Raw genomic sequence first — 55276 nt, 5'->3', positions numbered from 1 at the left:
CGAGCCGGGCGTGGTGCAGACCGAACTGCGCGACCATATCGGGCATGCCGCGACCAGGGACGCACTCAACGCCTGGGCCGACGGCATGCGCCAGCTGCAATCGCGCGACGTGGCCGAGGCGATCGCGTTCTGCGTGACGCGTCCGCCGCACGTCAACATCAACGAGATCCTGATGCGGCCCACCGACCAGGAGCGCTGAACGTCGCATCGCACCGGCGCGCCTGGCCGGGCGGTTTATGATCGGCATTGGCGTTGGTCCGGGCAGGTGGTGATGAACGGCATCGAGATTCTTTCCGAGCAGGTCTGTTTTGGCGGCGTGCAGGGCTTCTATCGGCACGCGTCGACGAGTTGCGCGGGGCCGATGCGCTTCGCCGTGTACCAGCCGCCGCAGGCGGCGCGGGGCAGGTGCCCTGTGCTGTACTGCCTGGCGGGACTCACCTGCACCGAGGAAACCGCCGCGATCAAGGCCGGCGCGCAGCGGCTGGCCGCCGAGCTGGGCCTGGTGCTGGTGATGCCCGACACCAGTCCGCGAGATACCGGCATCGATGGCGCCACCGGCGACTGGGAGTTCGGCGAGGGCGCGGGTTTCTATGTCGATGCCACCGTCGCGCCGTGGTCCGCGCGCTTCCGCATGCACAGTTACGTGGCGGACGAACTGCCCGCGCTGATCGCCGCGGGGTTCCCGGTGGACACCACCCGCAGCGGCCTGTGCGGCCACTCGATGGGCGGCCACGGCGCCCTGACCATCGCGCTGAAGCATCCCGCGTGCTACCGCTCGGTATCGGCGTTCGCGCCGATCGTGGCGCCCAGCCAGGTGCCATGGGGCCGGAAGGCACTGCCGCGTTATCTCGGCGACGATCCGGCGGCGTGGGCCGGCTACGACGCCTGCGAACTGGTGCGGCGGCAGACCTTTCCCGGCACCATCCTGATCGACCAGGGCGAGGCCGACCGGTTCCTGGAAGCGCAGCTGAAACCCGAGCTGTTCGACCAGGCCTGTGCCGAGGCGGGGCAGTCGCTGCTGCTGCGCCGGCATGCCGGCTACGACCACAGCTACTGGTTCATCGCCAGCTTCATCGACGACCACTTGCGCCATCACGCGGCGGCGCTGGACCTGCTGTAGCCGCCGCGAAAGGCTGCCCCGTTTTGCCGGGTACCAGGATCAGGCCTTGGCGGCCGGGCGGCGGTTCGAGCGGCGGCGCTGGTTGCCGGCGGCGTGTTCGCCACGGCCCTGCGGCGCGTAGCCGCTCGGCCGTGCCGCGCCGGCGGGCTTGCCCTGTCGAGGCGCCCGCTGCTGCTGGCGCTGGCCGCCGCCGCCCTGCTTCGGACGCGGCGCACCGGCATCCAGACGCAGCGGTGCGGACGGCTCGTAGCCGGCGACCGGCGTGATCGCGATGTCCTGCTTCAGCAGCTTGCGGATGTCGAACAGCAGGCCGCTTTCGTCGTGGCTGACCAGCGACAGCGCCAGACCTTCCATGCCGGCACGACCGGTGCGGCCGATCCGGTGCACGTAATCCTCGGCCACCGAGGGCAGGTCGAAGTTGATCACGATCGGCAGCTGCTCGATGTCGATGCCGCGGGCGGCGATATCGGTGGCGACCATCACCGTGACGCGGCCGCTCTTGAAATCGCTGAGGGCGCGGGTGCGGGCGTTCTGGCTCTTGTTGCCGTGGATCGCGGCAGCGCGCAGGCCGGAGGCGTTGAGGAAGGTGACCAGCTTGTCGGCGCCGTGCTTGGTGCGGCTGAACACCAGCGACTGGCGGCGGCTGTCCTGCGACAGCACGTGCAGCAGCAGGTCGCGCTTGCGCGACGCGTCGACCGGATGCACCTGGTGGCTGACCAGGGTGGTGACGGTGTTCGGGGCGGAGACCGAGATCTCCTTCGGGCTGTGCATGAACTCCATCGCCAGCGTCTTGATCGCTGGCGCGAAGGTGGCCGAGAACAGCAGGGTCTGGCGGCGCTTCGGCACCGACTGCAGGATGCGCTTCAGCGCGGGCAGGAAGCCCATGTCGAGCATGCGATCGGCTTCGTCGAGGATCAGCGTCTCCACCGCGGACAGATCCAGCGTGCGCTGCTGCATGTGGTCGATCAGCCGGCCGGGAGTGGCGATGACGACGTCCACGCCGCGGCGCAGCGCATTGATCTGCGGCCCCATGCCGACGCCGCCGAAGATGGTGGTGGCGCTGACGTGGATGTGCTTGCCGTAGTCGCGCATGTTCTCGTGGATCTGCGCGGCCAGCTCACGGGTCGGGGTAAGGATCAGCGCACGCGGGCGGCGGGTCATGGTCTGGCCGCTGGTCGACAGCTTCTGCAGCAGTGGCAGCGCGAACGCGGCGGTCTTGCCGGTGCCGGTCTGCGCGGCGGCGAGCAGGTCGTGGCCTTCCAGCACGGCGGGGATCGCGGCGGCCTGGATCGGGGTGGGCTGGGTGTAGCCGTATTCGGCAAGCGCACGCAGCAACGCGGGCGCAAGGCCCAGCGAATCGAAGGACATGTAACACTCCTGAGCAACCCGGAGTGTTCATACCGTGTTGCAGATCAAGGGAAAGGGGGCGACGGTGCGTCGCAGCAGCCAAGGTGATGACTGCGCCGGCAAGTATAGCCGATTTGCCGGCGCACCGTGCGATGTCGCGGCATCGGGCTGAACGGTGCGCGGATATCGATCCGGCGAGGCAGCCGCGTCACGACCGGACCGACGTCGAAACGATGCGGATCCGCCGGATCCGCCGGACCCGCCAGTCGGCAGCCTGCACCTTCGGCACAGTACCATCGGCGCCGGCACCCCCGCTGCGCGACGCCCCGTTCGAGGAGAGACCGATGTCCCTGCTTGCCCCCCTGCGTGAACTCGATGCCACCCAGCGGCACACGGTACTGGCGAGTTTCCTGGGCTGGACGCTGGATGCGTTCGACTATTTCCTGCTGACCTTCGTCATCGTCAGCGTGGCGAAGGAGTTCGACGTGGGTACGGCCAGGATCACCTACGCGTTGTTCCTGACCCTGGCGGCGCGGCCGCTGGGTGCGCTGCTGTTCGGGCGGCTGGCCGACCGCTTCGGACGACGGCCGATCCTGATGCTCGACGTGGTGCTGTTCTCGCTGTTCGAGCTCGCCACGGCGTTCGCCTCCTCGCTGACTGCCTTGCTGGTGCTGCGCTTCCTGTTTGGCGTCGCGATGGGCGGCGAGTGGGGCATCGGCGCGTCGCTGGCGATGGAGTCGATACCGGCGAAGGCCCGCGGCGCGGTGTCGGGCCTGCTGCAGAGCGGCTATCCGTGCGGCTTCTTTCTCGCCGCGCTGGCGAACTGGCTGCTGATCGACCACATCGGCTGGCGCGGCCTGTTCGTGGTCGGTGCGCTGCCGGCGCTGCTGGTGCTGTATATCCGTCGCAAGGTGCCGGAATCGGCGATATGGAAGGAAGGCGCGCGGGCGGCGAAGCGGTCCGGCCTGCTGGAGGCGATGCGCGGGCATTGGAAGCTGGCGATCTATCTGATGCTGCTGATGATGGCGTTCAACATGTTCAGCCATGGATCGCAGGACATGTACCACACCTTCGAGGAGGTGAACCTGCACCTGCCCACCGGCTCGGCCACGGCCTTCGTGCTGGTGGCGCTGCTGAATATCGGCGCGCTGGCGGGTGGCCTGTATTTCGGGGCGCTGTCGGAGCGGATCGGCCGGCGCCGGGCGATGATGATCGCCGCGCTGCTGGCGATACCGGTGATTCCGTTGTGGATGTACGGCGGCTCGCTGATCCTGCTGGGGCTGGGCGCCTTCCTGATCCAGGTGATGGTGCAGGGTGCCTGGGGCGTGGTGCCGACCCATCTGAACGAGCTGTCCCCGGAAGCGGTGCGCGGCACCCTGCCGGGGTTTGCCTATCAGATGGGCAACCTGCTGGCGGCGGTCACTGCCACCGCGCAGGCCTGGCTGGCGCAGCGCCATGGCGGCGACCTCGCGTTCGCGATGGCATCGTGGATGGTGCTGGTGGCGTTGTTGCTGGCGGTACTGCTGTGGCTGGGACCGGAGGCGCGCGGCGTGGGCTTCGGCCAGCGCCGCGCTGGCTGACCGGATCACGGCGGGAGTCCGCCGCCGGAGTCCATCGCCTGCGCCACGATCAGGTAACTGTTGAACGGGGTGCGTCCGCGCAGCGGTTCGATGCGCACGTCGAGCCCGGCGTCGCCAAGCGGCGCGCATACTTCGTCGACGGTCGGATAGTGCTGGGCGCCCCCCGGAATCCAGCCGGAACTGGACAGGAAGAACTCCTCGATCCGGGTGGCGTGGAAGCGCCAGTTGCCCTCGCGCAGCACGTTGCGGATGACCAGGCGACCCTGTGCCGCGAGGTGCCGGGTGGCGGCCTGCAGCAGTTCGCGCTGGCGTCCGGCCGGCAGGTAGTGCAGCACGTCGAGCAGCGCGACGTGGCCGCAGGTCGGCGGCAGCTCCGCCACGTCGGCACGGAGCAGGCTCATCGTCTCGGCCAGCCCGGCGCGTTGCACGGCCCGCTGGCCCGCCGCGATCTTGCGCGGGTCATGGTCGACTCCGAGATAGGGCAGGGTGTGTCCGTGCGCGTGCAGGTACTGTCCGAGCAGGCCGATGCCGCAACCGATGTCGAGCAGCGGCAACGCGCTGCCCGCCACGAGCGCGGTGGCGGCGGCATAGACCGGGTCGCGGGCCAGCTTGCTCCGCACATAGCATCGTTGCAGGCGGCTGTCGTACAGGTTGGCGATGTGCTGGCGGGCAAGACGGTTCATCCGGCTCCGGTTTCCTGCGGTGGCGCTCCCGGATCTCCGGCCGGACGTTTCCCGTGGTGCTGCCACGGCAGGAGGCAGGTCCGTTGCGCCATCGCGGCTGCATTACGCGTGCAGTGTCATCGACGCGGCCGGCGTTGTCGAACTTCCGTCTGCGCGAGAGACGAGGGCCAGCCCGGCGGGCCGGCCCTCGCGGGTTGCTGCCGCTCCGATTACTGGCAGGTTACGCCGACGGCGTTGAAGGCCGCCGCCACATCGGCGCGCGAGTAGCCGTAGTCGCCGGCGGCGCTGGCGACGCCGCAGGCGCCGGAATTGAACGTCGAGGTCGCCGTCCAGTACAGCGCGTTGGCACGCTCGAACACTTCGAACGCCTTCCTGGTGTTCCAGGTCGAGGTCTTGGCCAGCGTGCAGAAGGCCTTGTTGTAGACACCGCTGGAGTAGTGCACATCCATGCTGCTGGTGAAGTTGGCGGCGTTGTCGATCGAGCGGCCGTCCTGGGTCGGCGTGCACATCCAGCGCAGCGCGGTGCCGTTCTTGATGATGTCGGCACCGACCAGCCAGTCGTTGCCGCCGCGGTCGAAGTACTCGGCCGCTTCGCCGGCCATGTCCGAGAAGGCTTCGTTCATGCCGCCGGACTGGCCGGAGTACTGCAGGCCGGAGTGCTGCTCGGTGAAGCCGTGGCTGATCTCATGGCTGGTGACGTCGAGCGCGGTCAGCGGGTAGAAGTAGCTGGCGCCGTCGCCGAAGTTCATCGACGAGCCGTTCCAGAACGCGTTCTCGTAGTTGCGCCCGTAATGCACGTTCATCACCAGCGCGAAGCTCAGCGGCGGCGCGCTGAACCAGCTGTTGTACATGTCGTGCACGACCCCGCCGAAGTGGTGCGCGTCGTTGATCGGCGAGTAGGCGCCATTGGCGGCGTCGCCGCTGCTGGTCGGGCAGATGAAGCTCCACAGCGTGCCCCGGCGGGTGCTGCCGGCCATGTTGTTGGTGGCCACGTTCGGGTTCTGCATGTAGCACGTGGAGCCGGACTGGGTGACCGCGAGCGCGGCATAGCTGGTGCCGTAGACGTACTTGCCGGTCTTCAGGTTGCCGCCGTCGCCGGTGGCGAGCGCCGGGGTGCCGGTGGTGCCCCCGCCGCTGCCGGGCTTGCCGGTGGTCAGGCCTTCCCAGCCCTGGATCACCTCGCCGGTATTGGCGTCGACGATCGCGGTGGGGCGCGAGGGCGTGCCGCTGCGGTCGACGAAGAACGAGGTGACGTAGGCCAGCCGCGCACGCGGACCCTCGGCGTAGACGTACAGGTCGCTGCGGACGTTCTGGATGTCGCTGTCCTGGATGCCGTTCACGCCGATGCCCAGCGGCAGCAGGCCGGCATGCCCGCGCAGAATGGACGCAGCGCCGGCAGCACTGATAGCGGGTGCGACCGAGCCGAGGTCGGCACCGATGCCCTGCGATACCTCGCCGCTCACGCCGAGCACGTTGCCGCCGGCATCGCGTTCGACCACGACGCTGCGGCCGTATACCGGAATGCCCCGGAACATCTGCTGTTCGCGCGTCTTCAGCGTGCCGTGGGTGGTAGGCCTTTGCAGCCGCGGCGACAGCGAGGCTCCGGCATCGAGGCCGATGCGGCTGGCCATGGCGGCCGGGGTGATCTTGCCCATGGCCTGGGCTTGCACCCGCGTATGGGTGGCGGCATCGGCGCCGGACATCGCGATCAGGGCGATGACGCCCAGCAGCGCAGCGGCAAGTGGTTTGTGCATCATGGATGTTTCCCTCCCAAGTGTGTTGTGTAGACGGCGCCCGCCTCGGCCCCCCGGAGTCGGATGCGTCTGGTATGCCCGGCGATCGGTCGATTTCCGTGGAGTCGCCATGTGCCGGACCGCAAGAAACTACGTGCGGAGGTGGATTGAGTCAATGTTGCCTCGCAACAATCTGCGATGCCGGTTCCAGACTCCCGCCGGCTGCTAGAATTCGGCGTTTGATTCCCTGACGAGACAGGCAATGAAGGCTGGCAAGGACAAGGTCATCGCGATCCATTACACGTTGACGGTGGATGGCGAGAAGGTGGAGAGCTCGCAAGATCGCGACGAGCAACTGTGGATACTGCTTGGCCACGGCCAGCTGATTCCGGGGTTGGAGGCAGCGCTGGACGGCCACGAGGCCGGCGAGTCGCTGAGCGTGGACGTGGCGCCGGCCGACGGTTACGGCGAGCGTCAGGAAGGCCAGATCCAGCGCATGTCGAAGAAATATTTTACGCAGGCCGGTCGCCTCAGGCCCGGCATGACCACCGTGCTGCAGATGAAGAACGGCGGGCAGCGCGCGGTGACCGTGCACAAGGTCGGCATGAGCGCGATCGACGTGGACCTGAACCACCCGATGGCTGGCAAGACGCTGCATTTCGACGTCGCCATCGGCGAAGTGCGCGAGGCCACCGAGGAAGAGATCGAGCACGGCCACGCCCACGCGCCAGGTGCCGAAGCGCACTGAACTGCGCTTCCATAAGGCAAAACCGCAACGGCGCCCTCGGGCGCCGTTGTCCGTTTGCGCTCTCCCCGGGGGAGAGTCGTGATAGCCGTGAATCCCCCGTAGGGGAGGGGGAAGTCGAGGTTCGCCACCTCGTCAGGTTACGCAAGGCGACCGGAAGCCAACCTCAATCCAGCACCCGCTTGCCGTAAGCGAAGTGGCTTCCCCAGTAGGGTCCGTCGATATCGTCCAGCCGCACCGTACCGCCGCTGTTCGGCGCATGCACGAAGCGGCCCTTGCCGACGTAAACCCCCACGTGGCTGATCGCCCCGCCGATGGCGAAGAACACCAGGTCGCCGCTGGCCAGCTGGGTCATCTGGCGCACCTTGCGGCCGTCCATCGTGGCCATGTCGGAGGAAGTGCGCGGCAACCTGATGCCGGCGGCGGTGCGGTAGATGTAATCGACCAGGCCGCTGCAGTCGAAGCCGCCGGAGGGGGTGTTGCCGCCCCAGCGGTATGGCGTGCCGACCAGGCCGATCGCGCGGAACAGGATGTCGTTCGCCTCGCCGGCGCTGGCGGCGGAGGGCGCGCGTGGTGGCAGGTCGGCCAACGCCGAATGCGAGGTTCCAGCAGCAGGCTGGCGCCGGTGCGGACTGCCGGCGCAGGCGGACAGCAACGCGATCGCCGCGAGCAGCCAAGCCGCGTACGCGAGCCGTGGCAGCGACTGGGCGAATCGGACGACGGACTGCGGGCTCACGAGATAGCCTCGGCGTGGAATGCGCCGAGGTTATCAATTCAATAATTCACATGCAAATCAATTTGTTTTTGTGTTTTTTGAATTCAATTCATCAACTTTCGCCGTCGGCCCGGTTTGCAAGGGTGTCAGTTGAATAGCACCGTTACGCGTGCATCGCCGTCGTGGATCGAAACCGTGCGGATCTTTTGGCCGCGGGGATTCCAGCGGCCTGCATCAAGAGATGGCCTCAACGCTTGTCGATGGTGATGGCCTGCCGGGACAAGGTCCTGCCGCGGATGTCCCGCGCGCGCAGGCGGTAGTTGCCCGGACGCAGATACAGCCGGCTTGTCGCATCGCCCTGCATGAACGCGTAGCGGTCGGCGGCGATGGCCTCGTCGGGCTCGTTGCTGTAGTGGGCGTCGACGACGCAGGGGAAGGTCGTCCTGCACAGCGTGGTGCCGATGGCATAGGAGGTGCGTTCGCCGTGCAGCATCAGCCAGGCGGGGCGCAGCTTGTCGAGGCGGCGCACCAGCTGGAGCTGGTCGCGGTCGGCGTCGTGCACGGTGGTCAGGGGCTGGATGAAGCCGCTCTGGACGCCGCCGGTGTCGGCCGGGGGCAGCAACACGTTGACGTCGTACAGGTCGGGCTGGGCGCTCCAGGGCTGGCCGGTGCCGCGGTTGACCAGCACGATGGGGCCGTCGGACGGGAAGTCCGTGACCAGTTGCCGGTAGGCGTCCTGCTCCGGGGGGATCTGCTCGCGGAACTGGGTCTGGTCGATCGACAACGGCTCGATGCCGCTCAGCCGCTGCAGGTACATCGCCATGGGCTGGGCCTTGCCGAGACGCCCCCTTGCCTTGTCGATGTGCGCGTAGCCGGCATGCACGAAGAGTTTGGCGTGGGGATCCCTGGCGAACACTTCCCGATAGAGATTGTTTGCCTGTGCGGCCTCGCGGTCCTGCGTCGCGCCGGCGTCCGCATCGTAGGCGACCAGGGTGAAGCCCAGCTTGATCGCGGTTCGCACGATCTCGCCGTAGACGGGTTCGTGCAGGTACATGGTGCCGCTTTCCTTGACCGGATAGCCGCGTTGCACCAGCCGGTCGTCCTTGCCCGAGAGCGCTTCGACGGCAAAGTAGTCGAAGCCGAGCGCGCGCAGGCGGGGCAGCAGCGCCAGTGTCAGCAGCCGGGTATGCGCGTCGTGGTGCGCCTCGTTGACCAGCACCAGCCGGCGGTTGGAGGCCAGCCGGGCAATGACCTCGGCGGCATCGGCGGCCTTCCATTCGGCCGGCGTCGGCAGGGTGGTGTCCGGCTTGACGCGGCTCTTCAGCGGGAAGTCGTGAAGGGCCTCGTTGTAGAGCCCGAGTTCGTTCTCGACCGAGGCGAACATCTGCATCGCCAGTTGCTGGTCGTTGACCGGGAGTCTCGGTATCGCGCCAAACAGGTAGTCGTAGCGGGCCAGGTCGTTGGGCTGCTGTTTCAGGCCGCGGAACATGTCGACCGCAGCCGGGCTGTAATCCTGTGCGTGCACGGTGCCGATCGCCGCCGCCGCGAGGCATATCGCGATGAAAGCCAGCGGAAGGAGCATCTGGTTCGACATGGCCAAGCCTCGGGATGGTCCGCGCCCAGCCTGCACCCCGGACCCACCGCTGGCAAGTACCGAATCGGCGTACTCGGCGACGGAGCGGCTGGACCCGGGCGCACGGGCGAGGAAGCGGGGTTGGTGCGTCCGTGACTCGCCGGTCGGGCAAGCGTGCGGAGTCAGGCTGTTCCGGCCCGGCTCGCTACAATGGCTGCATGAATAGTTCGCGCAGCGAAGTGTTGATCCTCGGCGGCGGCGTCATCGGCCTGGCGAGTGCGCTGTTCCTGCTGAAGGCGGGCGCCCGGGTGCGGGTGCTGGAACAGGGCTCGCCCGGTTGCGGCAGTTCGCACGGCAATTGCGGCACGATCACCCCCAGCCATGCGCCACCGCTGACGATGCCGGGAGTGGTCGGCATGGCGCTGCGTTCGATGCTGAGCGCGGATGCTCCGTTGTATCTCAACCCCCGCTTCGACGGGCCGCGGCTGCGCTGGCTGCTGGGTTTCGCGCGGCACTGCAACTGGCGCGACTTCGCGGCCGCGGCCACGGCGCGGGCGGCGATCCTGCAACGCTCGCGCCGCCTGCTGGCCGAGCTGGTTCGCGAGGAAGGGCTTGATTGCGAGTTCGCCGAGGAAGGTGAGTTGTACGTCTACCGCACCGCGCGAAAACTGGCGGCCGACGAACGCGAGCATGTCGCCGTGCTGGAACGCTGCGGCATCGAGGTGCAGCGCCTGCGCGGCGGGCAGGTCGAGGCGATGGAGCCGGCGCTGAAGCCGGGCGTGGTCGGCGGCCTGTACCACCCCGGCGATGCGCGGTTGCGGCCGGACCGCTACGCGGCCGAGCTGGCGCGGCGGGTGGTCGAGCTGGGCGGCGTGATCGAAAGCGGCGCACGGATCGAGCGGTTCGACACCGGCCAGGGCCGCATCGACACGGTGCACAGCAGCCGCGGCGCGTTCCAGGGCGAGCGGGTGGTGCTGGCACTGGGCGCATGGTCGCCGCTGCTGGCCAAGCAACTGGACCTGCGCCTGCCGATGCAGCCTGGCAAGGGTTATTCGCTGACCTACGCGCGGCCCGCCCGCGCGCCGCGGCACGCGCTGGTGTTGCGCGAGGCGTCGGTCTGCGTCACCACCTGGCGCAACGGCTACCGGCTGGGCAGCACGATGGAGTTCTCCGGTTACGCCGAAGGCCTCAACCGCACCCGGCTCGATGCCTTGCGGCGTGGCGCGGCCACCGGCCTGCACGAGCCGGAGGGGCCCGAACTGCAGGAGGAGTGGTGGGGCTGGCGGCCGATGAGCGTGGACGAGATTCCGATCATCGGGCCCAGCACGCGCTGGTCGAACCTGCTGCTGGCCACTGCGCACGGCATGCTCGGCGTCAGCATGTCGGCGGCGACCGGCGAGCTGGTCGCGGCGATGCTCGCCGGCGCGCCGGCCGCCATTGACGCTACGCCGTATGCGCCGGCGCGCTTCCGCCTGTAGCGGTTTGGTGCTGCCGGCCGGATCCTCTCGCTGCCGTACGAAGCTTGCGGGAAGGCAGCACGGTCGCAACCCGTCCGATGCCGGATGAAGAAGCTCGCGCTGACGGCCGAGGCGAGTCCGGGGAGCGAATTCCCTGCGGCTACAATGAGCCGATGGATACCTTCTCCCTGCAGCGCGGCCGCGTGCCGTTGTTGATCAGCCTGCCGCACGACGGCAGCTTCATTCCCGAGGACATCGCGGCGCGGATGCACCCGGCGGCACGCCGCTCGCCCGACACCGACTGGCATGTGGGCCGGTTGTACGAGCCGCTGGCGCAGTCGCTGGGCGCCAGCGTGCTGAGGCCGAGGGCCTCGCGCTACGTGATCGACCTGAATCGCCCTGCCGACGGCCATGCGCTGTATCCGGGGCAGCGTGAAACCGGCCTGGTACCAGCGATCGGCTTCGACGGCGAGCCGCTCTACCTGGAAGGGAGCGAGCCGGACAGGGCGGAAGTTGAACGGCGAATAAACGACTTCTGGCAGCCCTATCACCAGGCCGTATCGCAAGAACTTGCAAGATTGTGCGCCGAGCATGGCCATGCGGTGCTATGGGAAGGGCATTCGATCCGCAGCCGGGTGCCGATGCTGTTCGAGGGCCGGTTGCCGGATTTCAACCTGGGTACGGCAGCCGGGGCGAGCTGCGGCACGCTGCTGGAGGAGCGGTTGCAGGCCTGCCTGGAAGCGCAGTCGCGCTTCACTGTTGCCGTCAATGGCCGCTTCAAGGGCGGCTATATCACGCGCCACTATGGCCGTCCGTCCGTCGGCGTGCAGGCCGTGCAACTGGAGCTGGCACAGCTCAATTACATGGACGAGGAGAGCCTCGCCTATGACGAGGCGAAGGCGCCGGAGGTGCAGGCGTTGATCGGCCAGTTGCTGCAGGCCTGCCTGGCTGTTCGTAAATAATTACGACGAGGGTCGAGCGAAGCGAAAGTCAAGATCCTGCGTGACCATCGCACCGCGCATCCCGCAACTCATTCAGTTTCAGTACCCCGTAAGCGTCGCATCGTCGGTCTCGTCGCGCCACCCGAGTTGCCGGGTTCCGGCCGGGTTCGCGATAACTCATTAGTCCGAGGCTCGACATCATGATGCGTAAAGTTCTGTTTGCTTCCCTGCTGGTGGCCGGCGTGGCGCTTTCCGGTTCCGTGTTGGCCCAGGCTGCCACGGCTCCGGCGCAGCAGGCGACTCCCGCCTCCACCGAGGCTCCGGCCGCCGCACCGGCTGCGACCGAGGCCCCCAAAGCTGATGCGCCGAAGGCCATGCATCATCACAAGAAGTCGCACCACAAGCATCACAGCCACAAGAAGGCTGCAACCGAGGCCGCTCCGGCCCCGGCGTCGACGGCTGGCTGATTGACCGGATCGCGCTGAATCGAAACCCTGCCGGCGCGAGCCGGTGGGGTGTCTATCCCTGCGGATTGCGTGCCGGGATCGCGGCGACGCATTTCAGTTCGATGGCGATCGGCGTGGGCAGCGCGCTGATGCCCACGGTGGTGCGGCAGGCGTCGACACCGGCGAAATATTCGCTGTAGAGGCGGTTGTAGACGGCGAAATCGCGCTGCATGTCGGTGAGGAACACGGTGACGTCGACGAGGTCCTCCCAGCGTACCCCGCTGGCTTCGAGCACCGCGCGCACGTTGGCAAACACCTGCCGGCATTGCGCCTCGATGTCGTAGCCGACCAGTCGGCCATCCACGTCATGCACGTTGCCGGGGATTGTGTTGCTGCCCGGCTGGCGCGGACCGACGCCGGACAGGAACAACAGGTCGCCGGCGCGCCGTGCATGCGGATAGGCGCCGACCGGCGCGGGGGCGGCGTCGGTGCGGATGCTGTCGCTGCTCACTCCGCGCCTTCCCAGCGACGGGTGAGCTGGCTTATCGCCTGGTGGTAGGCCTCGGGCAATTGCTCGCGGCTGCGCACGTCCAGGCCCAGGTCGTGGATGTGGCCGTCGTCCAGCCCGTAGATCCATGCGTGCACAGCCAGCTGCTGGCCGCGCTCCCACGCCTCGCGCACCACCGTGGTGTGGCACACGTTGAGCGCCTGCTCCAGTGCGTTCAGCTCGCACAGATGGGCATGGCGCATCGCGAACGACTGCGCCGGATCGAGCTTGTCGGCGTGCTTCATGGCGATGTCGGTGATGTGCCGCAGCCAGTTGTCGATCAGGCCCAGGCGGCTTTCCTTCAGCACCGCGCCGACACCGCCGCAGCCGTAGTGGCCCACCACCAGGATGTGCTTCACCTGCAGCACGTCGACCGCAAACTGGATCGTGCTGAGCGCGTTGAGGTCGGTGTGCACCACCACGTTGGCGACGTTGCGGTGCACGAAGATCTCGCCCGGCGGCAGGTCGACGATCTGGGTGGCCGGCACGCGCGAGTCCGAGCAGCCGATCCACAGGTAGCGCGGCGCCTGCTGCTGCGAGAGCTGCTCGAAAAAGGTGGGGTCCTGCGCGGTGACCTGCGCGGCCCAGCGGCGGTTGTTGGCAAGCAGGTCTTTCAGTGAGTTCATCGGGATTCCGGGGTTTCGGGCTCGCGCACTCGCGCGCCCTGTGAATGTACGGACGACGCGCCGTAGGCGATGCAGACGTTTTTCGGCTCGGTGAAGAAGTGCAGCGCCTCGTTGCCGCCTTCGCGGCCGAGCCCGGATTGCCGGGTGCCGCCGAACGGCGTGCGCAGGTCGCGCAGCAGCCAGCAGTTGATCCACACGATGCCGAATTCGAGCGAGCCGGCGAGCCGGTGCGCGCGGGAGAGATCCTGCGTCCACAACGAGGCGGCCAGCCCGTAGCGACTGTCGTTGGCGATCGCCAGCGCCTCGTCTTCGTCCTCGAACGGGATCAGGCTGACCACGGGGCCGAAGATCTCCTGCTGGTTGGTTTGCGCCGCGGATGGCAGGCCTTCGATCACGGTCGGTGCGATGAACCAGCCGTTGGCGCAGCGGCCGGGCAATGCGATCGCTTCGCCGCCGCACAGTACGCGGCCGCCTTCGGCACGGGCCTGTTCGATGCAGCCGAGCACCTTGTCGCAGTGGGCCCGCGAGACCATCGCGCCGAGGTCGCTGCCGGCGTCGTTCGGGTCGCCCACGCGCAGCGCCTGCACACGCGCCAGGTAACGCTGGCGGAAGGCGTCGTAGATCGACCGCTGCACCAGCAGGCGCGAGCCGCACAGGCAGATCTCGCCCTGGTTGGCGAAGCCCGAGCGCACGATGGTGTCCAGGTTCGCGTCGGAAAGATCGGCGTCGGCGAACACGATCGCCGGATTCTTGCCGCCCATTTCCAGCGAGATTTTCTTGAACTGCACGGCGGCCGCGCTGGCGATGCGTGCGCCGGTGGCCGTGCTGCCGGTAAAGGAGATCGCCTTCACCGCGGGATGTTCCACGATCGCCTGGCCCACGCTGGGACCCCGGCCCTGCACGACGTTCAGCACGCCGGGCGGAAAGCCGGCCTCGATGCTCAGCTCGCCGAGCAGGGCGGCGGTGCATGGCGTCACCTCCGACGGCTTGGCCACCACCGCGTTGCCGGCGGCCAATGCCGGCGCGATCTTCCAGGTGAACAGGTACAGCGGCAGGTTCCACGGGCTGATGCAGCCGACCACGCCGAGCGGCTGGCGCAAGGTGTAATTGATCGCGCCGGTGCCGGTGGAGCCGGCTTCCATCGCGTGCGACTCGCTGCCCCAGCCGACGATCGCGGCGGCGAAGTAGCGCAGGTTGCTGACTGCGCGCGGGATGTCGAGCCGGCGTGCAAGGCCCAGCGGTTTGCCGCTGTCGCGCGATTCCAGCGCGGCGAATTCCTCCAGCCGCGCCTCGACCAGGTCGGCCAGCCTGTGCAGCAGGCGTGCGCGATGCTCGACCGGCGTAGCGGTCCAGCCCGGCGCGGCGCGGCTGGCGGCCGCGACCGCGGCGGCGACGTCCGATGCGTCGGAATCGGGGCAATGGGCGAACACCGACCCGGTGGCTGGCTCATGCACGTCCAGCCATGCGTCGCGCTGCGGCGCCTGCAGGCGGCCGTCGATCAGATTGGCTAGGCGCGGAGTAGGCATCCGTGCAAGCTTAAAACCAGCGTGCCGCAATTGCACCGGACGCCGGCGTATGCGTGGGCGGCAGTGCGGGACGATCGGTTCAGCTCAAGGCGCGGGTGCGGCCGCCATCCACTGCGATGCTGACGCCGTTGACATAGGCGGCGGCGGGCGTGCACAGGAACGCAATCACCGCGGCCACTTCACCGGCTTCGCCGAAGCGGCGGGCCGGCACCGAGGCGAGCATGGCCTGGGCGATCGCGTCCTCGTTGCGCCCGCTGGCGGCCGCCTGTGCGGCGAGCAAGCCGTCGAGGCGCTGGGTGCGGGTGTAGCCGGGCAGCACGTTGTTGACCGTGATGCCGTCGGCGGCCAGTTCGGCGGACAGGGTCTTGGCCCAGCCGGCCACCGCGGCACGCACCGTGTTGGACACACCCAGCCCGGCGATCGGTTCCTTCACCGAGGTGGAGATCACGTTGACGAGGCGCCCGTAACCGCTGGTGCGCATGCCCGGCAGTACGGCCTGCAGCAGTATCTGGCCGGCCAGCAGGTGCTGACGGAAGGCGGTTTCGTACGCGTCCGGTTCCGCGCTGTACGCGGGGCCGCCCGGCGGGCCGCCGGTATTGTTGATCAGGATGTGTACTGCAGCATTGGCGGCGATCTCGGCCGCGATTGCCTGCAGGCGGGCGGTGTCCAGCATGTCGACGCTGCGCCAGTCGTGCCGCTGCGCGACATGGGTTCGCGGCAGGCTTTCGGCGACGGCCTCGAGCGTGTCGCTCGAACGCGCCAGCAGGGTGACGCTGGCGCCAAGCCCGGCCAGTTCGATCGCGCTGGCGCGGCCGATGCCTTGCGAGGCGCCGCAGACCAGCGCGTGGCGACCTGTCAGATCCAGTTGCATGGTCACATCTCCCGGCTGCTCAATGCTTGTGAAGAAAACCACCTCCTGTGGTTTTCTTCCATCGCGGGTCCGGCATATATATGCATGCCGTCCATGCCATGCACCCTGCGGGCCAGCCTGCGGCCGTTCAAATCCGTTCCTGACGGATTTGTCCGGACTCGCTCACGCGAATCGGGCACTTGCGTGCCCGATTCGCGTCCGGCCATCGGGCAACCGCTCCTGCGTTGCCTCCACTCGGGTATCCATGCCCTCGCCATGCCGTCGCCATGACTGGGCTTCGAGGTTGAATAGTCACAGCCTCTCAGCGCAGCCACAGGCGCATCGCCAGCGCACCGAGCCAGCATAGCCAGCCCAGCCACTGGCTGTAGCGCCATATGCCACGCCAGCGATCGATGGCCGCGTCGTCCAGGGCTGGCAGCGCCGGCGAGCGCAGCACCTGTTGCATGCGGGCCCAGATGCGGAAACCCGAGAGCCCGCCGTGCTCCGGCGGAGCAATGATCTGCCAGTGTTCCGGGTAGCGCCGGCGCAGCAGTGCGGCGACCCGGAACGGCGCGACGTACGACAGCACGAACAGGCCGACACCGCTCGCCAGCAGGGCGAGATAGAGGGCGATCATGGCGAGCTGTGATGGTTGGGTTTGCCGTTGTCGCCGCTCCAAGGCAGCGGCAGGGCGGTGCGCAGGGTGTTCAGCAGGCCATCGCCCTTGGCGGCTTTCTTGCAGATCGCGTTGGCAAGAGCATTTCCGTAGGTCTTGTTCATCTTGCCGACCCACAACGTGCCATCGGGGCCATGCGGGATGCTGAAGCTGCCCGCGGAGTTCATCTGCAGCGACGCCGCGCTGGAGGTGGAGATCGAAGCGGGCGACTGTTCCCAGTAGGTCTTGCCCGCCTGCTGTTCGGCCGAGCTGTAGACCAGCAGGTAGCGCGCCTGCTTGTTGTCGATCTTGAAGCTGCCGAACGCGCCGGAACTCTCGTCGCTCCAGCCCATGTGCTCGCACAGGCCGATGTCCTCGGAACGGATCGGCTGGAAGCCTTCGTCCAGCAGCACGATGGTGGGCGCGAACAGGTAGCTGGCGTGCAGCCAGCGCCCGCTGAGTTCCGACTTCACGGCAATGTCGTACGGCAGTTTCGCGTCGGTCGGCAGGCGGAAGGCGAGGAAGTAGCTTTGCGTGCCGTTGAGGTTCGCCACCATGCTGCCGCTGCCCAGCACGAACTTCTGCGGCTGCCACGGCAGCATGCTGCGATAGGAGAAGTCGGCGAAGCTGCTGCAGCATGGCGAGGCCTGCATCAACTGCAGCCGGGCCAGTTTCAGCGCGTCGCCGGTGTTCTCCGAGGGCGGCCGCAGGTTTGGCGGCAGCAACGCCTTGGCACTGTGGCAGCCGCCCAGCAGGACGGCCAGGGCAAGGGCGGCGATGGTGGCGGGGAGTCTGGGCATGGCGGGTGGGTTGCTCAGAATTCGGCCGTTCCGGCGGCACGGGGGTAGGGAATGGCGTCGCGGATGTTGGACAGGCCGCAGATGTAGACCAGCAGGCGCTCGAAGCCGAGGCCGAAGCCGGCGTGCGGCACCGAGCCATAACGGCGCAGGTCACGGTACCAGCCATAGGCCGCGGGATCGAGGCCGAACTGGATCATGCGGCGGTCCAGATAGTCCAGCCGCTCCTCGCGCTGGCTGCCGCCGATGATCTCGCCGATGCCCGGGGCCAGGACATCCATCGCCGCCACGGTCTTCTCGTCGTCATTCAAGCGCATGTAGAACGCCTTGATCGCCTCGGGGTAGTTCATTACGACCACCGGACGGCCGATATGTTTCTCGGCGAGGTAGCGTTCGTGTTCGGTCTGCAGGTCGATGCCCCAGGCCACCGGGTACTCGAACTTCTGGCCCGACTTCTGCAGGATCGCGATGGCGTCGGTGTAGTCGATGCGCTCGAACGGCTTGGCGATGAATGCCTCCATCCGGGTGATGGCATCGCTCTGCACGCGTTCGGCGAAGAACGCCATGTCGTCCGGGCGCTCCTCCAGCACGGCCTTGAAGATCGCCTTGAGGAACGCCTCGGCGCAGTCCGCGTCGGCGGCGAGGTCGGCGAAGGCGATCTCCGGCTCGACCATCCAGAACTCGGCCAGGTGGCGCGGCGTGTTGGAGTTCTCGGCGCGGAAGGTGGGGCCGAACGTGTAGACCTTGCTCATCGCCAGGCAATACGCCTCGACGTTGAGCTGGCCGGACACGGTGAGGAACGCCTCGCGGCCGAAGAAATCCTTGCGGAAGTCGATCTTGCCGTCGGGCAGGCGCGGCAGGTTGGCCAGGTCCAGCGTGGACAGGCGAAACATGTCGCCGGCACCCTCGGCGTCGGAGGTGGTGATGATCGGCGTGTTGATCCAGAAGAAGCCCTGCTCGGTGAGATGGCGGTGGATCGCCGTCATCATGGTGTGGCGCACCCGGGTCACCGCGCCGAACAGGTTGGTACGCGGGCGCAGGTGGGCGACTTCGCGCAGGAACTCCATCGAGTGCTGCTTGGGCTGGATCGGGTAGGTTTCCGGATCGTCGACGAAGCCGGTGACGGTTACCTCGCTGGCCTGGATCTCGAAGGCCTGGCCCTTGCCCTGCGACGGCACCAGCGTGCCGCTGACGATGACGCCGGCGCCGGCGGTGAGGTGCTTCACCTCGCTCTCGTAGTTGTCCAGGGTGGCCGGCACCACCGCCTGGATCGGGTCGAAGCAGGAGCCGTCGGTGACGCTGACGAAAGACAACCCGGCCTTGGAATCGCGGCGGGTACGCACCCACCCGCGCACAGTCACCGAGCTGCCGGCGTCGAACTTGCCGGAAAGAGCCTGCTTCACACTGACCACGGCCATCGGTTGAAACTCCTGCTGAAGCGCCGCATGTCGGCGCGCAATGATGATGAACGGCGCATGCGCGGCAGCACGCAGGGCCAAACCGGCATGATAATGTAGCCGTTGCCCGCGTCGCGACCTTTCCGGGCACCCGTCACGCGCTGGATCCGATAGCCATGAGCATCACCATCACCCCCGCCGCCAACGAACGCATGCGCCACTTCCTGGCCGGCGCACCGGCCTCGGCCGGCGTGCGTTTCGGGGTCCGGCGCAGCGGCTGTTCCGGCTTCGCCTATGTGGTCGGCCTGGCCAACGCGGTCGGCGAGGGCGAGCGGCTGGTCGAGGTGGACGGGCTGCCGCTGATCGTCGACGACAAGAGCCTCGCCCTGGTCGACGGCACGGTGATCGACTTCCAGCGGCAGGGCCTCAACGCCAGCTTCGTGTTCCACAACCCGAACGCGACCGGCGAGTGCGGCTGCGGCGAGAGCTTCACGGTCGGCTGAGGGCGACACGCGGCCCGGTTTCCGGCGGAGCGCCCGGCGCTTGCGCCCAACTCCCCGTCCCGCATACAATTCCGCTTCTGTCCACGCCCCAACAGGCGTCGGCAGGACACTTGCCTCACCGCACCGGCGGGAGGCTGCGAGGCCGCAAGGCCGCATCCACAAGGAGTCAAACCACAATGACCCTGCGTCATTACGAAGTCGTGTTCATGGTCCATCCGGACCAGAGCGAGCAGGTTCCGGCGATGATCGAGCGCTACAAGGCGCTGATCGAGACCGACGGCGGCAAGATCCATCGCCTGGAAGACTGGGGTCGCCGCCAGCTGGCCTACCCGATCGTCAACCTGGCCAAGGCGCACTACGTGCTGCTCAACATCGAAGTGAGCCAGAACGCTCTGAACGAGCTGGAGTCGGGTTTCCGCTTCAACGACGCCGTGCTGCGTCACCTGGTGATCCGTCGCGACGAGGCCGATACCGAGCCGTCCTTCATCCTGAAGTCGAAGGAAAAGGATGACGCCAAGTCCACCCGTCGTCGCGACGACGAGGGCGACGGCGAAGGCCGCGGCCGCGGCGACGACCGCGACAACGATCGCGACAGCGACGACTGATCAGGAGCACAGACATGTCCAAGTTTTTCCGCCGCCGCAAGTTCTGCCGCTTCACTGCCGAGGACGTGAAGGAGATCGACTACAAGGATCTCAACACCCTGCGCCAGTACGTCACCGAGAACGGCAAGATCGTGCCGAGCCGCATCACCGGCACCAAGGCCCGCTACCAGCGTCAGTTGGCCACCGCGATCAAGCGCGCGCGCTTCCTCTCGCTGCTGCCGTACACCGACAACCACGACGTCTGATCCAAGGCCGGGAACAGGGAGCCGCGGGAGCGTTCGACTCCGGCGGTTCCCGATCCGCCGGCTCCCTGTCCTTCGGACAACCGCCCCTGGCTGCGTCGGGCTCCGCCGGCGCTAACGAATAGGAATACATCATGGAACTCATCCTCCTGCAGAAAGTCCGCAACCTCGGCAACCTTGGCGACAAGGTCACCGTGAAGCCGGGCTACGGCCGCAACTACCTGTTGCCGCAGGGCAAGGCCGTGCGCGTCAATGCCGCCAACCTGGCCGCGTTCGAACAGCGTCGCGCCGAATACGAAGCCAAGGCCAACACCCTGCTGTCCGACGCCGAGGCCCGCAAGGTCCGCCTGGCCGAGGTGTCGGTGACGATCGCCGCACACGCCAGCGCCGAAGGCAAGCTGTTCGGCTCCGTCGGCCCGCGCGACATCGCCGAGGCGCTGGTCGCCGCCGGTCACGAAGTGCACAAGAACGAAGTGATCCTGGGCGAAGGCCCGCTGCGCAACGTCGGCGAGTACGACGTGGTGGTGAGCCTGCACGCCGACGTGCAGACCACGGTCAAGGTGGTCGTGGTCGGCGACAAGTAAGTCGTCCGCCATCGTTGATGCGACGAACGGGCGCCGCGAGGCGCCTGTTTGTTTTTCGGGGTTCGGGATCCGCCGTGGCGGATGGCCGTGTTATCCCCAGCAATCCCCAGCTTGTCCACAGACTTGTTGTCTCGACGGGTGAGACATCGCCGCGCATGATGCTGCAGGTGCAAGCGCCCGCGGGATGTCGGCACATGGCGTGCCGGTTGTCGGGTCATTCTGCAGAGGTAAATCGATGTCCTTCGTGCCCGAACGCAAGTCCATCTCGCCCGCCATCGAGGCACTCCGCGTGCCGCCGCACTCGATCGACGCCGAACAGGCGGTGCTGGGCGGCCTGATGCTGGCGCCCGATGCGCTGGACAAGGTGGCCGACCGGCTCGCCGAGGACGACTTCTACCGCAAGGACCACCGGCTGATCTGGCGGGCGATCAACGAACTGGCGAACAAGGGCATGCCGTGCGACGCGGTGACCCTGGGCGACTGGTTCGAGAGCAACGGCATGGCCGAGATGGTCGGCGGCGCCGGCTACCTGATCGAGCTGGCCAACAGCACGCCCAGCGCGGCCAATATCGCCGCGTACGCCGAGATCGTGCGCGAGAAATCGGTGCTGCGCCAGCTGATCGACGCCGGCACCTCGATCACCGAGGACGGCTACCGGCCCGAGGGCAAGAGCGTGCACGAGGTGCTGGAAAGTGCCGAGCAGCGCGTGTTCCACATCGCCGAATCCGGTGCGCGCGGCAAGAAGGATTCCGTCTCGATGCGCGAGGCGGTGAAGGACGCGTTCCGCCTGCTCACCGAGCGCTACGAGAACCGCGGCCAGCTCACCGGCGTCAGCACCGGTTTCACCGACCTGGATGCGCTCACCTCCGGCTTGCAGCCGTCGGACCTGATCATCGTGGCGGCGCGCCCGTCGATGGGCAAGACCGCCTTCGCGCTGAACATCGCCGAGGCTGCCGCGCTGGGCGGCAAGAAGGCGGTGGTGGTGTTCTCGATGGAAATGTCCTCCTCGCAGCTGGCGTTCCGCCTGATCTCCTCGGTCGGCCGCATCCACCAGCAGCACCTGCGCAACGGCACCCTCGAAGAAGAGGACTGGCCGCGCGTCTCCAACGCCATCGCGCTGTTGTCCGACGCGAAGATCTTCATCGACGACACCCCCAGCCTGTCGCCGGTGGAACTGCGTTCGCGCGCACGCCGGTTGCACCGCGAGCATGGCGGGCTGGGCCTGATCGTGATCGATTATCTGCAGCTGATGCAGGTGCCCGGCAACAAGGAAAACCGCGCCACCGAGATTTCAGAAATCTCGCGTTCGCTGAAGGGGCTGGCGAAGGAACTGAACGTGCCGGTGATCGCCCTGTCGCAGCTCAACCGCTCGCTGGAACAGCGCGCCGACAAGCGCCCGATGATGTCCGACCTGCGCGAGTCCGGCGCGATCGAGCAGGACGCCGACGTGATCATGTTCATCTACCGCGACGAGTACTACAACAAGGAATCGCCCGACAAGGGCGTCGCCGAGATCATCATCGGCAAGCAGCGCAACGGACCCACCGATACCTGCAAGCTCACCTTCCTCGGCCACTACACCCAGTTCGTCAACTACGCATCGGATTCGTTCGTCGGGTCGTTCGACTGATCGCCGGAAGCCGCGGCAGCGGCGAAGGCTGACAACTTCCTGCGTCGAGGCGTCTCGCCGCCTGCGATGATCGCGGGCTAAGCTCGCTTTCTCCACGTATCCAGCCGGGAACCCGCATGGCCAAGGCCAAGACCGCCTATGTCTGCACCGATTGCGGTGCCGAGCATCCGAAGTGGCAGGGCTCATGCGCCGAGTGCGGCGCATGGAACACGCTCAGCGAGATCGTGCTGGCGCCGGCTTCGGCGACGAAGCCGTCGGTGGGCGCGCAGCGTTCCAGTTACGCCGGCGCCGCCGCGGGCGCACCGCGCATCACGCCGCTGACCGCGGTGGCGATGACCACCGAGGCGCGCACGCTGACCGGCATCGGCGAGCTGGACCGCGTGCTCGGCGGCGGCCTGGTCGAGGGCTCGGTGGTGCTGATCGGCGGCGACCCCGGCATCGGCAAATCGACCCTGCTGCTGCAGATGCTGGGCACGCTGGGCGGGCAGCTGTCCAGCGTCTATGTCACCGGCGAGGAGTCGCTGGCGCAGGTGGCTGCGCGCGCGCAGCGGCTCGGCTTGCCGTTGGAGCCGCTGCAGGCGCTGGCCGAGACCTGCATCGAGCGGGTCCTCGAGCAGGCGGCAGCGGGCCGGCCACGGGTACTGGTGATCGACTCGATCCAGACCATCTGGACCGAACTGCTCACCGCCGCGCCGGGTTCGGTGTCGCAGGTGCGCGAGTCGGCGGCCAAGCTGACGCGCTTTGCCAAGGAGACCGGTACCTCGGTGTTCCTGGTCGGCCACGTCACCAAGGAAGGCGGCATCGCCGGTCCGCGCGTGCTCGAGCACATGGTCGACGCGGTGCTCTACTTCGAGGGCGAATCCGGCAGCCGCTTCCGCGTGCTGCGTGCGTTCAAGAACCGCTTCGGCGCGGTCAACGAGCTGGGCGTGTTCGCGATGTCGGACAAGGGCCTGCGCGAAGTGCCGAACCCCTCGGCGATCTTCCTGTCCACGCACGCGGGGCCGACTTCGGGCAGTGCGGTGATGGTCACCCGCGAAGGCACCCGGCCGCTGCTGGTCGAGGTGCAGGCGCTGGTCGACCAGTCCTCGCTGGGCAACCCGCGCCGGGTCACCCTGGGCCTGGAGCAGAACCGCCTGGCGATGCTGCTGGCGGTGCTGCACCGGCACGGCGGCGTGGCGGCGTACGACCAGGACGTGTTCGTCAACGTGGTCGGCGGCATCCGCGTGCAGGAGACGGCCGCCGACCTGCCGGTGCTGCTGGCGGTGCTGTCGTCGCTGCGCGATCGGCCGCTGCCGGAGCACACCATCGCCTTCGGCGAAGTCGGCCTGTCCGGCGAGATCCGGCCGGTGCCGAACGGTGAGGAGCGCCTGAAGGAGGCCGCCCACCACGGTTTCCGCCGCGCCATCGTGCCGAAGGCGAACGCGCCCAAAAAGGGGCGCGTGGGCGAGATGGAAGTGGTCGGGGTGGAGCGGCTGGGCGAGGCGATCGATGCCTGCCGCTGAACGGCCTGCCGGCTGACGGCCGGCGCGCATGCTCAGGGCAACGTGCGGTGGAGGATCAGCTCCAGCACGAATTTCGAGCCGAAGAACGCCAGTACCAGCACCGCCATGCCGATCAGGGTGAGATTGACCGCGCGGGTGCCCCGCCAGCCGTGCCGCCAGCGGCCGTACAGCAGCACGCCGAACACCAGCCAGGCCACGATCGACAGCACGGTCTTGTGCGCCAGGTGCTGACCGAACAGGTTGTCGACGAACAGCACGCCGGTCAGCAGGGTCAGCGTGAGCAGCACGAAACCGGCGCTGATCAAGCGGAACAGCAGGGTTTCGGTCAGGGTCAGCGGAGGCAGCGCACGCAGCCAGCGGCCGAACTGGCGATGGCGCAGCGCACGCTCCTGGAACGCCAGCAGGATCGCCAGCGCGGCGGCGATCGACAGCACGCCGAACGCGAGCAGGGCCACCGTCACGTGCAGCTTGATCTGCCAGTCCATCGGTTGTGGCAGGGTGGGCGGCGCCAGGAAGCTGTCCACCGCGAGGAGCGCGGCAGTCAGCGGGAACACGATCACGCCGAGTGCGGCGACCGGACGCGAAGCGTTCACCAGCAGGGTCAGCGCCGAGACGACGAATGCGACCAGCGAGAGCGCCGCGAAGAAGTGCAGATCCAGTGCGCCCCGATGCATGCCAAACAGGATGCCGGCATGGATCAGCACGGCGCTGCCGGCCAGCGCCAATGCCAGCCGGTTCAGCGGTTGGCCGCCGCTCAGCAGCGGGCGCGCCAGCCCGGCGGCGGCGGCGAGATAGAGCGCGATGGCGAACAGGGCCAGCACATGGAGGGTCATAGCCGCGCAGTGTCGCACAGGGTCGTGCCGGCATGCATGCGGAGCGGGGCGATCCGTCCGCTATAATCGGATGCTTTCCCGTGTGCCGGTCCCGCCATGTTCGAGTCGCTCAGCCAACGCCTTTCCACCACCGTCAATCGCCTGCGCGGTCGCGGCCGGCTGACCGAGGAGAACATCCGCGAAGCCCTGCGCGAGGTACGCATCGCACTGCTGGAGGCGGACGTCGCGCTGCCGGTGGTGCAGGCGCTGATCCAGCGGATCAAGGTACGCGCGGTCGGCCAGGACGTGATCAAGAGCTTGTCGCCGGGTCAGGCGCTGGTGAAGGTGGTTAGCGACGAGCTGACCGTGGTGATGGGCACCGCCAACACCGAACTGAACCTGGCCCAGCAGCCGCCGGCAGTGGTGCTGATGGCCGGCCTGCAGGGCGCCGGCAAGACCACCACGGTGGCCAAGCTGGCGCGCCTGTTGACCGAGCGCAAGAAGAAAAAGGTGATGGTGGTCAGCTGCGACGTCTACCGTCCGGCCGCGATCGAGCAGCTGCGCACGCTGGCCGAGCAGGTCGGGGTGAAGTTCTTCCCGTCGGCCGCGGGTCAGGACCCGGTGCAGATCGCGAAGGACGCCATCGCCGCCGCACGCCGCGAGGTGGTCGACGTGCTGCTGGTCGACACCGCCGGCCGCCTGCATGTGGACGAGGCGATGATGGCCGAGATCAAGGCGCTGCACGCCGCGATCACGCCGATCGAAACCCTGTTCGTGGTCGACTCGATGACCGGCCAGGACGCCGCCAACACGGCCAAGGCGTTCAACGAGGCGCTGCCGCTGACCGGCGTGATCCTGACCAAGACCGACGGCGACGCCCGCGGCGGCGCGGCGCTGTCGGTGCGCTACGTCACCGGCAAGCCGATCAAGTTCCTCGGCGCCGGCGAGAAGAGCGACGCGCTGGAGCCGTTCCATCCCGACCGCCTGGCCCAGCGCATCCTCGGCATGGGCGACGTGCTGTCGCTGGTCGAGGAGGTCGAGCGCAAGGTCGACCAGGACAAGGCGCAGAAGCTGGCCCAGAAGGTGATGAAGGGCAAGCGCTTCGACCTGAACGACATGAAGGACCAGCTGGAGCAGATGGGCAACATGGGCGGGCTGGCCGGCCTGATGGACAAGCTGCCTGGCGTGTCCAGCCTGCCGGACAGCGTGAAATCCAAGGTCAACGACGGCGAAATGAAGCGGATGATCGCGATCATCAGCTCGATGACCAAGAAGGAACGCCGCCACCCGGATCTGCTGAACGGCTCGCGCCGCGCCCGCGTGGCGCGCGGTTCGGGTACCCAGCCGGCCGATGTCAACCGCCTGCTGAAGCAGTACATGCAGATGGAAAAGATGATGTCCAAGCTGTCCAAGGGCGGCAGCAAAGGCCTGTTGCGGCAGATGCGCGGTGCCATGAAGGGCATGGGCGGCGGACTGCCGCCGATGCGCTGAGGAGCGAGGAATGAGTGGGGAGGAGTGAAAAACTTAGAGCAGAGCGCCGAAGCCGGCTTTCTCTCTTTTCTCTCCTCCCCACTCACTCCGGCTCCCAAGTCTTCCCTTTTCCCCAAAAACCGTTAAAATGCCGCGTTTACCGCGCACGGCTCTCGTGTGCCTGCCGCCGGTTCGGCAATTCTGGAGTTTTACCATGGTCAAGATTCGTCTTTCGCGCGGTGGCGCCAAGGGCCGTCCGTTCTACCACGTCGTCGTGACCGACCAGCGCAACAAGCGCGACGGCCGCAACATCGAGAACGTGGGCTTCTACAACCCGGTCGCATCGGGCAAGGACAAGCGCCTTGAACTGAACGTGGCGCGCGTGCAGGAGTGGGTCGGCAAGGGTGCCCAGCTGACCGACAAGGTCGCCGCCCTGGTCAAGGAAGCCGGCAAGCAGCAGGCTGCCTGAGTATGACTGCAGCCGGTCGGCGCGTCCTGATCGGGCGCATCGTCGGGCTGTATGGCGTGCAGGGCTGGCTCAAGATCGAATCCTGGGCCGAGCCGCGCATGCGGATCTTCGACTACCAGCCGTGGCTGCTCGGTGCAGCGCCCGGCACGGAGACGCAGGTCAGCGGAGTGAAGGGTCGCACGCAGGGCAAGGGCATGGTGGCCCATCTGCCCGGAGTGGACGACCGGGAACAGGCAGCGGCGCTGGTCGGTACCGACATCCATGTCGCCCGCGAACAGCTGCCGTCTCCTGCGGAAGGCGAGTATTACTGGGTCGATCTCGAGGGACTGGAGGTCGTCACCACGGAAGAGGTGAAGCTGGGGCGGGTCAGTCACCTGTTCGCCACCGGCGCCAATGACGTGGTGGTGGTGAGGGACGGCGAGCGCGAGCGGCTGATTCCCTTCGTCCAGGGTTCGTATGTGCGTTCGGTGGATCTGTCCGCAGGGCGCATGGTGGTGGATTGGGATCCTGAATTCTGACGTCGCCGGGTCGCGGGCCCAAGGGTCAAGGATCATGCGCATCGATGTCGTCAGCCTGTTTCCCGACTTCGTGCGCCAGTGCGCCGCCGTCGGTGTAGTGGGACGCGCGCAGCAGCGCGAGTTGCTGCAGGTGGAAACCTGGAACCCGCGCGACTACGCCACCGACAGGCACCGCAGCGTGGACAGCGGCGTGTATGGCGGCGGTCCGGGCATGGTGATGATGATCGAGCCGCTGCGCACGACCCTGGCGGCCATGCGTACGGCAGCACCGGAACCGGTGCATCTGGTTTATCTCAGCCCGCAGGGAGCGCGGCTGACGCAGGGCAGGGTGGAAGCGCTGGCGAGGTTGCCGCGCATCGCCTTGCTCTGCGGGCGTTACGAAGGTGTGGACGAGCGTCTGCTGGCGCACGAGGTCGACGAGGAGCTCTCCATCGGCGATTATGTGCTGTCCGGCGGCGAGTTGGCCGCCGCAGTGGTCATCGACGCGGTGGGGCGCTTGCAGGACGGCGCGTTGAACGACGCGCTGTCGGCCCAGCAGGATTCATTCTCGGATGGCCTGCTGGATTGTCCGCACTATGCGAAACCGGTGCACGATGCGCTGGGTTCCGTGCCGGAGGTGCTGCTGTCCGGCGACCATGCGGCCATCGCCCGCTGGCGCCTGAAGCAGTCGCTGGGGCGGACCTGGCTGCGACGGCCCGATCTGTTGTCACAGCGTGGACTGGATGCGGCATCCCGGGCCCTGCTGGAAGAATTCCGCCGTGAACATGCCTCGCGAGGGCAGGCACGGCAAGACGATGCGGCCGGGTGACGGTCGCAGCCATTGATATCGCAAACGTGAACCGACAGGTGCGCCATGAACAAGATCATTGAACAGTTCGAATCCGAGCAGATCACCCGCCAGCTGCCGGAATTCGGCCCCGGCGACACCGTGGTGGTCAACGTCAAGGTGAAGGAAGGCAACCGCGAGCGCGTGCAGGCGTTCGAGGGCATCGTCATCGCGAGGCGCAGCCGCGGCCTGCATTCGGCCTTCACCGTGCGCAAGATCTCCCACGGCACCGGCGTGGAGCGTGTGTTCCAGGCGCACAGCCCGGCCATCGACTCGGTGGAAGTGAAGCGCAAGGGCAAGGTGCGCGGCGCCAAGCTGTACTACCTGCGCAACCTGGAAGGCAAGGCCGCGCGCATCAAGGAAGACATCGCCGCCGCTGCTGCCGCCAAGGCGAGTGCCAAGGCCGCTGCTGCAGCTGCTGCCGAGTAATCCGCGCCGCGGTTGCCGCAACATGAAAAAACCCGCGGAGCGATCCGCGGGTTTTTTCGTGGACGGCATCGGTAGCAGCCGGTGCGGTTCGCCCTGTACCTATTCCAGCCGCTGCGGCTGCTGCAGGAAGTTGCCCTGCACGAAATCCACGCCGCAAGCGAACAACAGCGAGGTGCTGGTGGCGTCCTCGACCCACTCGGCGATGGTCAGGCGCTTCAGTTCGCGCGCCTGCTGGCAGATTTCGGTGATTTTCTTCTGGCTCTCCGGGTGTTGCGGCAGGTCGGCCATGTAGCTGCGGTCGATCTTCAGGTAGTCAGCGTCGACGTGGTTGAGCAGTTGGAACGAGTTGAGGCCCGAGCCGAACTGCTCCAGCGCGAAACGGCCACCGAGCTTTTTCCAGCCGTTGACGAACTCCTGCGCCGGGCGCAGCAGCGTCATCACCTTGCTTTCGGTCATTTCCAGCACCAGCTGGCCGCGCTTCAGCCGGGCCTGCCTGAGCCGCTCGCCCAGCCACACCAGCAACTGGTTGTCCTGCAGCGAGGCAGCGGTGAGCTTGATGAAGAAAGTGGTCTGCTGGCCCTGGCCCTCGCGCGCCTGCAGCGCCGTGATGGCCTGGTCGAGCACCCAGCGGTCGATCGCACCGGTGAGGCCGTGCTTCTCGGCGATTGGTATGAAGAAGCCCGGCAGCACCTCGCCCTGAGGGCCGTTCATGCGCAGCAGGAGCTCGGAATAGTCGCCTTCGGCGTCCTGCAGGCTGATGGTCTGCTGGTGGTAGAGCACCAGGCCTTCCCCGGTGAGCGCCTTGCGCAGCAGGTCCAGCCAATAACGCTCGCGTTCCTCGTCGGCCTTTTCGCGTGCGGCCGGGTCGTGCAGTTCGACCTGGCTGCCGCCCAGGCTTTGCGCCGTACGCAGAGCCTGGCTGGCCTGGTTGAGCAGCAGTTCGGTGTTCGCGTTCTTCTCGCCCAGCAGGCTGCCGCCGACGCTGGCGGTGACCGTGATCGAACGAGAACCAGCGTCGAAGATCTCGCTGCTGATGCTGTGTTGCAGCCGGGTGATCCATTCCTTGATCGCCTCGTCGGTGCGCGAATCCAGGATTACGCCCAACGTATGCTCGGCGAGCATGCCGGCGACGTCATCGGCGCCCAGCAGCATGCGGATGCGGTCGGCGAAGCCGGCCAGCAGTTCGTCGGCCTTGCCCAGGCCGATGCCGCCCACCAGCGCGGCCCAGTTGTCCGGCTCGACCAGCAGCAGCGACTGGCCCTTCTTGCCCTTGGCAGCGGCAGTCACGGCGTCGTCGATGCATTCCAGCATGCGGGCGCGGTTGAACAGCCCGGTTACCTGGTCGCGCTGCAGCCGTTCGAGCATGCCCGGATCGACCAGTTGGCGACGGAACACGATCTGCAGGCAGGGTTCGCCCTCGAACGTGGCCTGCGCGAACTCCACCGAGGCGTCGAACTGGCTGCCGTCGGCACGGCGCGCATGCAGGGTGAGCTGGGAGGGCAGCTTCTCCTGCCGCGCATGGCTCTTGAGCAGTGTCTTGAACTCCTCCGCATTGGCCGAGTCGATCATGTCCAGCACCGGCAAGCCGAGCAGGTCGTCGAAATCGTCGTAGCCGAACGTCTGCAGGTAGGCATGGTTGGCGCGCACGTGCATGCCCTCGTGCACGTAGGCGATCGCGTCGGTGGAGGAATCCAGCAGCGCGTCGCAGCGGCGCTCCGATTCGCGCAGGGCGGTTTCCAGCCGACGTACCTGGCGGCGCGTCTGCAGCGACTCGAACTCGCGCTGCAGCACCGCGATCAGCTGCTTCGGCTGGCTGCGCGAGGCGACGCCGCGGGCGCCGTGCACGAACAGGTCCGCCACGATCTGGTTGTCGATGTTGTTGACCAGGCCCATCAGCGCGTAGTCGCGACCGTAGGCATCGAGCACTTTGACCGCCTCCTCCAGGCTGATGCTGGTGATCGCCGGGTCGAACATCACCACGTCGGGTTCCAGCTCGTTCACCGCGATCTGCATCTGTTCGACGCTGGTGGCGCGGGCAGGCCGCACGGCGATACCGGTATTGCGCAGCAGGCTGATGATCTGCTCGGCCTCTTCCAGCGAGCTTTCGATGAAGAGGATCTTGATGACGTAGTCTTTTTTCATGGGGCGTGATGCTGTCCGTTGATCATCGCGAGCGGTGCAGGGCGGTTTCGTCGGTCAGTCGCGACCTGTTGTTTGTAGCGGATTCCGCCACCAGTCGCCAGCAAAAAACCGCGCAACGGTGATCGCTGCCCGGTTCACAGCGGGCGCTTGGAGGCGTCGCCGCCCACTTCGCGCACCAGCCGGGGCACGAGATACCCGGGCAGCCGCGCGCGCAGCGCCCCCACCAATGCCAGGGCGTGGCCGTCGGCGACCTCGAAATGCGCGGCGCCCTGCACGCGATCGAGCTGGTGCAGGTAGTACGGCAGCACGCCGGCGGCGAACAGCCGTTCGGACAGCGCGGCCAGCGCGTCGGCGTCGTCATTGACCCCGCGCAACAGCACGGACTGGTTGAGTACGGTGGCACCGGTCGCGCGCAGGCGCGCGCAGGCGGCATCGACGCTGGCGTCCAGTTCGTTGGCGTGGTTCGCGTGCAGCACCACCACCTTCTGCAGCGGCACGCTGGCCAGCCAGGCGACGAAGGCGTCGTCGATCCGCTCGGGCAGTACCACCGGCAGGCGGCTGTGGATGCGCAGGCGGGTGACGTGGGGCAACCCGGCCAAGCCACGGCCCAGTTCCTCCAGCTTGGCGGTGGCCAGCGCCAGCGGGTCGCCGCCGGACAGGATCAGCTCGCTGACCGAGTGGTCCTGTCGCAGGTATTCCAGTGCCTGCCGCCACTGGCCGGCGGCGGCCATTTCCTCGCCGTAGGGAAAATGCCGACGGAAGCAGTAGCGGCAGTTGATGGCGCAGCTGCCGCTGGCGATCAGCAGGGCGCGGCCCTGGTACTTGTGCAGCACGCCCTGCGCCTCGCGCGCGGCCAGGTCGCCCACCGCGTCAGTGACGAAACCCGGCACTTCATCCAGTTCGGCCAGCTGCGGCAGCACCTGCAGCAGCAGCGGATCGCGCGGGTCGCCCTGGCGCATGCGGGCGACGAAGCCGCGCGGCACGCGCAGCGGAAAGCCGGCATCCGCCGGCGGCAGCTGCCCGGCGAGGTGCGACAGCCCGAGCAGGGCCAGCAGTTCGCCGGCATCGGTGACGGCGTCGCGCCACAGCTGCCGCCAGTCGGCGCCGGCCGCCGTTGCGTCGGGTGTAATGCGTGCGCCGGGGCTTGCGGTTATCATGTATGGCCTTGTCTGGGCCGCCTGGCCCGTCAAACCGCTTATTTTAGCCGCCGGCAGCGGCGCGGGGGTCCGTTTCGGGCCCCTGAACATTGAAATTCATATATCTCGGAGCTCATTGCATGGCCACCGCCGGTCTGAACGACGTCAAGAAGGGGATGAAAATCCTTCACAACAACGATCCGTGGATCATCACCGAAGCCGAGTTCATCAAGCCCGGCAAGGGCCAGGCGTTCACCCGCATCTTCATCCGCAACCTGAAGACCGGGCGCACCACCGAGCAGACGATGAAGTCCAGCGATTCGTTCGAGGTGGCGGATGTCACCGATACCGACATGCAGTACCTGTATTCCGACGGCGAGTTCTGGCATTTCATGCACCAGGAGTCGTTCGAGCAGCATCAGGCCGGCAAGGCCGGTGTGGGCGATGCGGCGAAGTGGCTGAAGGGCGAGGAGGAGTGCGTGGTCACGCTGTTCAACGGCGAGATCATCGTGGTGCAGGCGCCGAACTTCGTCGAGCTGAAGATCACCGAGACCGACCCGGGCGTACGCGGCGACACCTCCGGCGGCGGCGGCAAGCCGGCCACGCTGGAGACCGGTGCGGTGGTGCGCGTGCCGCTGTTCGTGGGCACCGACGAGGTGATCAAGGTCGACACCCGCACTGGCGAGTACGTCAGCCGCGTCAAGTGACGAACCGGCGCGCGGGCTGTGCCCGCGCCTTTGCCGGTTCGTCATCCCGGCGAAGGCCGGGATCCAGTGAAGTACTCGCGCGCAGCACGCAAAACCTTTTGGTACGGTTACGTATCAAGTCACTGGATTCCAACGTTCGCTGAAATGACGGGCAAAATGACGAGCAAAGGGGCGGCGCCGCAAGGTTGGCCGCCCTTCGCTTATCCGCTTGATGGAGTTTTCCATGAACGACACGCAGCCCCAGTCCGTTGATCTCCTCATCGAAGCCCGCTGGGTGGTGCCGGTCGAGCCGCACGCGGTGGTGCTGGAGAACCACACGGTGGTGGTGCGGGACGAGCGCATCGTGGCGCTGCTGCCGATCGCCGAGGCGCGTGCCGCCTACGCGCCGCGCGAGCGCGTCGAACTGGGCGAGCACGCGCTGATCCCCGGCCTGGTCAACTGCCACACGCACAACCCGATGACCCTGCTGCGCGGTCTGGCCGACGACCTGCCGCTGATGGTGTGGCTGCAGCAGCACATCTGGCCGGCCGAGGCGAAGGTGATGGGCACCGAGTTCGTGCGCGACGGCGTCGAGCTGGCGGTGGCCGAGATGCTGCGCGGCGGCACCACCTGCGCCAACGAGAACTATTTCTTCCCCGACGTGATCGGCGCCACCTACCGCAAGCTGGGTTTCCGCGCGGTGGTCGGCCTGCCGGTGATCGAGTTCCCCACCGCATGGGCGAAGAGCCAGGACGAATACTTCGAACGTGCCGGCGAGGTGCACGACAGTTTCCGCGGCGACCATCTGATCAGCACCGCGTTCGCGCCGCATGCGCCGTATACGGTATCGGACGAGAGCTTCGAGCGGATCCGCGTGCTGTCCGACCAGCTCGATATTCCAGTGCACCTGCACACGCACGAGACGGCGCACGAGGTCGAGGACGAGAAGGCCAGGAGCGGGCTGCGCCCGTTCCAGCGCCTGCAGAAACTGGGCCTGGTCAACGACCGCCTGATCGCCGTGCACATGACCCAGCTGACCGACGGCGAGATCGCCGCCTGCGCCGCCGCCGGGGTGTCGGTGGTGCATTGCCCGGAGTCCAACCTCAAGCTGGCCTCCGGTTTCTGCCCGGCGGAAAAGCTGCGTGCCGCTGGCGTCAACGTGGCGATCGGCACCGATGGCTGCGCCTCCAACAACGACCTGGATATGTTCGGCGAGATGCGCACCGCCGCGCTGCTGGCCAAGGCCGTGGCCGGCGACGCGGCCGCGTTCGACGCGGCGTTTGCGCTGCGCGCGGCCACGCTCAACGGCGCGAAGGCGATCGGGCTGGAGGCGAGGATCGGCTCGATCGAGGTGGGCAAGCAGGCCGACTTCGCCGCCGTGCGATTGAGCGACCTGGAAACCCAGCCGCTGTTCCACGTCATCTCGCAGCTGGTCTACGCCACCGGCCGTCACCAGGTCAGCGACGTGTGGATCGCCGGCAAGCGCAAGCTGGCCGCGCGCGAGCTGGTCGGCATGGACGCCGCTGCAATCCTGGAGCGGACGCGTACCTGGCGCGAACGCATCGTCTCGGCATGAGCCGGAGCCTTCGATGAACCGTTATCTGGTCCTTCTGATCCGCCGGCCGCACCTCGACCCGGCGGTGGTGCCGCTGCACCGGGCATTTCTGGAGGGCTTGCGTGCAGAAGGCAGGGTGGAACTGTCCGGCGGCTTCAGCGACAAGTCCGGCGGCGCTTACCTGCTTCACGCGGTCGACCTGGCCGAGGCGACCGCGCTCGTGCACAACGATCCCGCTTACGTCAGCGGCGGTTGGGATATCACGGTGTACGAGTGGCAGACGGTTTGATTTTTTGCGCTCCTCCATGAGCGCGAGAGTCAAGAAACGGCCATCCGTGGCCGCACTTTTCAACAAGGCTTGAGCTAATCCCTGAGCGGGAGAACCAAGAGGTGGTCATCCATGGCCGCACTTTCCAATAAACTCAGGGCCTCACCGTGGACTCGAACATGACCACCGCCAACGTCAACCCCGCCGAGATCGCCCGCTTCGACAGCCTGGCGGCACGCTGGTGGGATCCCGACGGCGAGTCGCGCCCGCTGCACGACCTCAACCCGGTGCGCGCCGCCTATGTCGCCGCCCGCGTCGACCTGCGCGGGGCGAAGGTTGCCGACGTCGGTTGCGGCGGCGGCCTGCTCAGCGAGGCGCTGGCGCGTGCCGGCGCGAAGGTCACCGGCATCGACCTGGGTGACAGGGTGATCGAAGTCGCCAAGCTGCACCTGCATGAATCCGGCCTCAGTGTCGACTACCGCGTGCAATCCTCCGCGGAGCTGGCGGCGACCGAACCGGAAAGCTTCGACGCGGTGTGCTGCATGGAGCTGATCGAGCACGTACCCGACCCGGAAGCGCTGGTGAACGACCTGGCCGCGATGCTGAAGCCGGGCGGGCGGCTGTTCATGTCCACCCTCAACCGCACGCCGGCTGCGTTCGGCGCGGCGATCCTGGGCGCGGAGTACGTGATGCGCCTGCTGCCGCGCGGCACCCATCACTACGCGCAGTTCCTGAAGCCGTCCGAGCTGGGGCGCCTGCTGCGCCATGCCGGGCTGGAGCTGGAGGACGTTTCCGGGCTCGGTTACAACCCGCTCAGCCGCAAGGCCTGGCTGAGTTCGATCACCGCGGTCAACTACGTGCTCAGCGCACGTCCCACGGGGACTTCCTACGGTCGCAAGCCGGCATGAAGCCCCTGCCCCAAAACATCCAGGGCGTACTGTTCGACCTGGACGGTACCTTGCTCGACAGCGCTCCCGACCTGTATGCCGCGCTGCTGGCACAGTGTGCGGAAGAGGACATGCCGCCGCCGCCGTATGCGCCGGTGCGCGAGGTGGTGTCGCGCGGCGCGCGCGCGGTGCTGCGCTGCGCGTTCGCCGCGCGTGGCGAGCCGGCGCTGGAAACGCTGGTGCCGCGCTACCTGCAGCTGTACCAGGACGTGATGGCGCAGCAGACCCGTGCGTTCGACGGCATCGACGAGCTGCTGGCGCGCATCGAGGCGCATGGCCTGCGCTGGGGCATCGTCACCAACAAGGCGGGTTTCCTCACCGACGAACTGGTTGCCCGCATCGGCTGGGCCGGGCGCGCCGGTGCCGTGGTCTGCGGCGATACCCTGGCGGTGAAGAAGCCCGATCCGGCGCCGGTGCTGCTGGCCTGCGAACGCGCCGGCGTGGCGCCCGAGCACAGCCTGTTCGTCGGCGACGACCGCCGCGACGTGCAGGCCGGAGCGGCTGCCGGCCTGTACACGGTGGCGGTGAGCTGGGGCTACCTCGATGGCGGCGATCCCCACGGCTGGGGTGCCGACAAGGTGCTGGACCATCCGGCCGAACTGGCCGAACTGCTGCAATTGCAGCCGGTCGCGGCATGACTGAACTGATCGAACAGAATGCGGTGCTGCAGGGCTTCATCGACAAGTGGCTGGCGGTGCAGCCGCAGCAGCGCGTGGCGCTGGCCTTCGTCGATGGCCGGCGTTACCCCGGCCACATCGCGCTGGCCGCGCTGGAACAGGAACTGCTCGGCGCCGCCTATGGCATCCGCGAGCCGCAGGTGGCCACCGCCAAGCTCAACTGGTGGGCCGAGGAACTGGCCGGGGCGCCGGCCAGCGGCGGTCGCCATCCGCTGACCCAGGTGCTGTTCGACGACGAGCGGGCGCATGCCATCGCCAGCGAGCTGTGGCTGGCGCCGGTGCTCGCCGCCATGGCGCAGCTGGAGCAGGGCACCGCCGCGGATTTTGCCGCGCAGGTTGAGGCGGCAATGCCATTGCACGGTGCGCTGGCGGCGCTGGAAACCGGCTGGTGGTACGGTGCCGACGCGTCGCCGGCGCAGGCATCGCGCGTCGCCGTGCTGAACCACCTGCTGTATGCCTTGCTGCGGCTGGAACAGGATGCCGAACGCGACCGCCTGCCGCTGCCGATGGCGCGGCTGGCCCGGCATGGCCTGAGCCGTGCGCAACTGCGCAGCCCCGGTACGGCGCGGCAGCACGCGGTCAAGGCGCAGCTGGACGACCTGCTGGCCAGCTGGAAGGAATCGGCCACGCTGGCCGGGCCGCTCAGCGTGTTTCGCGCGCTGGAATCGCGCCACGCCGGCAAGCTGGCGCAGCGTGCGGCGCATGCCGGCGATGCGCTGGCGACATTGCGGGTGGGCCAGTCGCGTATCGGGCTGGCCACCCCGCTGCGGGCGTGGCAGGCCGCGCGTGCATGGCGCCGCTACCTGGCGTAAAACGAGCCGGGACGCAGCGTTTCCACCACGCCACTATTGCGCGGCAGCCTGCCTGCCCCAAGATTGTCCGCTTCACGGCGACGCGTTCGCCGATGCCAGGATTCCCGTCATGCCGAACCAGGAAAATACCGCCCGCCTGCTGCCCGATGTCGCCGTGCACGCGCAGCCGCATCTCGCCGGCGCGCTGGACTGGGTCGGCATGGCCGACATCCAGGTGCCGGTGCTGTTCGATGCGGGCGATGGCCAGGCGCAGCGTTCCAGCGCCCGGGTCGGCGCCTTCGTCAACCTGAGCCGGCCGGACAAGCGCGGCATCCACATGTCGCGGCTGTACCTGCAGGTCGAACAGGCGCTGAGTTCGCAGGCGCTGAATGCGCAGATGCTGCATGCGCTGCTGCGCGGCTTCCTCGATTCGCACCGGGACCTGTCCGACCGCGCCTGCCTCAGCATCCATTTCGAGCACCTGGTGCGCCGCCCCGCGCTGAAGAGCGCCAACAGCGGCTGGCGCGCCTATCCGGTATGCATCGAGGCCAGCCTCACCGGCGACGAGTTCCTGCTCGAGTTCGGCACCGAGGTGGTCTATTCCTCCACCTGTCCGGCCTCGGCGGCGCTGTCGCGCCAGCTGATCCAGGACCAGTTCGCCAGCGATTTCGATGCCGGCCGGCCGCTCGACCATGCCGCAGTGCTGGCCTGGCTCGGCAGCGAGCAAGGCATCGTCGCCACCCCGCATGCCCAGCGCAGCGTGGCGCGCCTGCGCATCCGCCTCGTGCCCGGCACCGACTTCCACCTGATTGGCCTGATCGACCGCGTCGAGCACGCGCTCGGCACGCCGGTGCAGACCGCGGTGAAACGCGAGGACGAACAGGCCTTCGCGCTGGCCAACGGCGGCAACCTGATGTTCTGCGAGGACGCCGCCCGGCGCATCCAGAAGGCGCTCGATGCCGACGCTGCGCTGAGCGACTTCCACATCCGCGTCGAGCACCAGGAAAGCCTGCACCCGCACGATGCAGTGGCCTATGCAAGCAAGGGCGTGGAAGGCGGTTACGGCTCCACGCCGTGACAACCGCTTCGTAAGGCGGGCATGGGCCGCCGGTTTTTGGTTTCGCGAGAGCGCGGCGGAAATGGCGGGAGTGCCCGCCTGCGAGCGCTGCGGCACGTGTTGGAGTCGCGGCAGGTTGTGCCGTACTTTGCGCCCTTTCTTCCAGCAAGTGCGGGGCGCGATCGGCGCGGCTTGATCCGCCGGTCATCGGATGTCGGTGGCATCTCCCCGGTGACGGCAGCGGGAAAAATGGAAGTGGTCGGGCACCGGGTCCTCGCCACCATCGCACAAGGGCTGGCAGCGCAGCACTCGCCAGCCGGCGAGCAGGCTGCCGCGCCACGGGCCGAAGCGGGTGACCGCAATCCGTGCATAATCGGAGCAGTTGGGGTGGAAGCGGCAGCGCGGACCGAGCAGGGGGCTGAGCCAGCGCTTGTACAAACGCAGCATCCACAGTATCAATCGGGTCAGGACATTCACGGTGCCGGAGCGGCCAGCGACGGGTAGTGGTACAAGTATTCCAGAAGCAAGCTTGCCGGTGTAGGACACATGGGCTATAACACCCGGCCGCCACGGCCAAAAACGGTGAAGGGATATGGCGAAAACGACGCGTAGTTCGACCGCTGCCAAGGCGCAGAAGGGCAAGGCTTCGACCAAGGCGCGTAATGCCGGGGCCGGTATGCCGAAAGCGGCGGCCAAGGGGCGGGCGGTGAGTGCCAGCAAGGCTTCTGCCAAGGTCAGCCGCAGCGCAGCGAAACCAGCTGGCAAGGCGGTGGCGAAGAAGGTGGCGGCCAGGAAGCCGGTGGCGGGCAAGACCGTCGCCAGGTCGCCGGCGAAGAAGGCCACTCCGGCGAAGAAGCCGGTCGTGAAGAAGCCGGCGGTGAAGAAGCCAGTCGTGAAAAAGGCCCCGGTGAAGAAAGTGGCGGTCAAGAAGGTCGCTGCGAAGAAGCCCGCACCGAAGAAGGTCGTCGCCAAGAAGGTGGTAGTCAACAAGGCCGTTGCCAAGAACATCAAACCCAAGGGCAGCGCAGCCAAAAAAACGGTAGCGAAGCCGGCAGCCAAACCGGTTGCAAGGAAAACGGTTGCCCCTGCCAAGCCGGCGATCAAGCCGGTCGAGGCGGCGGCCAAGCCGGCGCCGGTGGCAGCCGTCAAGAACGTATCCCCGGCACCCGCCAGCACCCTGTTCAAGGGCAAGGTGGCGAGTGCAACCGCCATGGTGACACCGCGTGCGGCCTCGGCTGCCGCGGGCCATGCCTCTTCCCACAAAAGCCCGAAAAATTCGTCGTCCTCAATGAATAAATCCGCTGCAAAGAAACTCGACAACGGCATTACCCGCGAAGATGGCCGGTATGCGCTGCCGTCCACCAGCATCATCAACCTGCCCAAGGGTTACCACCCCTCGTCCGCCGAGGAGTACATGAACCCGATGCACCTGGCCTACTTCCGCAACAAGCTGCGCGACTGGCGCGATCAGCTGGTGGAAGAGTCGCGCCAGACCATGGACAACCTGCGCGAGGAAGTGCGCGACGTCGGCGACGAGGCCGAGCGTGCCACCCGCGAGACCGAGAACTCGCTGGAGCTGCGCACCCGCGATCGCTACCGCAAGCTGATCTCCAAGATCGACAAGGCACTGCGCCGGATCGAGGAAGGCAGCTACGGATTCTGCGAGGAGACCGATGAGGAAATCGGCATCGACCGCCTCGATGCACGCCCGATCGCCACGCTGTCGCTGGACGCGCAGGAGCGTCGCGAGCACCTGCAGAAGCAAATGGGCGACTGATTGCCGCCAACCCCGCCTGAAGCCGGGGGGGTCGTTCGATCCGCCCATGCCGATCCCATGGATCGCCAAAACCCCCGAGCCGATTCTCGGGGGTTTTGTTTTGCTGCGTGCCGTCACGAGAAGTCGCGGGTTCGATTTTCGCCTGTTGCGGACGGCGTGCAGCTGGATTGCTGGGGACAATCACAGACAGATCGCTTCAATCCCGGCATGCCCCGAGCCGACAGGCGCCACGGAGCAAGCGCCTGCATGATGCCCCGGGACGCGATCCGTGGAGGTGCGCGCCGCTCCCTGTGCAAGGTGGCCGACCCTGTTCGAAGCGGACAACGCTAGAACTGATAGCGCAATGTCAGGTTCGCGGCACGCGGGGCGCCCGGCATATTGAGGTTCGGGCTGCTGCCGTGACCCGACACGATGTACCGCGTGTCGAACACGTTGGTCAGGTTGAGTTGCAGTGCGATCGGTCCGGTGCGGTATTGCGCCATGAGATCGGCGGTCACGTAACCCGGCAGGGTCACCGTGTTGCCCGGATTGGCCTGCCGCGCACCGACCAGGTTCAGGCCTCCGCCCAGTTGCCAGCGCTCCGCGAACGCGCGGGTGACCCAGAGGTTGCCGCTGTTCCGCGGCGTGAGGGTGGCACGCTTGCCCTGGATCGGACGACCGGCATCCATGGCGATGGAATGGATGATGCGCGCATCCAGCCAGGCATAGCCGGCAATCAGGCGCCAGCCGTCCGCCAGGTCCGCCGCGGCGCTGAGCTCGATGCCGCGTGTCCGTTGTGCGCCGATCGGCAGCACCTTCTGGGTGACGGGGTCGGTGGCCTTGATACCCGTACGCTCCAGTTCGAATGCCGCGGCGTTGAACGTGGCGCGCCCCTCCAGCAGGTCGTATTTGGCCCCGACTTCGGTGTTGTGCGTACGCTCGGGAGCGATGTCCGCATTGTTCGCCGCCAGCGCAAATGCCTCACCCGATGGCTGGAACGAACGACTCCAGGAAACGTAGTAGGCCTGCGTGGCGGACGGCTGCCATACCACGCCCGCGCGAGGACTCACCGCCTTGTCGGTGCGGGCAAGGTCCGGCTGGCCCGGCAGGCGGTTTTCCGTTTGCTGTCTGAAGCGGTCGTAGCGCAAACCAAGCAGGGCCTTCCACTGCGAACCCAGGCTCACCATGTCCTGCAGATAGGCAGCTGCCGTGTCGAAGGTGCCGAGGTTGTCGGCGGCAGGGGCGCGGGCCACCCGCAATGGCAGTACCGGCAACACGGGATGGAACAGGTCGACGACGGCCACGCCGCTGGCGCTGCGATTGAGCAGGGACTTGTCCTGCCGTCCAAGCTCCAGGCCGTAGAGCAGGTCATGGCTGACCGTATCGCCGCCCAGGCGCTGATTGAGCTCGGTCTGGTTGAACCAGCCGTGTTCGCGCCGATACACGTTGGAACGATTGAGCGAAACGGTCCGCGCCTTCTCGTTGACGCTGCCCGGCAGGGTGTTGTTGCGGTCGAGCGTGTAGTCGTACCAGCGCGAGGCATTGCGCAAGGTCAGGCCGTCGCTGAAGGCATGCGTCAGCGTCGCGGTGGTCGAGGTCACCGTCGACTTGCTGGTATCGACGTCGCGCGCATTGGCGGCGCCGTAGTAGGTTCCCACCGGCACATCGACCGGACGGCCGCGATAGGCCGGAATGCCGAAATCGGTGACGCGGCGATCCTCCAGATAATCGGCCTGCAGCAGCAGCGTGGTGTCGGTCCCGGGATGCAGCAGCACCGACGGCGCCACGGTGCGGCGCCTGAGGAACTGCGCGTCGCGATAGCCGTTGGCATCCTCCATGGCGCCGGTGAGACGCCAGGCGCTGCCGGCATCGCCGAAGCGCCGGCCGACGTCCAGTTCGCCGCGCTGATCGGCCCAGCTGCCATAGCTGAGGGTGACCTGGCCGCCGTCGATGCCGGGTTGCCGGGTGACGCGATTGATCAGGCCGCCGGACGAACCTCGTCCATACAGCACCGAAGCCGGCCCCTTCAGCACCTCGATGCGCTCGATGTTCGACAGGTCGCGGAAATACAGTGCGTCGTCGCGGATGCCGTCGACGAATTGATCCGCGATGGCGGTGAAACCGCGGATGGAGACCTGGTCGCGCTGGCCGTCGCCGGTCGAGAAGCCGACGCCTGGCACGTTCTTCAGGGCGTCCTGGATCGACGTCGCATGCTGGTCCCGCAGCACGCTGGCCGGCACCACGTTCACGGTCTGCGGCACGTCGCGCAGGGCGGCATCGATCTTGGTGGCGCTGATGGCGTCCGGCGTGCGGTAGTCATCGGGACGCGTGGCCTGCACGTTGACGCTAGGCAGCAGTTTGGCTTGGTCAGTGGACGCTTCGTCGGCGAAAGCCCGGGGCGCACCCAGGGCAGTCAGCAAGGCAATGGAAAGAGGCAGCAAACGCATGGGGAACCCTGGAGGCTGGAATGCGGGCCGCACGCATCCCTCGCGGGGATGCGATGAGCACACAATGGGAGTTGGCGCCGGGCCGGCGTGGCGCTGGCTGGCTCAGGCCTCGGCGAACGGGTGGATCGCTTGCATCGTTACCGGGCGGAAGCAGCCGGCAAGATATTGCGAATTATTCTCATTTCCATGATAAGCGTCAACACCCCATCGAAAGCCCGTGCGGTTTTCCTGGGCAGGGTGTGGATTCCAGGCCCCAGGATTGCTGGAGGGCCGAGGGGCGTAGGACTTTCTGGGCAAGGAATACGAGGGGGATCGGGAGGTTGGCCGGGGCGGCTGGCTCCTGGCCTCAGCTCTTGTCCGTCGCCGCGGCAGCATAACCCTTGAGCTTCGCCAGCATCGCCGCCAGGCCGTTCGAGCGGGTCGGCGAGAGATGCTTGGCCAGGCCGATGGTCGCGATGAAACCGGGTTCGGTGGCGAGGATTTCCGTTGCCGGGCGGTCGGAGTACACGCGCAGCACCAAGGCGATCAGGCCGGACACGATCGCCGAGTCGCTGGCCGCCTCGAAGTGCATGCGTGCGGCATCGCCGCTCGGCACCAGCCAGACCATCGACTGGCAACCGTGTACGCGCCAACCCTCGGTCTTGTGCTCTTCCGGGAATGGCGGCAGCTGCCGGCCGAGATCGATCAGGTATTGGTAGCGCTCGGTCCAGTCGCCGAGGAAGGCGAATTCCTCGGCAATCTCTTGCTGCGCCTGTTCGGCGCTGGTGGTGGCGATGGCGTTCATGCGCACATTATCGCGCGGCTGCCGGCGACAAGCGTAATGCCGCCATCGCCCGTACAGGGTGCGTTGCAGGGGGTCAGGCCTTGGCGATGCTCCAGCGCGTGCCCTGGGCGCTGTCCTCGATGACGACGTGCATGGCGGCCAGTTCGTCGCGGATCGCATCGGCGCGCGCGAAGTCGCGGGCGGCGCGGGCGGCCTGCCGCTGCTGCAGCAGGTCCTCGATGCGTGCCGCATCCGCCGTGTTTTCGCCGCGCCGGAACCACGCCTGCGGATCCTGCTGCAGCAGGCCGAGCAGGGCGCCCCCGCCGAGCAGGGCGGCTTTCGCCTCGGCGCCGCCGGACTGGCGCGCCGCATCGGCCAGCACGGACAGCTCGGCCAGCGCCTGCGGCGTGTTGAGGTCGTCGCACAGCGCCGCCTCGATGCGCTCCGGCACCGGCAATTCGCCAGCCGGCAGCTCGACCGTGGCCAGGTCGCGCAGCACGCGGTACCAGCCGTCCAGCGTGCTGGTCGCCTGCGCGATGGCCGCCTCGGACCAGTCCAGCGGCTGCCGGTAGTGGCCGCTCAGCAGGCGCAGGCGCAGCGCCTCGGGCGGATGCTGCTTCAGCAGCTCGTGCAGCAGCAGCACGTTGCCCAGCGACTTGGACATCTTGCGGCCGTCGAAGGTGAGCATGCCGTTGTGCATCCACCAGCGCGCGAAGGTCTTGCCGCCGTGCGCGCAGGTGGACTGGGCGATCTCGTTCTCGTGGTGCGGGAACAGCAGGTCGATGCCGCCCGCATGGATGTCGATGGTCTCGCCCAGGTGCGCCGCGCTCATCGCCGAGCACTCGATGTGCCAGCCGGGTCGACCGCGACCCCACGGGCTGTCCCAGCCGGGCAGCTCCGGCGTGGACGGTTTCCACAGCACGAAGTCACCGGGGCTGCGCTTGTATGGCGCCACGTCGACGCGCGAGCCGGCGATCAGCTCGTCGGTGTCGCGGCCTGACAACTCGCCATAGGCCGGGAACGAGCCGACGTCGAACAGCACGTGGCCTTCGGCGGCGTAGGCGTGAGCGCTGCCGAGCAGGCTCTCGATCATCGCGATGATCGGGCCGATGTGGGTGGTGGCATGCGGCTCGATGTCCGGCGGCGCCACGCCGAGCCCGGCCATGTCCTCGCGGTACGCCTGCGCGAAACGTTCGGTGATCGTGCCGATCGGCACGCCCTGCTGCTGCGCGGCGGCATTGATCTTGTCGTCGACGTCGGTGATGTTGCGCGCGTACGCCACCTGCGGGTAGTGCCGCCGCAGCAGTCGCACCAGCACGTCGAACACCACCGGCCCGCGCGCATTGCCGATATGCACGTAGTTGTAGACGGTGGGGCCGCACAGGTAGATCGTCACGCGCGCCGGGTCGAGCGGGGCGAACGGTTCGGTGCGGCGGGTGAGGCTGTTGTAGAGCGAAATCGGCATCGGTGGGATCCGCAACATGGGGTGCGCCGGGCAAGGGCGGGGCGCGGCCAGCCCGGCATCTTAACAAGGTGTAAGCAGCCGGGTCGCGCAAGCCCCGCCGAGGCAGATTCTAAGCGTGTATTCAGCGTGAATTTGCTGGAATGCTGCCAGTCCACGCGCAGATGCGCGCCGTTGTTCCGAAATTGGAGGTCGCAATGACCAAGCTGTGGCTTCCCGCGTTGGCCTTCGCCCTGATGGCGTCCGGCGTCCATGCACAGGACGCGCGTTACGCCAACGCCGACGACAATGCCCATTACGGCTGGGCCGATGTGCTGCGGGCCGATCCGGTCCAGGCAGTCACCCGCACCGAGGTGCCGCGGCAGGAGTGCTACGAGCAGCCAGTGGTACGCCACGAGGGCGGCAACAGCACGGCCGGGACGGTGCTTGGTGCCGTGATCGGTGGTGTGCTGGGCAACACCGTGGGCAAGGGCGATGGGCGCAAGGCTGCCACCGTCGTCGGTGCCGTCGCCGGTGGTGCGGTCGGCAACCGGGTGTCCGGCCAGGGTCGCGACTACGAGACCAGCCAGACCCAGTGCCGCCAGGTCAGCTCGGTCAGCGAGCAGCGCCGGATCGTCGGCTACGACGTGGAATACCGCTATCGCGGCGAGGTCTACACCTCGCGCCTGAACTACGACCCCGGCGAGCGCCTGCGCGTGCGCGTGCAGGTCGAGCCAGCCGACTGATGCGCCCGCGATTGCGCGGGTTGATTTTTTTGTTGCAAGGCAGCGAAATTGCCGCCATCATGGGCACCAGTCACCTGGATTCCGCAATGTCCACAGCCGTCTATACCGCTACCGTACTCACCAGCGCCCGCGCGGCCGCTGGCATGACGTCGCGTGCGCGCCGACCGCTGGGCGGGTATTCGGCCGGGTAGGCAGTCGCACGCGTTTCACGTGCATCGACGATAAACCCGGCCTCCGCGCCGGGTTTTTTGTTGGCGCAATTTATACGGACCCGCCCGCCAAGCCCGGTCATTCGACCAGAGGCGGGTCGATCAACCACCCCGGCCATCCATGCCGGACTCACGAAAGAGAAGCAGGGCCTGACTTCATGAGCATTCGGCATTTCTTGACCACCCAGGATTACAGCCGCGGCGAGATCGACGCCCTGCTGGAGCAGGCCGCCGCGTTCAAGCGCTCGCCGCGCGGCCAGCAACTGGCCGGCAAATCCGTCGCCTTGATGTTCTTCAATCCCTCGATGCGCACCCGCACCAGCTTCGAGCTGGGCGCGTTCCATCTCGGCGGCCACGCCATTGTGCTGTCGCCGGGCAAGGACGCGTGGCCGATCGAGTTCGAGGCAGGCAGCGTGATGGACGGCGACACCGAGGAGCACATCGCCGAAGTGGCGCGCGTGCTCAGCCGCTATGTCGACCTGATCGCGGTGCGGGCCTTTCCCAAGTTCCAGGACTGGGCGGTGGATCGCCAGGACAAGGTGATCAAGGCGTTCGCGCAGTACGCCACGGTGCCGGTGATCAACATGGAGACGATCACCCATCCCTGCCAGGAGCTGGCCCATGCGCTGGCGCTGAAGGAACACCTGGGCGACCTGACGAAGAAGAAGTACGTGCTGACCTGGACCTATCATCCGAAGCCGCTGAACACCGCGGTGGCGAACTCCGCGCTGCTGATCGCGACGAAGATGGGCATGGACGTGACCCTGCTGTGCCCCACTCCCGACTACGTGCTGGACGAACGCTACATGCAGTTCGGCTACCAGAACGCTAAGGAAAACGGCGGCTCGCTGAAGGTCAGCCACGATATCGAGGAGGCCTACGCGGGAGCCGACGTGGTCTACGCCAAGAGCTGGGGCGCGCTGCCGTTCTTCGGCAAGTGGGAGCAGGAAAAGCCCGTGCGCGAAGCCAGCAGGCATTTCATCGTGGACGAGGCGAAGATGGCGCTGACCAACCACGGCCTGTTCAGCCACTGCCTGCCGCTGCGCCGCAACGTCAAGGCCACCGACGCGGTGATGGACGCGCCGTACTGCATCGCCATCGACGAGGCCGAAAACCGCCTGCACGTGCAGAAGGCGGTGATGGCGTCGCTGATCGGCCAGGGCTGAGCGCTCGTGTATACGCCGAAGCATTTTGCGGAAACGCGCCTGGAAATCCTGCACGGACTGATCCGTGCGTATCCGTTCGCCACCGTGGTGACCCGCACAGCGAACGGGCTGGTGGCGAATCACCTGCCGTTCGAGCTGGTCGGTGGAGTGGTGCACGGCCATGTCGCCCGCGGCAACGAACTGGCCCAGCTGGATGGCGCGGAAGTGCTGCTGGTGTTCCGGGGGCCGGACGGCTACATCAGCCCGAACTGGTACCCGAGCAAGCACGAGACCGGCCGCGAGGTGCCGACCTGGAACTACGCGGTGGTGCACGTGCATGGCCGCCTGCGGGTGATCGATGACGCGGCATGGCTGCGTCGCCTGCTGGAAACCTTGACCGATCACCATGAGGCCGGCCAGCCGCAACCGTGGAAGATCACGGATGCGCCGGACGACCATATCGAGAAGTCGCTGCGCGCGATCGTCGGCCTCGAAGTCGCGATCGAGCGCATCGAAGGCAAGTTCAAGCTGAGCCAGAACCATCCCGCGCGCAATCGCGCCGGCGTGATCGCCGGCCTGCGCAAGCGCGACGGCGATGGCGACGCGGAACTTGCCGCACTGATGTCCATCCAGCAGGAGTCGGAACCATGAATCATCAGCATCACTATCGCGTCGACGTGGAGTGGACCGGCAACCTCGGCACGGGCACGGACGGCTATCGCAACTACAGCCGCGACCATGTGATCCGCATCGCGGGGAAACCCGAGCTGGCCGGCTCGTCGGATCCGACGTTCCGCGGCGACGCCACCAGGCACAACCCGGAGGACATGCTGGTGACCGCGCTGTCGACCTGCCACATGTTGTCCTACCTGCACATGGCCACCGTGGCCGGTGTGGTGGTGACGGCCTACACCGACGCCGCCGAAGGCACGATGGTCACCGAAGGCGACGGCGGCCGCTTCGCCGAAGTGGTGCTGCACCCGGTGGTGACGATCAGCGCCGCCAGCGATCCGGCGAGGGCCGAGGCGGCGCACGAAACCGCGCACCACGCCTGCTTCATCGCCAACTCCGTGAATTTCCCGGTGCGCTGCGAGCCGCGCATCGTCGTCGCATCCATCTGACCGTTTTTCTTTTCAGGATCTGCAAGCCATGAGCAAAGACATCGTCCTCGCCTTCTCCGGCGGCCTCGACACCAGCTTCTGCGTGCCTTATCTGCAGGAGCGCGGCTGGGCCGTGCACACCGTGTTTGCCGATACCGGCGGCGTCGATGCCGAGGAGCGCGCCTTCATCGAGAGCCGCGCGAAGGAACTGGGCGTGGCCAGCCATGTCACGGTGGACGGCGGCCCGGCCATCTGGAACGGTTTCGTCAAGCCGTTCGTGTGGGCGGGCGAGGGCTACCAGGGCCAGTACCCGCTACTGGTGTCCGACCGTTACCTGATCGTCGAAGCCGCGCTGAAGCGCGCCGCCGAACTGGGCACGAAGGCGATCGCGCACGGCTGCACCGGCATGGGCAACGACCAGGTGCGTTTCGACCTGGCGGTGAAGGCGCTGGGCGACTACCAGATCGTGGCGCCGATCCGCGAGATCCAGAAGGAACACACGCAGACGCGCGCCTACGAACAGAAGTTCCTGGAAGAGCGTGGCTTCGGCGTGCGCGCCAAGCAGCAGGCCTACACCATCAACGAGAACCTGCTCGGCCTGACCATGTCCGGCGGCGAGATCGACAAGTGGCAGGCGCCCGGCGCCGGTGCGGTGGGCTGGTGCAAGCCGCGCGCCGAATGGCCGTCCAAGCCGCTGCAGGTGAAGATCGGCTTCGTCAATGGCGAGGCGGTGACGCTGGACGGAGAAAAGATCGCCGGGCACACGATGCTGGCGAAGTTGAACGGCCTGTTCGCCGCCTATGGCGTGGGCCGCGGCCTCTACACCGGCGACACCACCATCGGCCTGAAGGGCCGCATCATCTTCGAGGCGCCTGGCCTCACCGCGCTGCTTGCCGCGCATCGCGCGCTGGAAGAGGCGGTGCTCAGCAAGCAGCAGAACCGCTTCAAGCCCGAGGTGGCGCGCAAGTGGGTGGAGCTGGTCTACGAGGGCTTCTTCCACGATCCGCTGAAGACCGACCTGGAAGCGTTCCTTGCCTCCAGCCAGTCCACCGTCAACGGCGAAGTGACGCTGGAGACGAACGGCGGCAGCGTCGGCGCGGTGGCGGTGGAGTCGAAGCACATCCTCAACGCCAAGGGCGCCACCTACGCGCAGTCGGCCGACTGGGGCGTCGAGGAAGCCGAGGGCTTCATCAAGCTGTTCGGCATGAGCAGCACGCTATGGGCCGAGGTCAATCGGGCGGCGGGCAAGGGCTGAGCATATGGGTGTCCTGCGGGTCAACACGGACAAGGACAGCCTCGACATCGGGCTGATCCACCGTTTCCTCTCCACCGAGGCCTATTGGAGCCGCGGCATTCCGCGCGCGACGGTGGAACGGGCGATCGAAGGTTCGCTGTGCTTCGGCGGTTACCTGGACGGACGTCAGGTGGCGTTCGCGCGCGTGGTCACCGACGGCGCCACCTTCGGTTATCTCGCGGACGTGTTCGTGTTGCCGGAGTGTCGCGGGCAAGGCCATTCCAAGGCGCTGATGGCGGAGGTGATGGCGCATCCGCAGTTGCAGGGCCTGCGTCGTTTCAGCCTGGCTACCAGCGACGCGCATGGGCTGTATGCCGGCTTCGGTTTCGCCGCACCGGCGCGGCCGGAATCATTGATGGAAAAACTCGATCCGGACGTCTACATGAGGACGCCAGGCAGGACATGAATCCGCTACTTACCTCCACTCTGGAATACCTGAAGGCGCTGGTCGGTTTCGACACGCGCAACCCGCCGCGCGCGATCGACACCGGCGGCATCTTCGACTACCTGCGCTCGCAGCTGCCGGGTTTCACGGTGACGGTGACCGATTTCGGCGCCGGCGCGGTGGCCCTGCACGCCGTGCGCGGCGAACCGAAGTACCTGTTCAACGTGCATCTGGACACGGTGCCCGATTCGCCGGCCTGGACGGCCGATCCGCACACGCTGCGGATCACCGCCGATCGCGCGATCGGCCTCGGTGCCTGCGACATCAAGGGCGCGGCGGCGGCGCTGTTGGCGGTGGCGAAGGCCAGCGACGGACCGCTGGCGCTGCTGTTCACGACCGACGAGGAAGCCAACGATGCGCGCTGCATCGCCGGCTTCCTGCGCGATGCGCATGCTTATGAGGCGGTGATCGTGGCCGAGCCCACCAGGGGCGAGGCGGTGCTGGCGCATCGCGGCATCCAGTCGGTGCTGATGCGTTTTGCCGGGCGGGCCGGGCATGCTTCGGGCGAACAGCAGCCCAGCGACAGCGCGCTGCACCAGGCCGTGCGTTGGGGCAGCGCCGCGCTGGATTTCGTGGCGGCGCAGTCGCATGAGCGCTTCGGTGGACTCACCGGCCTGCGCTTCAACATCGGCCGGGTCGAGGGCGGCATCAAGGCGAACATGATCGCGCCATCAACGGAAGTGCGTTTCGGTTTCCGCGCCCTGCCCACGATGAACCCCGATCATTTGCTAATCCGTTTCCGCAACCTGGTGGAACCGCAGCCGGTGGAGTTCGCCGAAACGTTCCGCGGTGCCTCGCTGCCTGCCGGCGACACGGCGAATGCCGAGGCGAACCGGCTGGTCGCGCGCGACCTCGCCGACGAGCTGGGCATCCCGGTCGGCAACGCGGTGGACTTCTGGACCGAGGCGGCGCTGTTCTCCGCCGTCGGCTACACCGCCTTCGTCTACGGCCCCGGCGACATCGCGCAGGCGCACAGCGCCGACGAGTGGGTCGCGCTGGAGCAGCTCGAGCGCTATGCGCAAACGGTTTATCGAATCGTAGAGAAGTCCGGCCAGGGACGGCCGGTTTTTGACCCCCGCGATCATGGATGAGCGCAAGGAACGAATAATGGACACGGCTAAGCACAACACCCGCAAGACCATCGTGCGCCTGCTTTCGAGCATGGGCAGCGCGAAGGAAATCCAGCAGTACCTGAAACGCTTTTCCGAGGTGGACGCCAAGCGCTTCGCCGTGGTGAAGGTCGGCGGTGCAGTGCTGCGCGACGAACTGGCCGACCTGGCCTCGTCGCTGACCTTCCTGCAGCAGGTGGGGTTGACCCCGATCGTGCTGCACGGCGCCGGCCCGCAACTCGACGAGGAGCTGGCTGCCGCAGGCATCGTGAAGCAGACGGTGGGCGGCCTGCGCGTGACCTCGCCGAAGGCGCTGGGCATCGTGCGGCGCGTGTTCATGCAGCAGAATCTGAAACTGGTCGAGGCGCTGCAGTCGATGGACACCCGCGCCACCGCGGTGCCGTCGGGCGTGTTCATGGCCAGCTACCTCGACCGCGAAACCCTGGGGCTGGTCGGCAAGGTGGAGAGCATCAACCTGGCGCCGATCGAGGCCAGCCTGCGCGCGAATTCGATCCCGGTGATCGCCAGCCTGGGCGAGACCGACGAGGGGCAGATCCTCAACGTCAACGCCGACGTCGCCGCGAACGAACTGGTGCGCGCGCTGCAACCGTACAAGATCGTGTTCCTCACCGGTACCGGCGGCCTGCTCGACGGACAGGGCAAGGTGATCGACTCGATCAACCTCAGTACCGAGTTCGAGCACCTGATGGCGCAGCCGTGGATCAACGGCGGCATGCGCCTGAAGATCGAACAGATCGCCGACCTGCTGGCCGACCTGCCGCTGACCTCGTCGGTGTCGATCACCCGGCCGTCCGAACTGGCCAAGGAACTGTTCACCCACAAGGGTTCGGGCACCCTGGTGCGGCGTGGCGAGAAGGTGCTGCGCTTCGACTCCTGGGAGGGCGTGGACCGCGAGCGCATGCGCGGGCTGATCGAGTCCAGCTTCGGCCGCACCCTGGTGCAGGATTATTTCGAGCGCACGCGGCCGTTCCGCATCTACGTCAGCGAGAACTACCGCGCCGCGATGATCCTCACCATGGAAGATGTCGGCAACAGGCAGGGCCTGCCGTACCTGGACAAGTTCGCCGTGCTCGACGACGCGCAGGGCGAAGGCCTGGGTCGCGCGGTGTGGCAGGTGATGCGCGAGGAAAATCCGCAGCTGTTCTGGCGCTCGCGTCACCATAACCAGGTCAACATCTTCTACTACGCCGAGTCCGACGGCTGCCTCAAGCAGCCGCGCTGGAAGGTGTTCTGGTACGGCCTGGACGGCAATTTCGACACCATCGCCGGCTGCGTGGCGCATTGCGCGCAACGCCAGCCGACGCTGGTGGGATGACTCAATGACCATTACCTGCAAGGAACCTTCCATGGTGCGTTCTCCATGCGGCATCCATGCCTCATCCTCGACATGCGCATGCGATGCGCTACTGCGCATCGCATGAACGTGCCTGTCTCGACCATCGGCATCGTCGGCGCGCGCGGCCATACCGGCATGGAGCTGATCCGCCTGATCGCAGCCCATCCCTCGCTGGAGCTGGCTTTCGTCTCCTCGCGTGAACTGGATGGCCAGCGCGTGGCCGATCACGTCGACGGCTTTGCCGGCGGGCTGCGCTATGCCAGCCTGGACCCGGCCGCGGTGGCGGCGCAGTGCGCCGACGTGGTGATCCTGGCGCTGCCGAACGGCAAGGCGGCGCCGTACGTGGCGGCGATCGACGCAGCGAATCCGGACACGCTGATCCTCGATCTTTCCGCCGACTACCGTTTCGATCCGTCGTGGTACTACGGCCTGCCTGAACTCACCCGCGGGCAATGGCGCGGCGAGAAAAGGATCAGCAACCCCGGCTGCTACGCCACCGCGATGGAATTGTCGATCACGCCGCTGAAGGACCTGCTCGCCGCGCCGCCGGTGTGCTTCGGCGTCTCCGGCTACTCCGGCGCCGGCACCACGCCGTCGGACAAGAACGACCCGGACAAGCTGCGCGACAACCTGATGCCGTACGCACTCACCGGCCACATGCATGAGAAGGAAGCCAGCTTCCGGCTCGGCATCCCGGTGGAGTTCATGCCGCACGTGGCGCCGCACTTCCGCGGCCTCACCGTCACCACCAACCTGTACCTCACTCGCCCGCTGAAACGCGAGGACGTGCTGCAGCGTTTCCATGCGGCCTACGACGGCGAGAATCTGGTCAGCGTGACCGACGAGGCACCGTGGGTCAGTCGCGTTGCGCACAAGCACTACGCCGAGATTGGCGGCTTCGCCGTCTCGGCCAACGGCAAGCGGGTGGTGGTCGTGGCCGCCCTGGACAATCTGTTGAAAGGCGCGGCGACGCAGGCCATGCAGAACATCAACCGCGCGATCGGCGTGGACGAGTACACCGCGATTCCCACCTGATCGCCGTCATTCCCGCGCAAGCGGGAATCCAGTGCCTTCAGCGTGTAACGACACTGGACTCCGGCTTGACCAGCTTCGCTGTTCAGAAGCGCCTCGCCGGAATGACGAACAAACATACGAGAGCCGACGATGACCCAACCCCTCTGGCAGAAATCCAACATCAAGATCGACGCGAAGATCATGCGCTTCCTCGCCGGCGACGACGTGCTGCTGGACCGCGAGTTCTTCCTGCACGACATCACCGCCAGCAAGGCGCACGTGGAGGGGCTGGCCAACATCGGCGTGGTCGGCGCTGACGAAGCGGCCGCGCTGAAGCGCGAGCTGGATGCGCTGGCCGAGGATTTCACCATTGGCGCGTTCGTGCTGGACGACAGCCACGAGGACGGCCATTCGGCGATCGAGGCGCGGCTTACCGAGCGCCTCGGCGACGCCGGCCGCCGCGTGCATACCGGGCGCAGCCGCAACGACCAGATCCTGGTGGCCACCCGGTTGTGGCTGAAGGACAAGCTGGGCGCGCTGGAGGCGCATTGCCGCGCCATTGCCCAGGTCTGCCTCGACCGCGCAGCGCAGCCGGCCGTGCCGCTGCCGGGCTACACCCATCTGCAGCGTGCCGTGGTGTCGTCCACCGCGATGTGGTTCGCCGGTTTCGCCGAGGGCTTCATCGACAACGCGTTGCGCGCATGCCAGACGATGGCGCTGATCGACGCCAACCCGCTCGGCACGGCCGCCGGCTACGGCGTGAACCTGAAGCTGGACCGCGAACACACCACGCAGGCACTCGGCTTCGCGCGCATGCAGCTCAGCCCGATCTACGCGCAGCTGTCGCGCGGCAAGTTCGAGATGGCCGTGCTGGAGGCGATCGGCGGCGCGCTGCTCGACCTGCGCCGGCTGGCCTGGGACCTGTCGCTGTTCACCACCGCCGAGTTCGACTTCGTCAAGCTGCCGGCCGAGTACACCACCGGCAGCTCGATCATGCCGAACAAGCGCAACCCCGACGTAATCGAACTGCTGCGCGCCAGCTATGCCAGCGTGGCCGCCGCGCGTACCGAGATCGAGCAGTTGCTGTCGCTGCCGTCCGGCTACCAGCGCGACCTGCAGTTCTCCAAGGGCTCGATCTTCCATGGCGTGCGCCACGGCCTGATGGCGCTGGAGCTGGTGCCTGACCTGCTGGCGCGGTTCGGGTGGAACGAAGACGCGATGCGCGCCGCGATCGAGCCGGCGATGTACGCCACCGACGTGGCGATCGAGCAGGCCGCCGCCGGCGTGCCGTTCCGCGACGCCTACCGTGCCGCGGCGGAAACCGCGGCGTCCGCGGGCCAGGGGCGCACGCCCGAAAGCAGTCTCGCCGCGCGCGTGTCGCCGGGCGCCGGCAATGACCTGCGGCTGGATGAACTGCACGCGCGATTGCGCGCACTCGACGACTGAAGCGGAGACACGGGCATGGCGGCGATCGACACAGGGAACGCTCACAGCGACTTGCCCGCACAGGCTTTGCCGCGCTGGCGTCGCGCCGTACTGAAGGTAGGCAGCAATCTGCTCGCCGCCGACGGCGGTGGCCTCACGCCGCGTTATGCCGAGGCCCTGGCCGCCTTCGTCGCCGCCAGCCACGCGGAGGGTCGCCAGGTCGTGCTGGTGTCTTCCGGCGCGGTGGCGGCGGGGCGCGCGCTGCTGCGCGAACATGCGCCAGCTAACGGCGATCTTGCCGCGCGGCAGGCCCTGGCTGCTCTGGGCCAGGCGCCGATGATCGCGCTGTGGCAGTCGCTGACCGCGCGTCCGGTGGCGCAGGTGCTGTTGACCCACGACGACCTGCGCAACCGCCGCCGCTACCTCAACGCGCGTGCCACCCTGCGCGAACTGCTGCAGCTCGGCGTGCTGCCGGTGGTCAACGAGAACGACACCGTCTCGGTGGACGAATTGAAGCTCGGCGACAACGACAACCTCGCCGCCATCGTCGCCGCGCTGGTCGATGCCGACCTGCTGCTGATCGCCTCCGACGTCGATGCGCTGTACAGCGCCGATCCGCGGCACGATCCAGCGGCCACGCCGGTCCTGGAGGTGGCTGCGCTGACTCCCGGGATCGTGGCGATGGCCGGCGACAGCGGCAGTGCGGCTGGCACCGGCGGCATGCGCACCAAGCTGCAGGCGGCGGCGAAGGCCGCCGCCGCCGGCATCCCCACCGCCTTGTTCAGCGGTCGCGCGGCGGCCACCGTGCAGGCGCTGCAACGCGGCCAACTGCGCGGCACCCTGATCGCCGCGGCCTCCACGCGCCTGCAGGCGCGCAAGTACTGGCTGCGCCACGCACCCGCCGCGCCGGGCCGCATCCACGTCGACGCCGGTGCCGTGAAGGCGCTGGCCGGCGGGCGCGTCTCGCTGCTGCCGGGCGGCGTACTCGGCGCCGACGGCGAGTTCCACCGCGGCGACCTGGTCGAAATCGTCGACGCCGACGGCGTGGCCGTCGCGCGCGGGCTTAGCCAGTACGGCGCCGCCGAGGTGCGTCGGCTGGCTGGCCGGCACAGCCGCGAGATCGACGGCGTGCTCGGTTACAGCTACGGCGATGAGGTGGTGCATCGCGACGATCTCGTCACCATGAACCGCCCGGTGGCATCCGGGCAGGAGATCGGCGCATGAGCACCATTCGCGAACAGGCAATGGCCTGCCGCGACGCGGCGCAGGTGGTCGCGGCCCTCGACACCGGGACGAAGCGTGCGCTGCTGCGCGACATGGCCGCGGCGCTGGAAGCGCATGCCGCCGCGGTGCTGGCGGCCAACGCCGAAGACTTGCGCCAGGCCGCGGCGAAAGGCGTGCCGGGCGCCATGCTCGACCGCCTGCGGCTGGACGAGGC

The 55276-nt window shown here is 67.4% G+C and carries 57 protein-coding genes (2 of these 57 running past the window's edge); 38 read left to right on the top strand and 19 right to left on the bottom strand.

The window, feature by feature from the left end; translation table 11 throughout:
• A protein-coding gene (locus DEO45_RS04900; RefSeq protein ID WP_114341160.1) for an SDR family oxidoreductase crosses the window boundary here: on the top strand, positions 1 to 199 show its 3' portion. Its footprint begins 551 nt before the window's first position; the window shows 199 of its 750 coding nt (coding positions 552-750); the start codon falls outside the window, past its left edge; the stop codon is at positions 197 to 199.
• Positions 200 to 271: 72 nt separating this feature from the next.
• Positions 272 to 1120, top strand: coding sequence for an S-formylglutathione hydrolase (fghA, locus tag DEO45_RS04895; RefSeq protein WP_114341159.1), 849 nt, complete (start codon positions 272 to 274; stop codon positions 1118 to 1120).
• Between the two features lie 39 nt (positions 1121 to 1159).
• Here fghA and DEO45_RS04890 read toward each other — a convergent pair whose 3' ends face one another.
• Positions 1160 to 2488 (bottom strand): DEAD/DEAH box helicase, encoded by a 1329-nt coding sequence (locus tag DEO45_RS04890; protein ID WP_114341158.1) that lies wholly within the window; start codon positions 2486 to 2488, stop codon positions 1160 to 1162.
• A 323-nt stretch (positions 2489 to 2811) separates the two neighbouring features.
• Here DEO45_RS04890 and DEO45_RS04885 point away from each other — a divergent pair, with 323 nt between their 5' ends.
• Entirely contained in the window at positions 2812 to 4047 is a 1236-nt protein-coding gene (locus tag DEO45_RS04885; protein WP_114341157.1) for an MFS transporter, read from the top strand.
• A 5-nt stretch (positions 4048 to 4052) separates the two neighbouring features.
• On the opposite strand, the gene DEO45_RS04880 is transcribed toward DEO45_RS04885, so the two are convergent.
• Both DEO45_RS04880 and DEO45_RS04875 read right to left on the bottom strand, forming a co-directional pair.
• Complete coding sequence (locus DEO45_RS04880; protein WP_114341156.1) at positions 4053 to 4730, bottom strand: class I SAM-dependent methyltransferase; 678 nt, start codon at positions 4728 to 4730, stop codon at positions 4053 to 4055.
• A 209-nt stretch (positions 4731 to 4939) separates the two neighbouring features.
• Positions 4940 to 6487 carry a M4 family metallopeptidase gene (locus DEO45_RS04875; protein ID WP_114341155.1) on the bottom strand — a complete coding sequence of 516 codons (1548 nt, stop codon included), beginning with the start codon at positions 6485 to 6487 and terminating at the stop codon, positions 4940 to 4942.
• A gap of 238 nt (positions 6488 to 6725) precedes the next feature.
• Between DEO45_RS04875 and DEO45_RS04870 the strand changes: the two genes are divergently transcribed.
• On the top strand, positions 6726 to 7211 hold the full coding sequence (locus DEO45_RS04870; RefSeq protein ID WP_114341154.1) for an FKBP-type peptidyl-prolyl cis-trans isomerase: 486 nt from the start codon (positions 6726 to 6728) through the stop codon (positions 7209 to 7211).
• A 163-nt stretch (positions 7212 to 7374) separates the two neighbouring features.
• On the opposite strand, the gene DEO45_RS04865 is transcribed toward DEO45_RS04870, so the two are convergent.
• Positions 7375 to 7908, bottom strand: a complete 534-nt coding sequence (locus DEO45_RS04865; RefSeq protein WP_428992426.1) for a C40 family peptidase — start codon at positions 7906 to 7908, stop codon at positions 7375 to 7377.
• A gap of 262 nt (positions 7909 to 8170) precedes the next feature.
• Positions 8171 to 9517 (bottom strand): hypothetical protein, encoded by a 1347-nt coding sequence (locus DEO45_RS04860; protein ID WP_114341152.1) that lies wholly within the window; start codon positions 9515 to 9517, stop codon positions 8171 to 8173.
• 197 nt (positions 9518 to 9714) lie between these two features.
• Between DEO45_RS04860 and DEO45_RS04855 the strand changes: the two genes are divergently transcribed.
• The 3 genes from DEO45_RS04855 (at position 9715) to DEO45_RS04845 (ending at position 12361) form a co-directional block, all read left to right on the top strand.
• Positions 9715 to 10974 (top strand): NAD(P)/FAD-dependent oxidoreductase, encoded by a 1260-nt coding sequence (locus tag DEO45_RS04855; RefSeq protein ID WP_114341151.1) that lies wholly within the window; start codon positions 9715 to 9717, stop codon positions 10972 to 10974.
• Between the two features lie 152 nt (positions 10975 to 11126).
• Positions 11127 to 11915, top strand: a complete 789-nt coding sequence (hutG, locus tag DEO45_RS04850; protein ID WP_114341150.1) for an N-formylglutamate deformylase — start codon at positions 11127 to 11129, stop codon at positions 11913 to 11915.
• A gap of 179 nt (positions 11916 to 12094) precedes the next feature.
• Positions 12095 to 12361, top strand: a complete 267-nt coding sequence (locus tag DEO45_RS04845; protein WP_223250787.1) for a hypothetical protein — start codon at positions 12095 to 12097, stop codon at positions 12359 to 12361.
• Between the two features lie 52 nt (positions 12362 to 12413).
• Here DEO45_RS04845 and DEO45_RS04840 read toward each other — a convergent pair whose 3' ends face one another.
• The 7 genes from DEO45_RS04840 to asnS form a co-directional block, all read right to left on the bottom strand.
• Positions 12414 to 12851 carry a RidA family protein gene (locus DEO45_RS04840; protein WP_114341149.1) on the bottom strand — a complete coding sequence of 146 codons (438 nt, stop codon included), beginning with the start codon at positions 12849 to 12851 and terminating at the stop codon, positions 12414 to 12416.
• Positions 12848 to 13513 (bottom strand): carbonate dehydratase, encoded by a 666-nt coding sequence (can, locus tag DEO45_RS04835; protein ID WP_114341148.1) that lies wholly within the window; start codon positions 13511 to 13513, stop codon positions 12848 to 12850. The genes DEO45_RS04840 and can overlap by 4 nt, the downstream gene beginning before the upstream one ends.
• A complete protein-coding gene (locus DEO45_RS04830) occupies positions 13510 to 15039 on the bottom strand; it encodes an aldehyde dehydrogenase (protein WP_114341147.1) in 1530 nt (509 codons plus the stop codon). Before DEO45_RS04830 ends, can begins: the two co-directional genes overlap by 4 nt.
• A 79-nt stretch (positions 15040 to 15118) precedes the next feature.
• Complete coding sequence (locus tag DEO45_RS04825; RefSeq protein WP_114341146.1) at positions 15119 to 15910, bottom strand: SDR family oxidoreductase; 792 nt, start codon at positions 15908 to 15910, stop codon at positions 15119 to 15121.
• A gap of 301 nt (positions 15911 to 16211) precedes the next feature.
• Positions 16212 to 16526 carry a hypothetical protein gene (locus tag DEO45_RS04820; RefSeq protein WP_114341145.1) on the bottom strand — a complete coding sequence of 105 codons (315 nt, stop codon included), beginning with the start codon at positions 16524 to 16526 and terminating at the stop codon, positions 16212 to 16214.
• Positions 16523 to 17344: a MalM family protein gene (locus DEO45_RS04815; protein WP_114341144.1), complete on the bottom strand. Its 822-nt coding sequence runs from the start codon at positions 17342 to 17344 to the stop codon at positions 16523 to 16525. Before DEO45_RS04815 ends, DEO45_RS04820 begins: the two co-directional genes overlap by 4 nt.
• 14 nt (positions 17345 to 17358) lie before the next feature.
• The gene (gene asnS, locus DEO45_RS04810; protein WP_114341326.1) at positions 17359 to 18759 is read right to left on the bottom strand and encodes an asparagine--tRNA ligase; all 1401 of its coding nucleotides are present in this window, start codon (positions 18757 to 18759) and stop codon (positions 17359 to 17361) included.
• Between the two features lie 155 nt (positions 18760 to 18914).
• On the opposite strand from asnS, the gene DEO45_RS04805 reads away from it, so the two are divergent.
• The 6 genes from DEO45_RS04805 to radA all read left to right on the top strand — a co-directional run bounded on the left by DEO45_RS04805 (position 18915) and on the right by radA (position 23804).
• A complete protein-coding gene (locus tag DEO45_RS04805) occupies positions 18915 to 19241 on the top strand; it encodes a HesB/IscA family protein (RefSeq protein ID WP_114341143.1) in 327 nt (108 codons plus the stop codon).
• 176 nt (positions 19242 to 19417) lie between these two features.
• Complete coding sequence (rpsF, locus tag DEO45_RS04800; RefSeq protein WP_114341142.1) at positions 19418 to 19846, top strand: 30S ribosomal protein S6; 429 nt, start codon at positions 19418 to 19420, stop codon at positions 19844 to 19846.
• A gap of 14 nt (positions 19847 to 19860) precedes the next feature.
• On the top strand, positions 19861 to 20091 hold the full coding sequence (gene rpsR / locus DEO45_RS04795; protein WP_007081973.1) for a 30S ribosomal protein S18: 231 nt from the start codon (positions 19861 to 19863) through the stop codon (positions 20089 to 20091).
• 131 nt (positions 20092 to 20222) lie between these two features.
• A complete protein-coding gene (rplI, locus tag DEO45_RS04790; protein WP_114341141.1) occupies positions 20223 to 20672 on the top strand; it encodes a 50S ribosomal protein L9 in 450 nt (149 codons plus the stop codon).
• A gap of 235 nt (positions 20673 to 20907) precedes the next feature.
• Positions 20908 to 22302, top strand: a complete 1395-nt coding sequence (locus tag DEO45_RS04785; RefSeq protein WP_114341140.1) for a replicative DNA helicase — start codon at positions 20908 to 20910, stop codon at positions 22300 to 22302.
• A gap of 116 nt (positions 22303 to 22418) precedes the next feature.
• Positions 22419 to 23804, top strand: coding sequence for a DNA repair protein RadA (gene radA, locus DEO45_RS04780; protein ID WP_114341139.1), 1386 nt, complete (start codon positions 22419 to 22421; stop codon positions 23802 to 23804).
• 32 nt (positions 23805 to 23836) lie between these two features.
• Here the strand turns inward: radA and DEO45_RS04775 are convergent, their stop codons facing one another.
• Positions 23837 to 24637, bottom strand: a complete 801-nt coding sequence (locus DEO45_RS04775; protein ID WP_114341138.1) for a cytochrome C assembly family protein — start codon at positions 24635 to 24637, stop codon at positions 23837 to 23839.
• A 96-nt stretch (positions 24638 to 24733) separates the two neighbouring features.
• Between DEO45_RS04775 and ffh the strand changes: the two genes are divergently transcribed.
• The 5 genes from ffh (at position 24734) to rplS (ending at position 28328) form a co-directional block, all read left to right on the top strand.
• Positions 24734 to 26107 carry a signal recognition particle protein gene (ffh, locus tag DEO45_RS04770; RefSeq protein WP_114341137.1) on the top strand — a complete coding sequence of 458 codons (1374 nt, stop codon included), beginning with the start codon at positions 24734 to 24736 and terminating at the stop codon, positions 26105 to 26107.
• 193 nt (positions 26108 to 26300) lie between these two features.
• Positions 26301 to 26555, top strand: a complete 255-nt coding sequence (gene rpsP / locus DEO45_RS04765; RefSeq protein ID WP_108472511.1) for a 30S ribosomal protein S16 — start codon at positions 26301 to 26303, stop codon at positions 26553 to 26555.
• Positions 26556 to 26557: 2 nt separating this feature from the next.
• Positions 26558 to 27073: a ribosome maturation factor RimM gene (gene rimM, locus DEO45_RS04760; protein ID WP_114341136.1), complete on the top strand. Its 516-nt coding sequence runs from the start codon at positions 26558 to 26560 to the stop codon at positions 27071 to 27073.
• A gap of 34 nt (positions 27074 to 27107) precedes the next feature.
• On the top strand, positions 27108 to 27881 hold the full coding sequence (gene trmD, locus DEO45_RS04755; protein WP_114341135.1) for a tRNA (guanosine(37)-N1)-methyltransferase TrmD: 774 nt from the start codon (positions 27108 to 27110) through the stop codon (positions 27879 to 27881).
• Between the two features lie 45 nt (positions 27882 to 27926).
• Positions 27927 to 28328 carry a 50S ribosomal protein L19 gene (rplS, locus tag DEO45_RS04750; RefSeq protein WP_114341134.1) on the top strand — a complete coding sequence of 134 codons (402 nt, stop codon included), beginning with the start codon at positions 27927 to 27929 and terminating at the stop codon, positions 28326 to 28328.
• 99 nt (positions 28329 to 28427) lie between these two features.
• Here rplS and DEO45_RS04745 read toward each other — a convergent pair whose 3' ends face one another.
• Both DEO45_RS04745 and epmB read right to left on the bottom strand, forming a co-directional pair.
• Positions 28428 to 30470, bottom strand: a complete 2043-nt coding sequence (locus DEO45_RS04745; protein WP_114341133.1) for an EAL domain-containing response regulator — start codon at positions 30468 to 30470, stop codon at positions 28428 to 28430.
• Positions 30471 to 30604: 134 nt separating this feature from the next.
• Positions 30605 to 31627, bottom strand: coding sequence for an EF-P beta-lysylation protein EpmB (epmB, locus tag DEO45_RS04740; RefSeq protein ID WP_114341132.1), 1023 nt, complete (start codon positions 31625 to 31627; stop codon positions 30605 to 30607).
• 119 nt (positions 31628 to 31746) lie between these two features.
• Between epmB and efp the strand changes: the two genes are divergently transcribed.
• The 7 genes from efp to folE2 all read left to right on the top strand — a co-directional run bounded on the left by efp (position 31747) and on the right by folE2 (position 37608).
• Entirely contained in the window at positions 31747 to 32313 is a 567-nt protein-coding gene (gene efp, locus DEO45_RS04735; RefSeq protein ID WP_114341131.1) for an elongation factor P, read from the top strand.
• Positions 32314 to 32536: 223 nt separating this feature from the next.
• Complete coding sequence (locus DEO45_RS04730; protein ID WP_114341325.1) at positions 32537 to 33868, top strand: TRZ/ATZ family hydrolase; 1332 nt, start codon at positions 32537 to 32539, stop codon at positions 33866 to 33868.
• 13 nt (positions 33869 to 33881) lie between these two features.
• The gene (locus DEO45_RS04725) at positions 33882 to 34136 is read left to right on the top strand and encodes a YciI family protein (protein WP_114341130.1); all 255 of its coding nucleotides are present in this window, start codon (positions 33882 to 33884) and stop codon (positions 34134 to 34136) included.
• 158 nt (positions 34137 to 34294) lie between these two features.
• Complete coding sequence (gene ubiG / locus DEO45_RS04720; protein WP_114341129.1) at positions 34295 to 35023, top strand: bifunctional 2-polyprenyl-6-hydroxyphenol methylase/3-demethylubiquinol 3-O-methyltransferase UbiG; 729 nt, start codon at positions 34295 to 34297, stop codon at positions 35021 to 35023.
• Entirely contained in the window at positions 35020 to 35700 is a 681-nt protein-coding gene (gene gph / locus DEO45_RS04715; RefSeq protein WP_114341128.1) for a phosphoglycolate phosphatase, read from the top strand. The genes ubiG and gph overlap by 4 nt, the downstream gene beginning before the upstream one ends.
• A complete protein-coding gene (locus tag DEO45_RS04710; RefSeq protein ID WP_114341127.1) occupies positions 35697 to 36551 on the top strand; it encodes a squalene/phytoene synthase family protein in 855 nt (284 codons plus the stop codon). The genes gph and DEO45_RS04710 overlap by 4 nt, the downstream gene beginning before the upstream one ends.
• A gap of 109 nt (positions 36552 to 36660) precedes the next feature.
• Positions 36661 to 37608: a GTP cyclohydrolase FolE2 gene (folE2, locus tag DEO45_RS04705; RefSeq protein ID WP_114341126.1), complete on the top strand. Its 948-nt coding sequence runs from the start codon at positions 36661 to 36663 to the stop codon at positions 37606 to 37608.
• Positions 37609 to 37791: 183 nt separating this feature from the next.
• Here folE2 and yidD read toward each other — a convergent pair whose 3' ends face one another.
• Entirely contained in the window at positions 37792 to 38034 is a 243-nt protein-coding gene (gene yidD, locus DEO45_RS04700; protein ID WP_223250786.1) for a membrane protein insertion efficiency factor YidD, read from the bottom strand.
• A 145-nt stretch (positions 38035 to 38179) separates the two neighbouring features.
• On the opposite strand from yidD, the gene dksA reads away from it, so the two are divergent.
• Positions 38180 to 39364: an RNA polymerase-binding protein DksA gene (gene dksA / locus DEO45_RS16565; RefSeq protein WP_189339677.1), complete on the top strand. Its 1185-nt coding sequence runs from the start codon at positions 38180 to 38182 to the stop codon at positions 39362 to 39364.
• Between the two features lie 326 nt (positions 39365 to 39690).
• Here the strand turns inward: dksA and DEO45_RS04690 are convergent, their stop codons facing one another.
• The 3 genes from DEO45_RS04690 to cysS all read right to left on the bottom strand — a co-directional run bounded on the left by DEO45_RS04690 (position 39691) and on the right by cysS (position 44018).
• Positions 39691 to 41790: a TonB-dependent receptor gene (locus DEO45_RS04690; protein WP_114341124.1), complete on the bottom strand. Its 2100-nt coding sequence runs from the start codon at positions 41788 to 41790 to the stop codon at positions 39691 to 39693.
• Positions 41791 to 42136: 346 nt separating this feature from the next.
• On the bottom strand, positions 42137 to 42574 hold the full coding sequence (locus tag DEO45_RS04685) for a SufE family protein (protein WP_114341123.1): 438 nt from the start codon (positions 42572 to 42574) through the stop codon (positions 42137 to 42139).
• A gap of 73 nt (positions 42575 to 42647) precedes the next feature.
• Positions 42648 to 44018 (bottom strand): cysteine--tRNA ligase, encoded by a 1371-nt coding sequence (cysS, locus tag DEO45_RS04680; protein ID WP_114341122.1) that lies wholly within the window; start codon positions 44016 to 44018, stop codon positions 42648 to 42650.
• Positions 44019 to 44212: 194 nt separating this feature from the next.
• On the opposite strand from cysS, the gene DEO45_RS04675 reads away from it, so the two are divergent.
• The 12 genes from DEO45_RS04675 to DEO45_RS04620 form a co-directional block, all read left to right on the top strand.
• Positions 44213 to 44740 (top strand): glycine zipper 2TM domain-containing protein, encoded by a 528-nt coding sequence (locus DEO45_RS04675; protein ID WP_114341121.1) that lies wholly within the window; start codon positions 44213 to 44215, stop codon positions 44738 to 44740.
• 367 nt (positions 44741 to 45107) lie between these two features.
• A complete protein-coding gene (locus DEO45_RS04670; protein ID WP_114341120.1) occupies positions 45108 to 46115 on the top strand; it encodes an N-acetylornithine carbamoyltransferase in 1008 nt (335 codons plus the stop codon).
• A gap of 6 nt (positions 46116 to 46121) precedes the next feature.
• The gene (locus DEO45_RS04665; protein WP_114341119.1) at positions 46122 to 46745 is read left to right on the top strand and encodes an FMN-binding negative transcriptional regulator; all 624 of its coding nucleotides are present in this window, start codon (positions 46122 to 46124) and stop codon (positions 46743 to 46745) included.
• A complete protein-coding gene (locus tag DEO45_RS04660) occupies positions 46742 to 47215 on the top strand; it encodes an OsmC family protein (protein ID WP_114341118.1) in 474 nt (157 codons plus the stop codon). The genes DEO45_RS04665 and DEO45_RS04660 overlap by 4 nt, the downstream gene beginning before the upstream one ends.
• Before the next feature lie 28 nt (positions 47216 to 47243).
• On the top strand, positions 47244 to 48449 hold the full coding sequence (locus DEO45_RS04655) for an argininosuccinate synthase (RefSeq protein WP_114341117.1): 1206 nt from the start codon (positions 47244 to 47246) through the stop codon (positions 48447 to 48449).
• A gap of 4 nt (positions 48450 to 48453) precedes the next feature.
• Positions 48454 to 48894: a GNAT family N-acetyltransferase gene (locus DEO45_RS04650; RefSeq protein ID WP_114341116.1), complete on the top strand. Its 441-nt coding sequence runs from the start codon at positions 48454 to 48456 to the stop codon at positions 48892 to 48894.
• Positions 48891 to 50024 carry an acetylornithine deacetylase gene (locus tag DEO45_RS04645; RefSeq protein ID WP_114341115.1) on the top strand — a complete coding sequence of 378 codons (1134 nt, stop codon included), beginning with the start codon at positions 48891 to 48893 and terminating at the stop codon, positions 50022 to 50024. The genes DEO45_RS04650 and DEO45_RS04645 overlap by 4 nt, the downstream gene beginning before the upstream one ends.
• Positions 50025 to 50040: 16 nt before the next feature.
• The gene (locus DEO45_RS04640) at positions 50041 to 51378 is read left to right on the top strand and encodes an acetylglutamate kinase (protein ID WP_114341114.1); all 1338 of its coding nucleotides are present in this window, start codon (positions 50041 to 50043) and stop codon (positions 51376 to 51378) included.
• 102 nt (positions 51379 to 51480) lie between these two features.
• On the top strand, positions 51481 to 52434 hold the full coding sequence (gene argC, locus DEO45_RS04635) for an N-acetyl-gamma-glutamyl-phosphate reductase (protein ID WP_114341113.1): 954 nt from the start codon (positions 51481 to 51483) through the stop codon (positions 52432 to 52434).
• Positions 52435 to 52563: 129 nt separating this feature from the next.
• Entirely contained in the window at positions 52564 to 53859 is a 1296-nt protein-coding gene (locus tag DEO45_RS04630; protein WP_114341112.1) for an argininosuccinate lyase, read from the top strand.
• A gap of 15 nt (positions 53860 to 53874) precedes the next feature.
• On the top strand, positions 53875 to 55062 hold the full coding sequence (gene proB / locus DEO45_RS04625) for a glutamate 5-kinase (protein ID WP_114341111.1): 1188 nt from the start codon (positions 53875 to 53877) through the stop codon (positions 55060 to 55062).
• Positions 55059 to 55276, top strand: the 5' end (the start) of a protein-coding gene (locus tag DEO45_RS04620) for a glutamate-5-semialdehyde dehydrogenase (protein WP_114341110.1). Its footprint extends 1039 nt past the window's final position; only the first 218 of its 1257 coding nucleotides appear in the window; its start codon is at positions 55059 to 55061; the stop codon falls past the right edge of the window. Before proB ends, DEO45_RS04620 begins: the two co-directional genes overlap by 4 nt.

It is taken from the genome of Rhodanobacter denitrificans (assembly GCF_003335105.1).
Lineage (GTDB): Bacteria > Pseudomonadota > Gammaproteobacteria > Xanthomonadales > Rhodanobacteraceae > Rhodanobacter > Rhodanobacter denitrificans_A.
Note: the sequence above shows the minus strand (reverse complement) of the source record. Positions and strands in the feature narration are given on the sequence as shown.

Bases quoted from the DNA above. Each gene is read 5' to 3' on its own strand.
- fghA (WP_114341159.1), top strand. From the start codon at position 272: ATGAACGGCATCGAGATTCTTTCCGAGCAGGTCTGTTTTGGCGGCGTG.
- DEO45_RS04890 (WP_114341158.1), bottom strand. From the start codon at position 2,488: ATGTCCTTCGATTCGCTGGGCCTTGCGCCCGCGTTGCTGCGTGCGCTT.
- DEO45_RS04885 (WP_114341157.1), top strand. From the start codon at position 2,812: ATGTCCCTGCTTGCCCCCCTGCGTGAACTCGATGCCACCCAGCGGCAC.
- DEO45_RS04880 (WP_114341156.1), bottom strand. From the start codon at position 4,730: ATGAACCGTCTTGCCCGCCAGCACATCGCCAACCTGTACGACAGCCGC.
- DEO45_RS04875 (WP_114341155.1), bottom strand. From the start codon at position 6,487: ATGATGCACAAACCACTTGCCGCTGCGCTGCTGGGCGTCATCGCCCTG.
- DEO45_RS04870 (WP_114341154.1), top strand. From the start codon at position 6,726: ATGAAGGCTGGCAAGGACAAGGTCATCGCGATCCATTACACGTTGACG.
- DEO45_RS04860 (WP_114341152.1), bottom strand. From the start codon at position 9,517: ATGTCGAACCAGATGCTCCTTCCGCTGGCTTTCATCGCGATATGCCTC.
- DEO45_RS04855 (WP_114341151.1), top strand. From the start codon at position 9,715: ATGAATAGTTCGCGCAGCGAAGTGTTGATCCTCGGCGGCGGCGTCATC.
- hutG (WP_114341150.1), top strand. From the start codon at position 11,127: ATGGATACCTTCTCCCTGCAGCGCGGCCGCGTGCCGTTGTTGATCAGC.
- DEO45_RS04845 (WP_223250787.1), top strand. From the start codon at position 12,095: ATGATGCGTAAAGTTCTGTTTGCTTCCCTGCTGGTGGCCGGCGTGGCG.
- can (WP_114341148.1), bottom strand. From the start codon at position 13,513: ATGAACTCACTGAAAGACCTGCTTGCCAACAACCGCCGCTGGGCCGCG.
- DEO45_RS04830 (WP_114341147.1), bottom strand. From the start codon at position 15,039: ATGCCTACTCCGCGCCTAGCCAATCTGATCGACGGCCGCCTGCAGGCG.
- DEO45_RS04825 (WP_114341146.1), bottom strand. From the start codon at position 15,910: ATGCAACTGGATCTGACAGGTCGCCACGCGCTGGTCTGCGGCGCCTCG.
- DEO45_RS04820 (WP_114341145.1), bottom strand. From the start codon at position 16,526: ATGATCGCCCTCTATCTCGCCCTGCTGGCGAGCGGTGTCGGCCTGTTC.
- DEO45_RS04815 (WP_114341144.1), bottom strand. From the start codon at position 17,344: ATGCCCAGACTCCCCGCCACCATCGCCGCCCTTGCCCTGGCCGTCCTG.
- asnS (WP_114341326.1), bottom strand. From the start codon at position 18,759: ATGGCCGTGGTCAGTGTGAAGCAGGCTCTTTCCGGCAAGTTCGACGCC.
- DEO45_RS04805 (WP_114341143.1), top strand. From the start codon at position 18,915: ATGAGCATCACCATCACCCCCGCCGCCAACGAACGCATGCGCCACTTC.
- rpsF (WP_114341142.1), top strand. From the start codon at position 19,418: ATGACCCTGCGTCATTACGAAGTCGTGTTCATGGTCCATCCGGACCAG.
- rpsR (WP_007081973.1), top strand. From the start codon at position 19,861: ATGTCCAAGTTTTTCCGCCGCCGCAAGTTCTGCCGCTTCACTGCCGAG.
- rplI (WP_114341141.1), top strand. From the start codon at position 20,223: ATGGAACTCATCCTCCTGCAGAAAGTCCGCAACCTCGGCAACCTTGGC.
- DEO45_RS04785 (WP_114341140.1), top strand. From the start codon at position 20,908: ATGTCCTTCGTGCCCGAACGCAAGTCCATCTCGCCCGCCATCGAGGCA.
- radA (WP_114341139.1), top strand. From the start codon at position 22,419: ATGGCCAAGGCCAAGACCGCCTATGTCTGCACCGATTGCGGTGCCGAG.
- DEO45_RS04775 (WP_114341138.1), bottom strand. From the start codon at position 24,637: ATGACCCTCCATGTGCTGGCCCTGTTCGCCATCGCGCTCTATCTCGCC.
- ffh (WP_114341137.1), top strand. From the start codon at position 24,734: ATGTTCGAGTCGCTCAGCCAACGCCTTTCCACCACCGTCAATCGCCTG.
- rpsP (WP_108472511.1), top strand. From the start codon at position 26,301: ATGGTCAAGATTCGTCTTTCGCGCGGTGGCGCCAAGGGCCGTCCGTTC.
- rimM (WP_114341136.1), top strand. From the start codon at position 26,558: ATGACTGCAGCCGGTCGGCGCGTCCTGATCGGGCGCATCGTCGGGCTG.
- trmD (WP_114341135.1), top strand. From the start codon at position 27,108: ATGCGCATCGATGTCGTCAGCCTGTTTCCCGACTTCGTGCGCCAGTGC.
- rplS (WP_114341134.1), top strand. From the start codon at position 27,927: ATGAACAAGATCATTGAACAGTTCGAATCCGAGCAGATCACCCGCCAG.
- DEO45_RS04745 (WP_114341133.1), bottom strand. From the start codon at position 30,470: ATGAAAAAAGACTACGTCATCAAGATCCTCTTCATCGAAAGCTCGCTG.
- epmB (WP_114341132.1), bottom strand. From the start codon at position 31,627: ATGATAACCGCAAGCCCCGGCGCACGCATTACACCCGACGCAACGGCG.
- efp (WP_114341131.1), top strand. From the start codon at position 31,747: ATGGCCACCGCCGGTCTGAACGACGTCAAGAAGGGGATGAAAATCCTT.
- DEO45_RS04730 (WP_114341325.1), top strand. From the start codon at position 32,537: ATGAACGACACGCAGCCCCAGTCCGTTGATCTCCTCATCGAAGCCCGC.
- DEO45_RS04725 (WP_114341130.1), top strand. From the start codon at position 33,882: ATGAACCGTTATCTGGTCCTTCTGATCCGCCGGCCGCACCTCGACCCG.
- ubiG (WP_114341129.1), top strand. From the start codon at position 34,295: ATGACCACCGCCAACGTCAACCCCGCCGAGATCGCCCGCTTCGACAGC.
- gph (WP_114341128.1), top strand. From the start codon at position 35,020: ATGAAGCCCCTGCCCCAAAACATCCAGGGCGTACTGTTCGACCTGGAC.
- DEO45_RS04710 (WP_114341127.1), top strand. From the start codon at position 35,697: ATGACTGAACTGATCGAACAGAATGCGGTGCTGCAGGGCTTCATCGAC.
- folE2 (WP_114341126.1), top strand. From the start codon at position 36,661: ATGCCGAACCAGGAAAATACCGCCCGCCTGCTGCCCGATGTCGCCGTG.
- yidD (WP_223250786.1), bottom strand. From the start codon at position 38,034: ATGCTGCGTTTGTACAAGCGCTGGCTCAGCCCCCTGCTCGGTCCGCGC.
- dksA (WP_189339677.1), top strand. From the start codon at position 38,180: ATGGCGAAAACGACGCGTAGTTCGACCGCTGCCAAGGCGCAGAAGGGC.
- DEO45_RS04690 (WP_114341124.1), bottom strand. From the start codon at position 41,790: ATGCGTTTGCTGCCTCTTTCCATTGCCTTGCTGACTGCCCTGGGTGCG.
- DEO45_RS04685 (WP_114341123.1), bottom strand. From the start codon at position 42,574: ATGAACGCCATCGCCACCACCAGCGCCGAACAGGCGCAGCAAGAGATT.
- cysS (WP_114341122.1), bottom strand. From the start codon at position 44,018: ATGCCGATTTCGCTCTACAACAGCCTCACCCGCCGCACCGAACCGTTC.
- DEO45_RS04675 (WP_114341121.1), top strand. From the start codon at position 44,213: ATGACCAAGCTGTGGCTTCCCGCGTTGGCCTTCGCCCTGATGGCGTCC.
- DEO45_RS04670 (WP_114341120.1), top strand. From the start codon at position 45,108: ATGAGCATTCGGCATTTCTTGACCACCCAGGATTACAGCCGCGGCGAG.
- DEO45_RS04660 (WP_114341118.1), top strand. From the start codon at position 46,742: ATGAATCATCAGCATCACTATCGCGTCGACGTGGAGTGGACCGGCAAC.
- DEO45_RS04655 (WP_114341117.1), top strand. From the start codon at position 47,244: ATGAGCAAAGACATCGTCCTCGCCTTCTCCGGCGGCCTCGACACCAGC.
- DEO45_RS04650 (WP_114341116.1), top strand. From the start codon at position 48,454: ATGGGTGTCCTGCGGGTCAACACGGACAAGGACAGCCTCGACATCGGG.
- DEO45_RS04645 (WP_114341115.1), top strand. From the start codon at position 48,891: ATGAATCCGCTACTTACCTCCACTCTGGAATACCTGAAGGCGCTGGTC.
- DEO45_RS04640 (WP_114341114.1), top strand. From the start codon at position 50,041: ATGGACACGGCTAAGCACAACACCCGCAAGACCATCGTGCGCCTGCTT.
- argC (WP_114341113.1), top strand. From the start codon at position 51,481: ATGAACGTGCCTGTCTCGACCATCGGCATCGTCGGCGCGCGCGGCCAT.
- DEO45_RS04630 (WP_114341112.1), top strand. From the start codon at position 52,564: ATGACCCAACCCCTCTGGCAGAAATCCAACATCAAGATCGACGCGAAG.
- proB (WP_114341111.1), top strand. From the start codon at position 53,875: ATGGCGGCGATCGACACAGGGAACGCTCACAGCGACTTGCCCGCACAG.